At 42.4% G+C, this 57,671-nt stretch carries 57 protein-coding genes and 1 other RNA gene (2 of these 58 cut by a window edge); 29 read left to right on the top strand and 29 right to left on the bottom strand.

Annotated elements, in window-relative coordinates:
- The 3 genes from ACA086_RS09255 to ACA086_RS09245 form a co-directional block, all read right to left on the bottom strand.
- On the bottom strand, window positions 1-888 hold the start of the coding sequence (locus tag ACA086_RS09255) for a carboxypeptidase-like regulatory domain-containing protein (RefSeq protein ID WP_371003033.1). It extends 1,662 nt beyond the left edge of the window; the window shows 888 of its 2,550 coding nt (coding positions 1-888); its start codon is at window positions 886-888; its stop codon lies off the left edge, out of view.
- Window positions 869-1,780 (bottom strand): FecR family protein, encoded by a 912-nt coding sequence (locus ACA086_RS09250; RefSeq protein ID WP_371003032.1) that lies wholly within the window; start codon window positions 1,778-1,780, stop codon window positions 869-871. The genes ACA086_RS09255 and ACA086_RS09250 overlap by 20 nt, the downstream gene beginning before the upstream one ends.
- Before the next feature lie 109 nt (window positions 1,781-1,889).
- Window positions 1,890-2,390, bottom strand: coding sequence for an RNA polymerase sigma factor (locus ACA086_RS09245; RefSeq protein ID WP_371003031.1), 501 nt, complete (start codon window positions 2,388-2,390; stop codon window positions 1,890-1,892).
- A gap of 124 nt (window positions 2,391-2,514) precedes the next feature.
- On the opposite strand from ACA086_RS09245, the gene ACA086_RS09240 reads away from it, so the two are divergent.
- The 4 genes from ACA086_RS09240 to ACA086_RS09225 all read left to right on the top strand — a co-directional run bounded on the left by ACA086_RS09240 (window position 2,515) and on the right by ACA086_RS09225 (window position 8,879).
- The gene (locus ACA086_RS09240) at window positions 2,515-4,317 is read left to right on the top strand and encodes a hypothetical protein (RefSeq protein WP_371003030.1); all 1,803 of its coding nucleotides are present in this window, start codon (window positions 2,515-2,517) and stop codon (window positions 4,315-4,317) included.
- Window positions 4,318-4,458: 141 nt separating this feature from the next.
- Window positions 4,459-5,790: a signal recognition particle protein gene (gene ffh / locus ACA086_RS09235; RefSeq protein WP_371003118.1), complete on the top strand. Its 1,332-nt coding sequence runs from the start codon at window positions 4,459-4,461 to the stop codon at window positions 5,788-5,790.
- A 72-nt stretch (window positions 5,791-5,862) separates the two neighbouring features.
- Window positions 5,863-6,747 carry a bifunctional methylenetetrahydrofolate dehydrogenase/methenyltetrahydrofolate cyclohydrolase FolD gene (gene folD, locus ACA086_RS09230; RefSeq protein ID WP_371003029.1) on the top strand — a complete coding sequence of 295 codons (885 nt, stop codon included), beginning with the start codon at window positions 5,863-5,865 and terminating at the stop codon, window positions 6,745-6,747.
- A gap of 98 nt (window positions 6,748-6,845) precedes the next feature.
- A complete protein-coding gene (locus tag ACA086_RS09225) occupies window positions 6,846-8,879 on the top strand; it encodes a M13 family metallopeptidase (protein ID WP_371003028.1) in 2,034 nt (677 codons plus the stop codon).
- A gap of 46 nt (window positions 8,880-8,925) precedes the next feature.
- Here the strand turns inward: ACA086_RS09225 and ACA086_RS09220 are convergent, their stop codons facing one another.
- Window positions 8,926-9,081, bottom strand: coding sequence for a hypothetical protein (locus ACA086_RS09220; protein WP_371003027.1), 156 nt, complete (start codon window positions 9,079-9,081; stop codon window positions 8,926-8,928).
- A 122-nt stretch (window positions 9,082-9,203) separates the two neighbouring features.
- Here ACA086_RS09220 and ACA086_RS09215 point away from each other — a divergent pair, with 122 nt between their 5' ends.
- Genes ACA086_RS09215 through ACA086_RS09205 form a run of 3 tightly spaced genes read left to right on the top strand, consistent with a single transcriptional unit; the run spans window position 9,204 to window position 11,779 of the window.
- Window positions 9,204-10,940 (top strand): alpha/beta hydrolase-fold protein, encoded by a 1,737-nt coding sequence (locus ACA086_RS09215; RefSeq protein WP_371003026.1) that lies wholly within the window; start codon window positions 9,204-9,206, stop codon window positions 10,938-10,940.
- 3 nt (window positions 10,941-10,943) lie between these two features.
- On the top strand, window positions 10,944-11,567 hold the full coding sequence (locus ACA086_RS09210; protein ID WP_371003025.1) for a DUF2306 domain-containing protein: 624 nt from the start codon (window positions 10,944-10,946) through the stop codon (window positions 11,565-11,567).
- A gap of 20 nt (window positions 11,568-11,587) precedes the next feature.
- Window positions 11,588-11,779, top strand: coding sequence for a hypothetical protein (locus ACA086_RS09205; protein ID WP_371003024.1), 192 nt, complete (start codon window positions 11,588-11,590; stop codon window positions 11,777-11,779).
- A 76-nt stretch (window positions 11,780-11,855) separates the two neighbouring features.
- Here the strand turns inward: ACA086_RS09205 and ACA086_RS09200 are convergent, their stop codons facing one another.
- From ACA086_RS09200 to ACA086_RS09175, 6 genes are all read right to left on the bottom strand, one after another.
- Entirely contained in the window at window positions 11,856-12,815 is a 960-nt protein-coding gene (locus tag ACA086_RS09200; RefSeq protein ID WP_371003023.1) for an NmrA/HSCARG family protein, read from the bottom strand.
- A gap of 110 nt (window positions 12,816-12,925) precedes the next feature.
- Window positions 12,926-13,348, bottom strand: coding sequence for a VOC family protein (locus ACA086_RS09195; protein ID WP_371003022.1), 423 nt, complete (start codon window positions 13,346-13,348; stop codon window positions 12,926-12,928).
- A gap of 65 nt (window positions 13,349-13,413) precedes the next feature.
- A complete protein-coding gene (locus ACA086_RS09190) occupies window positions 13,414-14,253 on the bottom strand; it encodes an alpha/beta fold hydrolase (RefSeq protein ID WP_371003021.1) in 840 nt (279 codons plus the stop codon).
- A 96-nt stretch (window positions 14,254-14,349) separates the two neighbouring features.
- Window positions 14,350-15,312 carry a DUF4440 domain-containing protein gene (locus ACA086_RS09185; protein WP_371003020.1) on the bottom strand — a complete coding sequence of 321 codons (963 nt, stop codon included), beginning with the start codon at window positions 15,310-15,312 and terminating at the stop codon, window positions 14,350-14,352.
- A gap of 94 nt (window positions 15,313-15,406) precedes the next feature.
- Window positions 15,407-15,952 carry a hypothetical protein gene (locus tag ACA086_RS09180; protein WP_371003019.1) on the bottom strand — a complete coding sequence of 182 codons (546 nt, stop codon included), beginning with the start codon at window positions 15,950-15,952 and terminating at the stop codon, window positions 15,407-15,409.
- A 48-nt stretch (window positions 15,953-16,000) separates the two neighbouring features.
- A complete protein-coding gene (locus tag ACA086_RS09175) occupies window positions 16,001-17,515 on the bottom strand; it encodes a helicase HerA-like domain-containing protein (RefSeq protein WP_371003018.1) in 1,515 nt (504 codons plus the stop codon).
- Window positions 17,516-17,572: 57 nt separating this feature from the next.
- On the opposite strand from ACA086_RS09175, the gene ACA086_RS09170 reads away from it, so the two are divergent.
- A complete protein-coding gene (locus ACA086_RS09170; RefSeq protein ID WP_371003017.1) occupies window positions 17,573-18,025 on the top strand; it encodes a RidA family protein in 453 nt (150 codons plus the stop codon).
- A gap of 58 nt (window positions 18,026-18,083) precedes the next feature.
- On the top strand, window positions 18,084-18,716 hold the full coding sequence (locus ACA086_RS09165) for a 7-carboxy-7-deazaguanine synthase QueE (RefSeq protein ID WP_371003016.1): 633 nt from the start codon (window positions 18,084-18,086) through the stop codon (window positions 18,714-18,716).
- A gap of 37 nt (window positions 18,717-18,753) precedes the next feature.
- Here the strand turns inward: ACA086_RS09165 and ACA086_RS09160 are convergent, their stop codons facing one another.
- Together ACA086_RS09160 and ACA086_RS09155 are read right to left on the bottom strand one after the other, a co-directional pair.
- The gene (locus ACA086_RS09160; protein WP_371003015.1) at window positions 18,754-19,557 is read right to left on the bottom strand and encodes a hypothetical protein; all 804 of its coding nucleotides are present in this window, start codon (window positions 19,555-19,557) and stop codon (window positions 18,754-18,756) included.
- An 88-nt stretch (window positions 19,558-19,645) separates the two neighbouring features.
- A complete protein-coding gene (locus tag ACA086_RS09155; RefSeq protein WP_371003014.1) occupies window positions 19,646-20,359 on the bottom strand; it encodes a class I SAM-dependent methyltransferase in 714 nt (237 codons plus the stop codon).
- A 90-nt stretch (window positions 20,360-20,449) separates the two neighbouring features.
- On the opposite strand from ACA086_RS09155, the gene ACA086_RS09150 reads away from it, so the two are divergent.
- Both ACA086_RS09150 and ACA086_RS09145 read left to right on the top strand, forming a co-directional pair.
- Window positions 20,450-20,944, top strand: coding sequence for a YkgJ family cysteine cluster protein (locus tag ACA086_RS09150; RefSeq protein ID WP_371003117.1), 495 nt, complete (start codon window positions 20,450-20,452; stop codon window positions 20,942-20,944).
- A 38-nt stretch (window positions 20,945-20,982) separates the two neighbouring features.
- Window positions 20,983-21,828, top strand: coding sequence for a sterol desaturase family protein (locus ACA086_RS09145; RefSeq protein ID WP_371003013.1), 846 nt, complete (start codon window positions 20,983-20,985; stop codon window positions 21,826-21,828).
- Here the strand turns inward: ACA086_RS09145 and ACA086_RS09140 are convergent.
- On the bottom strand, window positions 21,819-23,168 hold the full coding sequence (locus tag ACA086_RS09140; RefSeq protein WP_371003012.1) for an exo-beta-N-acetylmuramidase NamZ domain-containing protein: 1,350 nt from the start codon (window positions 23,166-23,168) through the stop codon (window positions 21,819-21,821). The two genes, ACA086_RS09145 and ACA086_RS09140, sit on opposite strands and share 10 nt — an antisense overlap.
- 3 nt (window positions 23,169-23,171) lie before the next feature.
- On the opposite strand from ACA086_RS09140, the gene ACA086_RS09135 reads away from it, so the two are divergent.
- The 9 genes from ACA086_RS09135 to ACA086_RS09095 all read left to right on the top strand — a co-directional run bounded on the left by ACA086_RS09135 (window position 23,172) and on the right by ACA086_RS09095 (window position 32,199).
- Window positions 23,172-24,413, top strand: a complete 1,242-nt coding sequence (locus ACA086_RS09135) for an ABC transporter permease (protein WP_371003011.1) — start codon at window positions 23,172-23,174, stop codon at window positions 24,411-24,413.
- An 86-nt stretch (window positions 24,414-24,499) separates the two neighbouring features.
- Entirely contained in the window at window positions 24,500-25,480 is a 981-nt protein-coding gene (locus tag ACA086_RS09130; protein ID WP_371003010.1) for a PLP-dependent cysteine synthase family protein, read from the top strand.
- A gap of 37 nt (window positions 25,481-25,517) precedes the next feature.
- The gene (locus ACA086_RS09125; RefSeq protein ID WP_371003009.1) at window positions 25,518-26,810 is read left to right on the top strand and encodes a M20/M25/M40 family metallo-hydrolase; all 1,293 of its coding nucleotides are present in this window, start codon (window positions 25,518-25,520) and stop codon (window positions 26,808-26,810) included.
- A gap of 3 nt (window positions 26,811-26,813) precedes the next feature.
- Complete coding sequence (locus ACA086_RS09120; protein WP_371003008.1) at window positions 26,814-27,593, top strand: aldose 1-epimerase; 780 nt, start codon at window positions 26,814-26,816, stop codon at window positions 27,591-27,593.
- A 2-nt stretch (window positions 27,594-27,595) separates the two neighbouring features.
- Complete coding sequence (locus ACA086_RS09115; RefSeq protein ID WP_371003007.1) at window positions 27,596-28,255, top strand: Crp/Fnr family transcriptional regulator; 660 nt, start codon at window positions 27,596-27,598, stop codon at window positions 28,253-28,255.
- A 27-nt stretch (window positions 28,256-28,282) separates the two neighbouring features.
- A complete protein-coding gene (locus ACA086_RS09110) occupies window positions 28,283-30,028 on the top strand; it encodes a SulP family inorganic anion transporter (protein WP_371003006.1) in 1,746 nt (581 codons plus the stop codon).
- A gap of 44 nt (window positions 30,029-30,072) precedes the next feature.
- Window positions 30,073-31,482, top strand: a complete 1,410-nt coding sequence (locus ACA086_RS09105; protein WP_371003005.1) for a rhodanese-like domain-containing protein — start codon at window positions 30,073-30,075, stop codon at window positions 31,480-31,482.
- 151 nt (window positions 31,483-31,633) lie between these two features.
- Window positions 31,634-31,843 carry a DUF2892 domain-containing protein gene (locus ACA086_RS09100; RefSeq protein WP_371003004.1) on the top strand — a complete coding sequence of 70 codons (210 nt, stop codon included), beginning with the start codon at window positions 31,634-31,636 and terminating at the stop codon, window positions 31,841-31,843.
- Between the two features lie 173 nt (window positions 31,844-32,016).
- Window positions 32,017-32,199: a hypothetical protein gene (locus tag ACA086_RS09095; protein ID WP_371003003.1), complete on the top strand. Its 183-nt coding sequence runs from the start codon at window positions 32,017-32,019 to the stop codon at window positions 32,197-32,199.
- Window positions 32,200-32,312: 113 nt separating this feature from the next.
- Here ACA086_RS09095 and ACA086_RS09090 read toward each other — a convergent pair whose 3' ends face one another.
- From ACA086_RS09090 to ssrA, 8 genes are all read right to left on the bottom strand, one after another.
- Window positions 32,313-33,686 (bottom strand): exonuclease domain-containing protein, encoded by a 1,374-nt coding sequence (locus tag ACA086_RS09090; protein WP_371003002.1) that lies wholly within the window; start codon window positions 33,684-33,686, stop codon window positions 32,313-32,315.
- Between the two features lie 104 nt (window positions 33,687-33,790).
- Window positions 33,791-34,120: a YegP family protein gene (locus ACA086_RS09085; protein ID WP_369749009.1), complete on the bottom strand. Its 330-nt coding sequence runs from the start codon at window positions 34,118-34,120 to the stop codon at window positions 33,791-33,793.
- Window positions 34,121-34,267: 147 nt separating this feature from the next.
- Window positions 34,268-34,489, bottom strand: coding sequence for a hypothetical protein (locus ACA086_RS09080; RefSeq protein WP_369749008.1), 222 nt, complete (start codon window positions 34,487-34,489; stop codon window positions 34,268-34,270).
- Window positions 34,490-34,728: 239 nt separating this feature from the next.
- Window positions 34,729-35,094, bottom strand: a complete 366-nt coding sequence (locus ACA086_RS09075; RefSeq protein WP_369749007.1) for a PKD domain-containing protein — start codon at window positions 35,092-35,094, stop codon at window positions 34,729-34,731.
- A gap of 79 nt (window positions 35,095-35,173) precedes the next feature.
- Window positions 35,174-36,160: a lipid A-modifier LpxR family protein gene (locus ACA086_RS09070; RefSeq protein WP_371003000.1), complete on the bottom strand. Its 987-nt coding sequence runs from the start codon at window positions 36,158-36,160 to the stop codon at window positions 35,174-35,176.
- Window positions 36,161-36,288: 128 nt separating this feature from the next.
- Complete coding sequence (locus ACA086_RS09065) at window positions 36,289-36,579, bottom strand: hypothetical protein (protein ID WP_369749005.1); 291 nt, start codon at window positions 36,577-36,579, stop codon at window positions 36,289-36,291.
- Between the two features lie 307 nt (window positions 36,580-36,886).
- Window positions 36,887-37,186 (bottom strand): GIY-YIG nuclease family protein, encoded by a 300-nt coding sequence (locus tag ACA086_RS09060; RefSeq protein ID WP_369749004.1) that lies wholly within the window; start codon window positions 37,184-37,186, stop codon window positions 36,887-36,889.
- A 727-nt stretch (window positions 37,187-37,913) separates the two neighbouring features.
- Window positions 37,914-38,311, bottom strand: a transfer-messenger RNA (tmRNA) gene (gene ssrA / locus ACA086_RS09055).
- A gap of 109 nt (window positions 38,312-38,420) precedes the next feature.
- Between ssrA and ACA086_RS09050 the strand changes: the two genes are divergently transcribed.
- The gene (locus ACA086_RS09050; protein ID WP_371003116.1) at window positions 38,421-39,626 is read left to right on the top strand and encodes an NAD(P)-dependent oxidoreductase; all 1,206 of its coding nucleotides are present in this window, start codon (window positions 38,421-38,423) and stop codon (window positions 39,624-39,626) included.
- Between the two features lie 3 nt (window positions 39,627-39,629).
- Here ACA086_RS09050 and ACA086_RS09045 read toward each other — a convergent pair whose 3' ends face one another.
- Window positions 39,630-40,748 carry an Sb-PDE family phosphodiesterase gene (locus tag ACA086_RS09045; RefSeq protein WP_371002999.1) on the bottom strand — a complete coding sequence of 373 codons (1,119 nt, stop codon included), beginning with the start codon at window positions 40,746-40,748 and terminating at the stop codon, window positions 39,630-39,632.
- 320 nt (window positions 40,749-41,068) lie between these two features.
- On the opposite strand from ACA086_RS09045, the gene ACA086_RS09040 reads away from it, so the two are divergent.
- Both ACA086_RS09040 and ACA086_RS09035 read left to right on the top strand, forming a co-directional pair.
- A complete protein-coding gene (locus ACA086_RS09040) occupies window positions 41,069-41,233 on the top strand; it encodes a hypothetical protein (RefSeq protein ID WP_371002998.1) in 165 nt (54 codons plus the stop codon).
- A 12-nt stretch (window positions 41,234-41,245) separates the two neighbouring features.
- Complete coding sequence (locus ACA086_RS09035) at window positions 41,246-41,611, top strand: DUF1801 domain-containing protein (protein ID WP_371002997.1); 366 nt, start codon at window positions 41,246-41,248, stop codon at window positions 41,609-41,611.
- On the opposite strand, the gene kdsA is transcribed toward ACA086_RS09035, so the two are convergent.
- On the bottom strand, window positions 41,612-42,436 hold the full coding sequence (gene kdsA / locus ACA086_RS09030; protein WP_371002996.1) for a 3-deoxy-8-phosphooctulonate synthase: 825 nt from the start codon (window positions 42,434-42,436) through the stop codon (window positions 41,612-41,614). It lies immediately after the preceding gene.
- A 151-nt stretch (window positions 42,437-42,587) separates the two neighbouring features.
- Here kdsA and typA point away from each other — a divergent pair, with 151 nt between their 5' ends.
- Window positions 42,588-44,387, top strand: a complete 1,800-nt coding sequence (typA, locus tag ACA086_RS09025) for a translational GTPase TypA (protein WP_371002995.1) — start codon at window positions 42,588-42,590, stop codon at window positions 44,385-44,387.
- A 30-nt stretch (window positions 44,388-44,417) separates the two neighbouring features.
- Here typA and ppgK read toward each other — a convergent pair whose 3' ends face one another.
- The 6 genes from ppgK to ACA086_RS08995 all read right to left on the bottom strand — a co-directional run bounded on the left by ppgK (window position 44,418) and on the right by ACA086_RS08995 (window position 50,465).
- Complete coding sequence (gene ppgK, locus ACA086_RS09020) at window positions 44,418-45,170, bottom strand: polyphosphate--glucose phosphotransferase (protein ID WP_371002994.1); 753 nt, start codon at window positions 45,168-45,170, stop codon at window positions 44,418-44,420.
- 88 nt (window positions 45,171-45,258) lie between these two features.
- Window positions 45,259-46,071 carry an NUDIX domain-containing protein gene (locus tag ACA086_RS09015; RefSeq protein WP_371002993.1) on the bottom strand — a complete coding sequence of 271 codons (813 nt, stop codon included), beginning with the start codon at window positions 46,069-46,071 and terminating at the stop codon, window positions 45,259-45,261.
- Window positions 46,072-46,100: 29 nt separating this feature from the next.
- Entirely contained in the window at window positions 46,101-47,261 is a 1,161-nt protein-coding gene (locus tag ACA086_RS09010) for an MFS transporter (protein ID WP_371002992.1), read from the bottom strand.
- Between the two features lie 71 nt (window positions 47,262-47,332).
- A complete protein-coding gene (locus tag ACA086_RS09005; RefSeq protein WP_371002991.1) occupies window positions 47,333-48,013 on the bottom strand; it encodes a sulfotransferase family protein in 681 nt (226 codons plus the stop codon).
- A 24-nt stretch (window positions 48,014-48,037) separates the two neighbouring features.
- Window positions 48,038-49,699, bottom strand: a complete 1,662-nt coding sequence (locus tag ACA086_RS09000) for an aryl-sulfate sulfotransferase (RefSeq protein WP_371002990.1) — start codon at window positions 49,697-49,699, stop codon at window positions 48,038-48,040.
- A gap of 82 nt (window positions 49,700-49,781) precedes the next feature.
- Window positions 49,782-50,465 carry a cell division ATP-binding protein FtsE gene (locus ACA086_RS08995; RefSeq protein WP_371002989.1) on the bottom strand — a complete coding sequence of 228 codons (684 nt, stop codon included), beginning with the start codon at window positions 50,463-50,465 and terminating at the stop codon, window positions 49,782-49,784.
- A gap of 149 nt (window positions 50,466-50,614) precedes the next feature.
- Here ACA086_RS08995 and ACA086_RS08990 point away from each other — a divergent pair, with 149 nt between their 5' ends.
- The 5 genes from ACA086_RS08990 to ACA086_RS08970 form a co-directional block, all read left to right on the top strand.
- Window positions 50,615-53,635: a tetratricopeptide repeat protein gene (locus ACA086_RS08990; protein ID WP_371002988.1), complete on the top strand. Its 3,021-nt coding sequence runs from the start codon at window positions 50,615-50,617 to the stop codon at window positions 53,633-53,635.
- A gap of 15 nt (window positions 53,636-53,650) precedes the next feature.
- Window positions 53,651-55,399 (top strand): TonB-dependent receptor, encoded by a 1,749-nt coding sequence (locus tag ACA086_RS08985; RefSeq protein ID WP_371002987.1) that lies wholly within the window; start codon window positions 53,651-53,653, stop codon window positions 55,397-55,399.
- 155 nt (window positions 55,400-55,554) lie between these two features.
- Window positions 55,555-56,664 (top strand): OmpA family protein, encoded by a 1,110-nt coding sequence (locus tag ACA086_RS08980; protein WP_371002986.1) that lies wholly within the window; start codon window positions 55,555-55,557, stop codon window positions 56,662-56,664.
- Between the two features lie 91 nt (window positions 56,665-56,755).
- Window positions 56,756-57,517, top strand: coding sequence for an NYN domain-containing protein (locus ACA086_RS08975; protein WP_371002985.1), 762 nt, complete (start codon window positions 56,756-56,758; stop codon window positions 57,515-57,517).
- Between the two features lie 95 nt (window positions 57,518-57,612).
- Window positions 57,613-57,671, top strand: the 5' end (the start) of a protein-coding gene (locus tag ACA086_RS08970) for an amidohydrolase (protein ID WP_371002984.1). It continues 1,564 nt past the right edge of the window; only the first 59 of its 1,623 coding nucleotides appear in the window; the start codon lies at window positions 57,613-57,615; its stop codon lies beyond the right edge, outside the window.

Raw genomic sequence — 57,671 nt, 5'->3', positions numbered from 1 at the left:
GACACCGTCTCCGTACTGTGGACTGGTGCCGTTTTTAATGATCGTTACCTGATCTGTCAGATAGGGATTGAAAGCAGAAATAAGACCGAAAAAGTGACCCGATTGATACATCTTTATTCCATCCCATAAAATGAGATTCTGGTCGTTGGTTCCACCCCTGATATTGATGTCTGATACAGTTTCATCAATACTTTTTATCCCGGGCAAGGCCTGTATGGTCTGCAGGATGTCGGGTTCTGATAAGCCGGGGAGTATACCAAAATCTTCAATGTCTAATAAGATACTCCCGTCTTTTTCACGGGAAATCCCCGTGGTTAGAAACTGATAGACGATTACTTCTTCCAGTTCCTGATAATTCAGGGCCAGTAAGAAAACAGGGCAGGCTGAATTATTCACAAGTTCTGAAGCACTTATATAGCGGGGTTTAAAGCCAAGAAACCGGATTCTAAGATGAGCATCCCGGGGAATATTTGTGAGGCTAAACTTTCCATCCATATCTGTAAGTACGGCCATGGAACTGCCCAGCACTTCAACGCTTGCTCCGGGGATATTGTTTTGGCCATAATTGTCATAGACAAAGCCACATATGTCTAAGGTTGTACTGGGGGTAATGGAAAAATACCGATCAGACAATTTACTAAAGCGAAGTTGAGTTTCTTTTTCAAGGGTGCGTAAAATAGCCGAAAGTTCTGTGTCTTCAACCGGCAATACTTTAAGATCCTTCAGGTCTTCATCGACATAGGAGAACTTCACGTTGAACTGTAACTCTAACTTTTGAAGATAGGGGATAAGGCCTACTTTACTCGTATCCTGGTCTTGCGCATTCGCAAGGATACCAAAAAGCAGTAAGATGCAAAAGAGGAATCTTTTAAGGCGCGGTATCTGCATAAAAGAGCACTTTATTCCCCTCTAAAGTAAATTTAATTTGAGAAGGAGTACTTATACTCTGTAACGCCAAATTTATGTTTGTGTTGCTGAATGTACCCGTAAAAAGTTCATTGAGATCAACGTTTTTGGTTTCAACCTCAACATTGTACTGTCGTTCAAATTCCTGCAAAACATAAGAGAAAGGAATACTTTTAAAAGTACTTTCATTATTAACCCATGAAGGTTCGGTTGCAGTAGCTGTCTGAACATCTGTAATTTTCCCGCCAATAACCAGAAATGAGCTGCCGGCAGCTAACTTTCTCTCTTCGTTCTGAAAGTTCACACTTACGAGGCCTTCATAACAAGTCACTTCAAAAAAGTCGTCCCTGCTTTCCACATTAAATTGAGTACCAAGCACACTAACGTCACCCATAGGGGTATTTACAGTGAATTTCTCTCCTTTGGCAACTTTGAAGAAAGCTTCTCCATCGAGGGATAACTTACGTTCTTTTTCCCAATTGCGTTCACTAAAAGAAAGTTCCGATCCTGCATTGAGGATTACTTCGGACGCATCCGGCAATACAATTTCTGTACGCTGGGCATATTCAGTAGTATAGGATTCATCTAAAGTGGAAATATAAAAGACCGTTGCTGCAATAAGTACTGTAACGGCGGCAGCAATACGCATCATATACCGGGCAGGGTGTAATTTTACAACCTTAGGCTCACGAACTCCCTGCTTCTTCTTAATGTCGGCCAGAGCACGATCCATATCAAAAGAAGGCGAAGTTAAGGTGCTGCTTGCCTCTACAATCTTTTGATAGGAAGCGTATTCCTCAGATTGCTTGAAGACAGCGAGTTCCTCCTCGCTTAATTCGTTATTTAGCCATTTGGCCAGGTAATTTTCTTGCATGATTTCTGCACTTTACTCCTATATAACACTCCAACCTTAAAAAACCCTACCGTTGATCGATATTTTTTTATTAATTCCTTCTGTAAGCCCTATAAACATTGCTTTCAGCCTATATGCCATCTATCTGTTCCCTGAGGCTTTTAAGTGCCAGGTGCATCCGTTTTTCGATAGCCTTTACGCTAACCCCTTCCATTTCGGCTATTTCAGCGTATTTTTTTCCGTCAATCCGGTTAAGGAGAAACACGGTACGCTGATTTTCCGGAAGGCTGTCCAGGGCACGGTCTAGTTTCTCCTTGAATTCTTTTTCTTCCAACAGAAACTCAGGAGATTCCTGGTTACGGTCCTTTGTTGCTTTTTCAGCGTACTTTAATCTGACCTTCTCCGCTTTTAATACATTAAGGTAAAGGTTGTTGGCCACTTTATACACAAAAGCCTTTGCTTTATCCGGTGCCACCTTGGCGCAGTTTTCCCAAAGCTTTACAAAAGCCTCTTGTACAGCATCGTAGGCCTTCTCTTCATTACCGTATTTATAATATATGTAATTAAAAATCGTTTTAGAATTGGATTTGAAGATTGTATTGAAAACCTGCTCTTCGCAAACATTATCCATATAGTGCCCCTCTTATTTGATAGATGTAAGCCAAAGATATTTTAAAAAAAATTAAAAACGGGGTAGGGTATTTTCTTAAAGAGGTGTTATAAGTCTGTACGAACAACAAAAAATCCAAATCGTTATGAAAAATGTTTTTAAGTATTCAGTGTTTTCCTTGCTTTTTATGGCAACACTGATGGTAACTTCCTGTCAGGAAGAGTTTGAAGAACTACCGCAGCCGGACGAGCAACAAACCATTATGGCCAGCTCATCAACGGCTCTTTTAATTGAAAAAACAACTTCCAATGACGGTTCCTATGACAATATCGTTGATGGAGCCAGCTGTTTTGCCCTGAATTTCCCATATACCGTTGAGGTAAATGGAATTGAAATCACCATCGATTCTAGAGAAGACCTTCATGTAATTGAAGAGATTTTTGACGCTATTGAAGATGATGTGGATGTATTGGATATAATTTTTCCAATTACGATTACCTTCAGTGACTTTTCAGAAGAAGTAATCAATAACAAGGAAGAGCTACGAGCCCTTGCTGAGGAGTGTATTGAAGGAGGTGATGATGATGATATTGAATGTATCGACTTCGTTTACCCTATTACCCTGTATACTTTCGATATCAATGAACAGCAAACCGGAAGCGTTACAGTAAACAGCGATCGGGAACTGAGATTATTTTTCAAAGGTCTGGATGACGATGACCTGATCAGTATCGATTTTCCTGTTACCCTCGAACTGTATGACGGAACTCAGGTTACCGTTAGATCTAATGCCGAATTAGCCGCTGCTATAGAGAATGCTAAGGAAGCTTGTGACGAAGACGATGATAATGATTATAATGATGACGATTTTACCCTGGAAAGATTTAATAATCTTATTACAGAATGTCCATGGTTAGTCAACGAAGTACAACGCGATGCAATTAATCAGACCGATCAGTACTTCGAGTATCTGATGAACTTCACTGAAGACGGAGCTGTAACTGTAAAAGACCGATTAGGTAATGTTCTTAACGGAACATGGAGTACCCGAATTACGGATCACGGAGTATTGTTGAATCTTGAATTTGATGTACTGGTCGACTTCACCCTGGAGTGGTTTGTATATGAAATAGAACCCGGTAAGATCAAATTGTACGCAGAAGGTGGAAACAGGATCATACTGAGATCAGTATGCGATGTTTACAACGAAGACCCCAATACCTTACGTGAAATATTAAGGGAATGTGCCTGGGTGATCAAAAAAGTGAAGAATAATGGTGAGGAAATTGATCGTCTGCTTGGATATGAATTTAAGTTCATGGCTGAAGGTGTAGTTACCCTGAGCAACGGAGTTAATACTTCTACTGGTTCCTGGGAAATTACTACCAATACACAGGGGCGACTCGTAATGGGCCTTACTTTTGGCGAGGATCCAAATAATCCCGACAGGATAGATCCTAATCCGAATGAAATTTATTTTGAATGGTTATTAAGTGACCTGAGAAATGATCGTTTGAAATTCGATATAGAGGGAACTGCCTATGAATTGATCCTTCAGAGAGTATGTGAAGATGCTCCTAACACTCCAGATGGTGATGTCCTTGAGATCAGGAATGTGATGATGGGTGGAGAATGGATGGTTGCGCAGTACAAAGACGGCGAGGTGGATGAAACTCAGAACTATATGCCCTATACCTTTGGATTTGGTGCAGAGCATGTGATGAGCATCACTACCGGACAGACCGGGGTAACCCAGGCCGGAGTTTGGAGAGTACTTCGCAACAGCGATGGCAAACTCAAAGTATATCTGAATGCCGGAGTGGAAGGTGATCTCGCTGAATTGACAGATGACTGGGACTTTGTTTCTATGGAGAGCAACAGAATAGAGCTTAAAAGTTACAATGATGCTAATGCAAGCTATGATGTATTAGTCTTCGAAAAGCCATAGTACACCATATTTGTCCCCAAATTTTGATAAAAGGGCCGCTTCAAACCGAAGTGGCCCTTTTTCTTTTTAGATTTCCTCCACCAGACTTCCCTGATCCCGATCCAATTGTTAAATTTGCATTCCTCTAAAGATGAAGTGGATATGTTCGATAATTTAAGTGAGAAACTAGATAAAGCCCTGCACGTTTTAAAAGGCCATGGGCAGATCACTGAGATCAATGTGGCTGAGACCACCAAAGAAGTTAGAAGAGCCCTCCTTGATGCTGACGTCAATTTTAAGATCGCCAAGGAGTTTACCAATAAGGTAAAAGAAAAAGCCCTCGGTCAGAACGTGCTTACTACACTGCAGCCGGGACAGTTGATGGTCAAAATCGTCAAAGACGAACTCACACAGCTTATGGGAGGAGATGCCGAAGGGATAGATCTCTCGGGCAATCCATCCATTATTCTGATGTCGGGTTTGCAGGGATCGGGTAAAACTACCTTTTCCGGAAAGCTGGCACATTTTCTCAAAACAAAGAAGACCAAATTTCCTTTGCTGGTAGCCTGTGATGTTTACAGACCTGCCGCAATTGACCAATTGCACGTCGTTGGAGATCAAATAGGCGTGCCGGTCTATTCAGACAAAGAAAATTCTGATCCTGTAGCAATAGCCAAGGCAGGGATTGCACATGCTAAAGCCAATGGTCAGAACGTGGTCATTATTGATACCGCGGGGCGTCTGGCAGTGGATGAGCGTATGATGACAGAGATTTCTAACATCAGAAATGCTCTTGAACCCCAGGAAACACTTTTTGTCGTCGATGCCATGACGGGACAGGATGCCGTAAATACGGCTAAGGCTTTTAATGATGTCCTGAATTTTGACGGGGTGATTCTTACCAAACTCGACGGTGATACCAGAGGTGGTGCAGCCATTTCCATCCGATCAGTTGTGGAAAAACCGATAAAGTTCATTGGGACAGGCGAAAAAATGGATGCCCTGGACGTTTTTCATCCAGACAGGATGGCCGACCGTATTCTTGGGATGGGAGATGTGATTTCCCTTGTTGAAAGAGCCCAGGAACAGTTCGATGAAGAGGAAGCGAGAAAGATCCAGAAAAAAATTGCCAAGAATACCTTTGGTTTTGACGACTTTCTAAAGCAGATCCAGCAGATCAAGAAAATGGGGAGTATGAAAGACCTTATGGGGATGATTCCCGGCGCAGGAAAAGCGCTTAAAGGGATGGATATAGATGACGATGCCTTTAAACATGTGGAGGCTATTATTCATTCGATGACCCCTGATGAAAGGTCTAACCCTTCTAAATTGGATGCAAGCAGGAAAAAACGAATCGCCAGAGGAAGTGGCCGAACGGTGCAGGAGGTAAACCAGTTGCTCAAGCAATTCAACCAGATGGGAAAAATGATGAAAATGATGCAAGGTGGGGGAGGGAAGAAAATGATGCAAATGATGGGTGGTCTCAAGGGCTAGACGGGTAAGGTTTACCCTCCATTTTAAACATATGCAAATAGTAAACAACAGGAATAACATAACTAGGCAGGCATGGTCATATTAGACGGCAAAAAAATCTCCAACCAAATCAAGGATGAAATTGCAACAGAAGTTGCAAAGATGAAGGAAAGGGGAGAGAAGGTGCCTCATCTTGCCGCAGTTCTTGTTGGGAATGACGGTGCAAGCTTAACATACGTTGGAAGTAAGGTTCGATCCTGTAAGCGCATCGGCTTCGAATCTACCCTAAAACATTTACCGGAAGATACCAGTGAAGAAGACCTGCTGAGTTTGGTTAATGACCTCAATGAGGATCCGGAAATTGACGGGTATATAGTTCAATTACCCTTGCCCAAACACATCGATGAAGAAAAAGTGCTGATGGCCGTACATCCTGATAAGGATGTCGATGGATTCCATCCGACAAATTTTGGGAAAATGGCGCTGGATATGGAAACTTTTATTTCAGCCACCCCTTATGGCATCATGGAACTTCTTCGCAGGTATGAAGTTGATACCGAAGGGAAACACGCAGTGGTTATCGGACGAAGTCATATTGTGGGAAGACCCATCAGTATTCTGATGAGTCAGAAGGGAAAAGCCGCCAATGCTACGGTAACCCTTTGTCACAGCCGTACAAAAAATATCAAAGAATTAACCCTGCAGGCAGATATTGTAGTTTCTGCCCTGGGGGTACCACATTTCCTGAAAGCAGACATGGTAAAACCTGGTGCGGTGGTCATTGATGTAGGGATTACCCGGGTTGAGGATAAGTCGAAAGAAAAGGGATATTATATTACCGGGGATGTCGACTTTGAGAAGGTGAAAGAAAAGGCCTCCTATATTACCCCTGTACCTGGTGGAGTGGGCCCTATGACCATCGCTATGTTATTAAAGAATACCTTGTTGGCAAGAGAAAGACACCGGGTAAATGTCTGATTTCCGGTTAGAACATGAGAGAATCCATATTTTAACACCTAAGTTGTAACAATCCCGGTCTCCGGGAGTCAAATTAAAACGAACTAAATAGAAACATTATGATCAAAAAATTAATGTACGGTATACTTGCCGTAACCCTTCTTGTTTTCACATCCTGCAAGTCAGATGGAAAAGAGGAAAAAGAACTCACCTCCGGGGTGCTTACACAATACATGGACACCCTGGTGAAGCCCGGAGATAATTTTACAGCCTATGTCAATGGGACATGGGTAAAAAACACACCCATACCGGATGACAAAGCCAGCTATGGTGTTGGATATATAGTGCATGAAGAATCTGAAGATAACGTCAAGAAAATTATCGAGGAGTCTTCCGAGGGAGATTTTCCTGCCGGATCGGACGAACAGAAGGTAGGCGACCTATTTAAGTCCTATACCGATTTTGAAATACGAAACGAAATTGGTGCGGCGCCTCTTCAGCCTGAGTTTGACAAGGTAGACGCCTTGGAAGACTATGATGATCTCGCTGAATATTTCGCTTATGCCAATAAAATGGGAATCAACGTGCCCCTGGCACTTTTCGTTTATCAGGACTTTAAGAACCCTACTATTTATACAGTATACACCTGGCAATCGGGACTGGGACTGCCAGACAGAGAGTATTACCTCAAAGACGATGAAAGATCCAAAGAAATTCAAGCGAAGTATCTGGAGCATATAGAAAAAATGCTGACGCTTGCCGGCCTGCCAGATGCATCCTCTTCGGCTTCTGCCATCATGAATCTGGAAACTACTCTGGCTGAAAAGCACCTGGAAAAAGAGAAAACCAGAGACCTGGTATCCTTGTATAACATGTTCCCTGTAGACACTCTGAGCAACATCATGCCTCAGTTCAACTGGACGGCATTCCTGGGGGAAGCCGGTCTGGCCGAACAGGATAAATTGGGAGTATTGATGCTGGATTATACCAAGGCACTTGATAACATTATTACTTCAACAGATCTCAATACCTGGAAGACCTACCTTAAATGGGGTGTTGTTGATGCCTATGCCTCCAGATTAAATGAGGAAATGGACAAGCAAAACTGGGAATTTTACAGTAAGGAACTCAGGGGTACCAAGGAACAACGTCCTTTGTGGAGACGTGGAGTATCTGTAGTTAATGGTACCATGGGCGAAGTTGTAGGGAAGGTTTATGTAAAGAAACACTTTCCACCGGAAGCTAAAGAACGTATGGAAACTTTGGTGGATAATTTAATGAAGGCGTATGAAGCCAGTATTAATGAGCTCGATTGGATGAGTGATGAAACTAAAAAGGAAGCCCTCGACAAGCTAAGTAAGTTTACACCTAAGATCGGATATCCTAATAAATGGAAAGAGTACGATTTTGAGATTAAAGAAGATGATCTGTTCGGTAATATGCAGCGATCACAACTCTATGAGTACAATCGTGAATTGACTAAACTTGGGCAGCCCATCGATCGTGAAGAATGGGGAATGACTCCTCAGACGGTGAATGCCTATTACAACCCCACTTTAAATGAAATCGTATTCCCGGCGGCTATCCTACAACCTCCTTTCTTTGATCTAAACGCCGATGACGCCGTAAACTACGGAGCTATTGGGGCGGTAATTGGCCATGAGATCGGCCATGGCTTTGACGATAGTGGTAGTACCTTCGATGGTGATGGGGCGATGAGAAACTGGTGGACAGATGCGGACAAGGAAGAGTTTAAAAAACGAACCGGAGCCCTGGTAGAGCAGTATAACTCCTATGAAGTGTTACCAGGCCTGAATATTAACGGCGAATTTACCCTTGGGGAAAATATCGGTGATCTGGGAGGATTGAGTATTGCGTTAAAAGCCTATAACATGTCACTCAATGGAGCTGAAGCTCCTGTCATGGATGGCTATACCGGAGAACAACGGGTATTTATTGGTTATGCCCAGGCATGGAGATCAAAAGCCAGAGATGAAGCCGTACGTGTTCAGATCAATACAGATCCGCATTCTCCTGCAGATTTCAGGGTAAACGGAGTGGTGAGAAATGTGCCTGAATTTTATTCTGCATTTAATATACAGGAGGGAGACAGTCTCTACCTGGCTCCTGAAAAAAGAGTGAAAATCTGGTAAATCTTTTTATAGAAAGAGAAAAAAACCCTCCATCAGGAGGGTTTTTTTATTTTGGTATTTCCCGCGATTCGTAGCTGCTCTGAGTGGAATCATTAGGTGTAAGTATGTCGATATCACTTTCACCTTCTTCATTGGTACAACTCCACGTACAGATGATAGCCAGGATCACCAAGAGGAAATAAATCACATAGGGACGTTTCATAGCTCAATAATTTAGTAGGTATGATTACCGAGTTACTGATTAATTAAAACGTGGAAAAAAACGGTTTGGTATTGGTGACATTCCCAAAAATAGGTACCTTTTATCGAAAATATTTCGGTGTAATGAAACGAATTTTCCTCTTTTTCAGCGGTGTTTTGGTCTTTTTAGTAGGTTGCGGCGGTCCTGTAGCCTCTGGAACAAACAGTAATATATCAATATCAATCCCGGATTCACAAAGTGAAAATGCCCTTGACGGTAGGTTATTATTGATGCTGGCCAAAGACAATGCCGTAGAACCCAGGTTTCAGATCAATGGGGGCCTCAAAACTCAGTTGATTTACGGGATGAATGTCAACCAGATGAAACCCGGACAAGCCACAGTTTTTGATGCTGATGCCTTAGGCTTCCCTATAGCGCATCTTTCTGAGATACCACCGGGGGAGTACTGGGTACAGGCACTCCTTCATGTGTATGAGACTTTTGATCTGGCCACTGGTCATACAGTAAAGCTCCCCATGGATAATGGGGAAGGGCAGCAATGGAACAGATCGCCGGGCAATTTATACAGTACTCCTCAAAAAATTACCGTTACGGATAATGGTATAGGATCCTTAGAAATTCTTTTAGATCAGAAGATTCCGCCTATTGTAGAACCCGAAGACACCGAGTGGATAAAACACATTAAAATTAAATCTGAAAAGCTATCCGAATTCTGGGGTCGGGATATGTATCTGGGGGCGCATGTTTTACTCCCTAAGGGATTTAAAGAACACCCGGAAGCAAAATATCCTCTTATGATTTTTCACGGGCATTTTCCTGACGATTTTGGAGGCTTCAGGACAACACCCCCGGATCCCAATCTTGAGCCCGAATACTCCGCCAGATTTGACGTAGAAGGCTATAACATCATTCAACAGCAAGAGGCATACGACTTTTATAAACGCTGGAATGATCCTGATTTTCCCAGATTCCTGATCATTGAAATCCAGCATCCAACACCGTATTATGATGATTCATATGCAGTAAATTCGGCTAGTCAGGGCCCCTACGGAGATGCGATTACCTATGAACTCATTCCTCATATTGAAAAGGAATTCCGGGGTATGGGGGAAGGTTGGTCACGATTCCTTTACGGTGGTTCTACCGGGGGCTGGGAGGCCCTGGCAGTACAGGTAAAATACCCGGAAGAATACAATGGATGCTTCGCTGCCTGTCCTGATCCAATAGATTTCAGGGCGTATTGCCTAACCGACATATACGGGGACGAGAACGCCTATTTTTATGAAAGTGATTTTAAAGATTTGGAAGTGCCGGCACACAGAGACTACCTGGGGCATATTCAGAGTACTGTAAAAGATGAGAACCACCTTGAACTGGTGTTGGGCGATAAATCGCGTTCAGGCCAGCAGTGGGATATCTGGGAGGCAACCTATTCTCCTCAAGGGGAAGATGGGTATCCCCAGCGACTATGGGATAAGGTGTCGGGTGATATTGATCACAGTGTGGCCGAATACTGGAAAGAAAATTATGATCTCCGGTATATTCTGGAGCGCGACTGGGATAAACTGGGGGAAAAGCTAAAGGGGAAGATTCATATCTACTGCGGCGATATGGATAATTATTACCTTAATAATGCCGTATATCTGATGGAGGACTTCCTTGAAAGTACCACTGATCCTTACTACAATGGGGAAGTGAAATACGGTGACAGGGCAGAACATTGCTGGAACGGGGATCCAGAGGAACCCAACCATATCAGTCGCCTGCGATATAACAGCATGTACGTCCCCAAGATTATGAAAAGAATAGCTGAAACTGCTCCTGAAGGTGCTGATCTGAATAGCTGGAGGTACCGGTAAACTATGAAAAATACAACCAATAAATTCGCCTGGATCATCTTTGCCATAATGGCGATTTCTATTGGTTTGTATCCCCTGACATACTTTTTAATTGACAGGGAATTTGGACTGCTTGCATCCAAGAGCGATGCCTTGTTGTCTAACGTCATCTGGAATACTGGCTTTTATGGTCATATCCTCTTTGGCGGATTGGCATTGCTTGTAGGGTGGGTACAATTCCACAAGGAATTCAGAAACCGAAATTTAAAACGGCACAGGCTCATCGGCAGGATATATATGATTGCCGCACTCGTGAGTGGCAGCTGCGCTATTTACATTGGTTTTTATGCTACGGGCGGACTCATTTCATCCATCGGATTTATTAGCCTCGGGATACTGTGGTTATGGACCACCTATATGGCTTTTAAGGCGATACGGAATAAGGATATTTCCCTTCACCAGGGATTTATGATATACAGCTATGCACTGTGCTTTGCAGCAGTTACCCTTCGTATCTGGTTGCCCTTGCTTACTCTGATATTTGGGGAATTTATCACAGCCTACAGGATCGTAGCCTGGCTTTGTTGGGTACCCAATTTAATTTTCGCCTTTTTCTGGGTACGTCGCAGGGGACTGATCCTCGGGTGAAATTGATAGAAATGGGAAAAATGAAACTCAGAAAATACGCAATACAAATATTTGTAGCAATGGTGTTGTACATCATTGTATCCCTTATTTTAGAAAAGGATTATTCCAGGGATATTCTCATCAGGGAGGCTGGAGAAGGTTTTATTTTTGGTATTCTTTACGGTTTATATCTTTTTCTCAGAAATCGTTTCAGGAAAAAAGAAGAAAACTGATCCTAGAATAAAAATGCCCCTATAAACTAGGGGCATCACTCTTATTTTATGTAGCAGACTAAAAGTGTCAGTCTGTTCAGGCAGTTTCCTTGTGTACCGGAATTTTGGCTTGGTTCTTTCTTAACCAGGCTTTAAAGGTTTGAAGTTCAGGGTTGAGCTTTCGCGACTCATCTACGTTTCTGGCCTTGCGGAATACTGATTCAAATTGGGTTTTAAACTGGTACATATTCCCCAGATCTTCTGCTCCGGGGAATCCAAAGGACCTGTACACTTCAGGTGGTACGGCATTGTATTTCACTTTTTTGCCCAACACCTCGGTAAATATTTCCGCCATTTCCATGCCACTGAGATGTTCACCGGCTATACCGACAGTCTTTCCCATATATTTGTTTCCTTCTTTTAAAATGCCAAGCACGCATTTTCCTATATCAGCAACGGCTATACCCGGCATTTTAGCTTCCGCCAACGGGAAGGTGATAGCAAGTTCTCCATCCGGACCTTTTTGTGGTTCCGCTCCGAAATAAATAAAATTTTCCCAGAAAAATGATGTCAATAACAAGGTGTAAGGAACTCCGCTTCTTTCAAAATAGGCATTGGAGACCCCTTTGGCATCAAAGTGAGGAACTTTGTATTTCCCCATTAAGGTTGGCATGCTGTTATCATCTAACGGAACCCATCTTCGCGTATCTTCAAGGGTAGACCAAATTACATGCGAGAGTTCGGCTTCTTTTGCTGCCTCAGCCATGTTTCTTGCGTTATCCATCTCTTTTTCAGGAGAAAAGTGCTCCCAGAAAAAGGTGACACAAAAAGCGCCATAGGCTCCTTTAAATGCTTTAACCAGGCTCGATTTGTCTGAGATGTCGGCTTCGATAACTTCAGCACCTTTTTTAGCGAGGGCTATCGATTTGTCGGAATCAGAATTACGGGTGATCGCCCTTACGGCATATTCACCTGAGGGGTCATTGAGCAGGGCTGCTACAACCGCACCTCCCTGTGCGCCTGTTGCACCCACAACGGCAATAATTTTTTTTTCCATGATTGGGTTGTTTGAGAAAGATTAATCCCTTTAAGATACAAAAAAACGAGTATTTTCCATCAAAAAATTGATATATCCTCCTGGAAACCAGAAACTTGTGCTGAAGAATGTTATTTTGCAAACAATTGCTCCATATCCTTAAACGCCTTAAACTCCAAAGCATTTCCTGCCGGATCAAGGAAGAACATAGTGGCCTGCTCACCTACTTCTCCTTCAAAGCGTACATAGGGTTCAATTATGAATTCAACTCCCTTCTTCTTTAATTCCGCTGAAAACTCCTGAAAGTCATTCCAGGGAAGAACCACTCCGTAATGTGGAACGGGAACATTTTTACCATCTACAGGATTCGTGTGTGTTTCCTCATTCGTCCTGGGCTTGTAATGTATCACCAATTGGTGCCCGAATAGATTAAAATCTACCCAGTGATCACTGCTCCGACCTTCAGTGCAATTAAGGATTTCCCTGTAAAAGGTTCGGCATTCATCAAGGTTGTGTACCGGAATTGCAATATGAAAAGGAGTTAATGAAGACATAGTTTGAAGATTGAGATATGAGAATTAGTTAAGCCCTTTTTAGGCAGATTAAAAATATCTCTTTTTTATGAGTTCAGAAAATCGATAATTTCCTTGCTTACAAAGTCCTGGTGCATGGAATGACCAAATCCTTCAGTGCTGATCAACTTACTTCCCTTCCATTGTGCATGTACCTCCTGTGAAGCCCTGAATGGGGCAATGGTATCTAGCTTGTCGTGAATAAGGAATCCGTCAATGTCGAGTTCCTTTGCGAATCGGGAGGTAGAAAAATCAACAATCCGAAATCCAAATTTATCAATAATCAATTCATCGAGGGCCTGCATTACGCGATCATTGAACTGCAGTATTTCCTGGTATTGCTTCATTACATCCTGCATCTCTGAAGGAGAGCCGATGGTTACTATTTTTTGGAGGGAATTTTTAGGGTATAAATACTGGTGATAGATTGCATTCATGCCCCCTACCGAGTGGCCGATTAGATAATCCGGTTCATACCGGGTAACCATTTTTTTTGTACAGGCGGTATACCTGATAACGTGAAACAATTTTCCTTTAGACCAGCCATGGGCGGGAGCATCAAATGCAACGATATCGTACCCTTCTTCTTTGAGAAATCCGATCATATTTCTCCAGCGATAGGTATTGCTCTCCCAACCATGGAGAAGCATCACCCTTTTTCCGGGTCCTTTCCAGTGATAGGTCTGGATTTCCATGTCATCAACCTGCACTTTTTCGAATGTAGCCTTTTTGAGAAATTCTTCCTGAATGGGCAAAACCCTCCCTTTTCTGGGCGTACAAAAAAGTCGGTACGCTTTAATAGCCGCCGCTCTTTTGGAGAAGAAGGATAATAAATTGAAAGCTAAACCATAAATTTTTGGAACTATGCGCTTTAAGTACGTGGTCATCCTAATCGATCTATTTTAAGTAGCTTATACTTGGAAACGCTAGTATTCATGCATTCTGAAAATCCTTATGGAAAACACTATTAATAGAAAATTAATTTAATTATCTGCTACTCGATTCCATATATCGAGATACATCTTCCATTCATCAGCAACTTTTTTCCATACAACTACATATTTTCCTCTAAACGTTGCTTCATTTCCTTCTCCACTAACTGATCTGCCATTATAATAGCCATAATCAAAGGCATAATTTCCAAGAATATTAATCTCTTCAGGTTGCAATTCATGATGCAGGATACGGCTTCCTTCGGGTAAGGTCCATCGTTTTTTTATGGCATCTCTACCCTGAATGATGGTAGTGTTATTCGGAAAAATTTTTCCATCTACAGTGTATGAATTCGCAATACTTTCATAATCTCCATTTTGATAAGCCTCTGAAAATTTTTTCATGGAAGTCAGTATGCGTTGCCTTTCACTTTGAACACCCGGACTGATTCTTTTTTTACATTCTATTTTCCAGGTAGGAAATGAAAAAGTTTCATCAGTATTTACCCATTCGCCAAGCCATTTAAAACCATCGGAATTAATTTCAAAAAAAGTTATTTTATAGTACCCATCGAGGCCATTAGGTGCTTTTTGTTTTCGGTACAAAACAATATCTCCGTTTGCTGATTTGTTCCCTTCCCAGGCAGGTAAAATGGTTGAGGGTGATCCGGAACTGTAATAATGGACATACCAGCGTGTACTATCCTTTACAAATTGACGAATACTGCCCGAGTGTTTGCCGTCTGCTTTCAGCGTTTCATCCTGAACGCCTAAGCCGTTCATAATGTATTTGAATCGCCATATCATATCTACCGGTTCTCCCCAACTTTGATCCGCATTCCTGGAAACAGATGAACAATCGCACTCCCCAATCAAGGGAGCAAAATCTAATAATTCTTGTGGTGCTTCCGGATTTGGCAGGCCATAGGGATGTTCCGGGGATGGATCATACTCGTATTGAGCTGATATGAATTGGGTGAAACAACATAGAAAAGCCAGGGTGATTTTTTTCATAATGAGGTTATTTATTCTCAATGTAATGAAACCTGGGTTGGATTTGTTTTAGCTTAGGAATTAATTAACAGGGAAATTCGTCATATCCTAAGGCTTAATTCCATCCCACCATCATATACTTGATCTTAGCATTATCGGGGATTTGAACCAAATCGATATCGGAGTTATTAAACCGGAGTTCTGCGGGTAACTCATCCTTGCTGATCGTAAAATACAGATCGCTCTCTTTGATCAAAATAACTACATTGTTTAGGGAAGTGATCACTTTCTTCACAGTAAGCTTATCTCTAATCTCGCCAAAAGTGCTAGAAACAGAGATACCTTCCCCGGTGGTAAACCTCGCATCGTGGATCCGTATATTGGTAATACCGGGAATGCTGTCCTCTGAAGGGGTGATACTCAGCAACTGTTTCCCGCCTTTTTCAAATACTTCGATTATTCCTGAAGCTCCCTGATTATTGGGTAAAGACGTGGGTCTGACAATTGAGTCTTCTGTAAAAATGCGATCCAGATCCTCAAGGGTGGCCGACTTTTCAAGCAAACCAACGCGGTCTTTTGTAATATTGAACCTGGGATCCGGCTCTTTTTTACAAGCGGCAAGAAGTATAAAAAGAAGGCATATGCCTGTGAAATTTTTCATGAATAATTGTTTTTTAGGATTGAGTAGAAAACATGGAAATGATTTTTCTCACTTCATAACTTTCTTTAGAATGCCAAGGACCCCTCTTATAAAAGTGGCACTAGTAAGTACTTTTACCACAGGATTCTGCCGGGTACTTCTGCTTCTGGTACTCGTTGATCTGGATCTGCCTGAGGATCGGGTTTCTTCTTTCTTAGCTTTGGCTTCAGCTTTTTCGATCTTCTCATTCAACATTTCATAGGCACTTTCCCGGTCAATTGTTTCATTGTATTTATGTACGAGTCGGGAATTGTCAATAACCTCTTTTAATTCTTTTTTGGTCAAAATATCCATTCTGCTCATCGGCGCTCTCAGCAGGGTTGCTGCCAGAGGGGTAGGACGCCCTTTTTCATCCAGCGCACTGATCAATGCCTCACCTATCCCGAGGGAAGTAAGAACTTCCTTGGTATCGTAATATTCTGATATGGGGTAATTTTCCGCTGTGAGTTTAATCGCTTTCCTGTCTTTGGCTGTAAAAGCCCTGAGGGCATGCTGCACTTTTAATCCCAGTTGGGCAAGTACGGCATCAGGGACATCTGTAGGATTCTGTGTGACAAAATACAAGCCTATACCTTTGGAACGGATGAGTTTTACAATGCTTTCAATCTGGTCTAACAAGGCTTTTGAGGCTTCCTTAAAGATGAGGTGGGCCTCATCTATAAAGAGAATAAGTTCGGGTTGGTCACTGTCTCCCTGCTCGGGGAATGTGGCGTACACCTCTGCCAACAAGCTCAGCATAAAGGTAGAAAACAACTTGGGCCGGTCCTGGATATCGGTAAGTCTTAAAATGCTTATCATCCCCCTGCCATTTTCATCGATTCTGGTAAGGTCGTCCACATCGAATGACTTTTCACCAAAAAACAGGTCGGCTCCCTGCTGCTCTAATTCAATGACTTTACGCAGAATAGCCCCTGTGGAGCTTGTGGCGATCCTTCCATAACTTTCTTCAAATTCCTTTTTCCCTTCTCCAGTGGCATACTGCAAGACTTTCTTGAAGTCCTTGAGATCGAGGAGGGGTAGTTTGTGGTCGTCGCAATATTTGAAAATTACGGCAACGATACCCTCCTGGGTCACTGTGAGGTTGAGAATCCTGGAGAGCAATATCGGTCCGAATTCGGATACAGTTGCCCGAAGCTTTACCCCATCCTGTTCTGAAAGAGAGAGGATTTCAACAGGAAATTTCCTGGCCGTAAAGGGAAACCCTATTTTTTCGTGTCTTTCATCAATTTTGGGATGGCCCGGACTGGGCTGGGCAAGGCCGCTTAAATCCCCCTTCAGGTCCATTAACAGGACTGGAATTCCTTTATCAGAGAGGTTTTCAGCCAGTACCTGGAGTGTTTTAGTTTTCCCCGTTCCCGTAGCGCCTGCAATAAGGCCATGTCGGTTAAGTGTTTTCAGAGGAATTTTCACCAGGGCATTGGTGACGGTTTCACCATCTAGCATAGCTGCTCCCATGGATATAAAGTCACCCTTGGTAGCATACCCTTTTTCTATATGTGCGTAGAATTCGTCCTTCCTACTCATGTTTCCTAATTTTCGATAAAAATAGGGTAATTTTAAGCAACATTAAAACGACTAATTATGAATCAATTCTTTACACTCTTTCTACTGTGCTTCTTTCTGTGTTCTCCTTTGGCGATGTCCCAGGAAACCGGGGAAATTATATTTCATAAGTCTCATGAACCCAAAAAACAAATGGCCCCTTTCAGTGATGCCGTGGAAGTGGGTAATATGTTTTTCCTCGCCGGGCAAATCGGGATGGATCATACAACAAGAACCAAGGTTGAGGGAGGAATACAAGCTGAAACAACCCAGGCTATTGAGAATATTAAAGCCGTCTTGGAACAGCATGGCCTCGGTCTTGAAAATGTTGTAAAATGTACGGTAATCCTTAGTTCAATGGAAGATTTTAGCGCCTTTAATGAGGTGTATTCCAGATATTTTGTCAATAAACCCGCCCGTACCACCTTTGCAGCCCTGGGTCTTGCCCGAAATGCAAGGGTAGAAATAGACGTAATCGCTGCCAGGAATTAAGGCAGGCAAGGCAGGGTATTTCTGAGGTTTCTCCATAAGTTAACCTTATCTTTGTGCCATGGAAGTAAAATCGATCATGGAGCTGGTGAATAAGGGAAAGATGCTTCCTTTAATGGAGGAATTTTATACTATTCAGGGAGAAGGATACCACAAGGGAACTGCTGCGTATTTTATCAGGATAGGAGGTTGTGACGTGGGCTGCCACTGGTGTGATGTTAAAGAGAGCTGGAACGCCGAAATACACCCTCCGACTGCCGTTGAAAGTATTGCTGAAAATGCCGCAAATTATTCTGATACAATTGTAGTTACCGGGGGAGAACCATTAACATGGGATATGACACCTCTTACCTCCCTGCTGAAAGAAAAGCTACTCAAAACCCATATAGAAACCTCAGGGGCTTATCCCCTCAGCGGGTCATGGGATTGGATTTGTTTAAGCCCTAAGAAAAACAAGGCCCCTGTCGGGGATATCCATCTCCGGGCACACGAACTAAAAGTAATTGTTTACAACAAGGATGATTTGAGGTTTGCTGAAGAACACGCCGCCAAGGTAAGTGAAAATTGTGTGCTTTATTTACAACCGGAATGGAGTGTGAGGGAAAAAGTTACACCTCTTATCGTGGATTATGTAATGGCCAATCCCAAATGGAAGGTCTCCCTTCAAACTCACAAATATTTAAACATCCCCTAAATCAGGGAAGAGGGAACGACCTGTCTAAACACTTTGTTTACCTGCCTCCGTTTGCCTGCAAATCAGTAATACATTCGGCATCCAGGCCAGGTACAGGGGCCTTTCCTGATGAGATTCGTTTATTCATCATTCCAAGTAAGCCACCGCCAAACTGCAATTCGGCCCGCATCAGGCAACCACTGATATCACAATGGTGTTCCGCACTGGGATCTTCATGAGAATTTACAGGTGGTGACCCCAGATCTACCAGACCCAGCAAATGTCCAAACTCGTGATTTAGGGCAGCAGTTTCTACGTCGGCAATGGTAACCTGACTGCTATTTACGGCAAGGTCCCTCACCGTAGATTCGTAGATTACCATAGAAGTATTGCGATACACGGCACCTAAAGTAACGGTTCCTTCCTGGGGATCGTCGGCATCTGCCGGAGCATCAGCAAAGTATATATAAATTGCAAGGGTTGAACCTTCATTATAAGCTGTACGATTATCACTTTCCAGATCTGCAATTTCCTGTAAACTCAGGTCATTTTCATTCGGACTGGGCAATTCAAGATATTGTATCTCGATATCCTGTTTAAATGTGCGTGCCTGTAGAAAGGCCTGGAAATTGTTCATGGCTTCTGCACTGGGTTGAAATCCGGTGACATATCCAATTTCAATAAGTAATTTGGTAAAGGTATCATTGGTAAGGATGTCATTGGCCGAATCACCTGTCGACAATAAGTTAGCTGACTTGTCGATAGGATCGGGGCCATTACCTCCAGGGTTGTCCGTATCCTTAGAACAACCAGCAATAAGTAGCAAGCCAATCAGGAAGAAATAATATCTTTTTATCATCATTACGGTCTTATAAATCTATGATATCTATACACTTATAACAAGTATAAACTCTAAAACCCTACATAAGAACGGCAAAATAACCTCGCTATTATGCCTTTAACACTAATCTGGCCAAATAGTCGTAATGAACTCCCATCCTTACAAGTTTGCAATCAAATCCCGCTTTCAGGGCTTCACCCTGGAGGGTATTGTAATCGACAAACAACCATGGAAAAGGTTTACTTTTTAAATTTTTATACTGCATCTCGTATGTAAGCTCCCCGTAATAAGTGCCATCGTTGGGAATCCAGAACCCTCCATCGTCGTCCCTATCGAACATATAAATAATATCGCTTGAATCAAAAATAATCTGACCTCCGGGATGGAGCAATTCCTTTGCCTTTTGAAAGAACTGAGTTAGTTTTGACACTTGCCCTACAATACCTATCCCATTCATCAGTAATAAAAGTGTGTCAAATTTACCGCCCTGGTAGTTCCAGAAATCAGCCTGAACGACATCTGTTAATCCGCGTGACTTGCAGGCTTGTATTGCCCCGGGAGATATATCGATTGATGTCACATCTAATCCCCTGGATGTTAAGTGCAAACTGTGGCTTCCTGCACCACAACCCACATCGAGTACTCGACCACTGCACAGGCTTAAGGCAGTTTTTTCTAAATCGGGCATGGCTTGGTAGCTCCTGAAGAGATGTGATACCGGGATGGAATCCTCATCTCCAAGGGAAGAAATAGTGAAAATCTCACCGTCCTTTTCACCCATCTGGTAATCCAGAATTGCCTTGCCGAACACATCTGCACCCATTTCGCCTTTTCTTTAATGCAAAAGTGGGATATTTGTTGCGGTAAGGAAAATGAAATCTGGGTGAAATTAAATAAGGATAACGAAATGAGTATGCAGGATATCCTGAAGGTCCTTCCAAAATTGGCCAGGGAGAAAGAGCGTGAAAACCGCCAGTTTTTTAGCCGCTTGAAGCGAAGACCTCCAAAAAATCTCGATAGCATTGCACAAGAGCTGCATCATAATGAATTTGAGCATACAGACTGTCTTAGTTGTGCCAATTGTTGCAAGACGACGGGCCCGCTTTTTACACGCGCCGATATCGACAGGATCTCAAAGCATTTTAAAATGAAGGCTGCCAGCTTTGAGGATACTTATCTAAGGACGGATGAAGATGGCGACCATGTGTTGCAGGAACTTCCATGTGCGTTTCTGGGTTCTGATAACTATTGCAGCATTTATGAAGTTCGGCCCAAGGCTTGCAGGGAATATCCGCATACGGATCGAAGGCGGTTTGAACAACTGGGTAAACTAACCGTTAAGAATACTTTCGTTTGTCCTGCAGCGTATAATATTGTGGAGGAAATGAAAAAGAGGATAGGAAACTGATTCTGATATTTATCCTCAATTTGATTATTTTTGAGTTTATGGAAACTTTGATTCAATATTTCGAAACCATCCCATCGAGTCACAGAAGTCTGATCCTGGTTCTGGGGATTACTTTCTTCTGGCTGCTGGAAGGTGCCGTACCCTTGTTTCGTTTTAGTTATAAAAAGTGGCGACATGCCGTGCCTAATTTTTTCTTCACCTTTACTACAATAGTTATCAATTTTGCCCTGGCTTTTCTGCTTTTAAAAACCAGTGACTGGGTCGCGGCTAACGAATTCGGACTTATCAACTGGTTGCCGGCTATGCCTCTCTGGAGTTATATTTTGCTCGGTGTCTTGTTACTCGATTTTTTTGGGGCTTATCTGGCCCATTATGTGGAGCACAATGTAAAACCCTTATGGATGATACACCTGGTGCACCATACAGATCATGAGGTAGATACTACAACGGCCAACAGGCATCACCCCCTGGAAAGTCTTATCCGATTTTCTTTTACCCTTTTCGGAGTTTTTCTAGTGGGTACTCCTATTGGAATTGTCATGCTTTATCAATCGCTTTCCCTTATAGCTACACAGTTTAGCCATGCCAACATCAGATTGCCAAGACAAGTAGACCGAATGATCAGCTATATTCTGGTGTCCCCTGATATGCACAAGGTCCACCATCATTATGTATTGCCTTATACCGATTCTAATTATGGAAATATTTTCTCCATCTGGGACAGGTTATTTGGGACTTATATGGAATTAGACCGGGAGGCCATTGTCTATGGTGTTGATACCTTTCCGGACAAAAAAGAAAATGGTTCTATTCTGGGCTTGCTGAAACAACCTTTCCACAAATACCGCAAACCTACCGGGGGCGAGGATTCTTCTCAGGGATAGAGGAGGTATTTCTTCCTGATCTTTTTAAAGGCGTTCAGATCTGTCTCCCAGGATTCTTTAATTTTTTCTTCGGAATACCCCGCCTCAATTTGCTTTTGTAATTTCTCTGTCCCTGCATGCTTGGTAAATCCTGAAGTATTAAAAAATCGTTCTTTTTCTTCACAGTTATTATATGCTTTGATAATCCATTCCAGTGAAACCTTGTCAAGCCTGGGAACACTACTTAGGTCTTCCCCAAAACACTTAATTCCCAGATGTTTTGGCGATTTTGCGCCTGGATTGGATTCAGGGATATAGCTGAAGTTATAAACAGAAGGATTGAGAATCGGGGCCCCATAGCGCTGGAACTGATAGTCTGTTCCCCTCCCTGCATTGATATTGGTGCCTTCAAATAAACCCAGGCTGGGGTAAAGATTAATGGCCTGGTCATTGGGTAGGTTTGGAGATGGTTTGAGAGGGAGGCTGTAGGATGTCTGATGCGTGTAGTGCTCTAAGGGAACTACCGTTAATTCTGCCCTAGTTCTTTTCTCCAGCCAGCCTTCTCCATTGATCATCTGCGCGTATTCTCCGATGGTCATCCCATAGACCAGTGGAATGGGCGTCATACCCAGAAAACCTGTAAATTCGGGTTCCATACTGGGACCGTCAATATAATGCCCATTGGGATTAGGACGGTCTAAAACAATAACCGGTATGCCTGATTCTGCACATGCTTCCATCACTAATTGCAGGGTAGCTATATAGGTATAAAACCTCACCCCAACATCCTGGATGTCGAATAACACAACATCAAGTCCTTCTAGTTGTGCTTTCGTAGGTTTCCGATTCGCCCCATAAAGGGAAATAATGGGGAGTCCACTGCGTTGATCGATTCCATCCTTCACTTTTTCACCTGCATCGGCTGTACCCCGAAATCCATGTTCAGGAGAAAAAACACGGATAAGATCCATGTCTAAAGCAAGCAGGGAATCAACAAGATGAGTGTAGGAGGTCTTTGCACCGACATCTTTGTTTTTTTCTCTGAAGATCACACTGGTTTGGTTAGCAACAAGACCAATTCTTTTTCCGCTAAGTAAGGGGAGATATAGCTCGGTTCGGTTCGCTCCAACAACAAGCCCCTCTTCAGAGGTGAGTATTTCTACCGCAGGTAGATCTTTTCCGGCAGCTGAAGCCCGTGCAGCTTTGTCCCCGCATCCATAGAGCAGGGATGCCGTAAGGATACTTAGTCCAAGGATCAGTCGACCCGTCAAGGCTGTCCCATTGAGTAGCTGCTTTGAAAGTTCAGAAACATCAGTAACTAACAGATGAAAACTGTATTTTTGAGGGAGAAAAAAAAACATCGGTTGAATTTAGAACTGTTTATCGCAAAACGCCTTATCAAAGGTAAGCAGCATAAAATTAGCATATCTGCTCCAATAATAAAAATAGCGATTGCGGCTATTGCTTTGGGGATTCTGATGATGCTTATCGCCGTATCCACAGGGGTCGGACTTAAATACAAGATCAGGGAAAAAATAGCGGCTTTCAACGGGCATATACAGATATACAATTACGATAATAACAATTCCGAGGTCTCTGTCATTCCGGTGTCTCTCCAACAGGATTTCTATCCCGATTTTAATTTGGTTGAAGGTGTCAGGCATATTCAGGCCGTTGCCACCAAGGCAGGGATCATCAGAACCGAAGATACTTTTGAGGGTATTATCGCCAAGGGGGTGGGGGAGGATTACGATTGGACCGCCTTTAAAGATTTTCTGATAAGAGGAGAACTTCCCGATTATAGCTCCAAGCTCAATTCGGAAGTACTCATGTCTGCTTTGATGGCAAGCCGACTCCAAATGGATGTGGGGGATGAGTTTTTTACCTTTTTCCTGAAGGAAGAAGATCCGTCGAAGATCCCTAATCAGCGAAAATTTAAAATTACGGGGATTTATGACAGTGGATTTGAAGAATTTGACGGCACCTACATCATAACAGACATAAGGCATATCCAGCGGATGAACCAATGGGAAAGTGAAGAGGTTGGGAACTTTGAGGTTTTCCTCACTGATTTTGATACCATTGAAGAAAAAAGTGCAGAGATCTACGGCCAGACACTGAGTACCCTGGATACCCAGACCATTAAAAACAAATACTATAAAATCTTTGAGTGGATTGGGTTGTTCGATTTCAATATCGGAATCATTATAGGGATTATGATCATCGTAGGGGGGATCAATATGATCACGGCCTTACTGGTACTCATCCTGGAGCGAACCCCAATGATAGGTGTACTCAAAGCTCTCGGGGCTGCCAACTGGAGTATACGAAAAGTCTTCCTCTACAATGCGGCTTACCTTATTCTTATCGGCTTGTTCTGGGGAAATTTATTAGGTCTGGGCCTGATTTGGTTCCAGGATCGTTTCAGATACTTTCAATTTCCCAATCCCCAGGAATATTACATCGACTACATTCCCGTATATATGGATCTGCCAACTATCCTTTTACTAAATGCGGGGGTATTGCTACTCTGTATGCTGATGCTCCTTATCCCTTCGCATATCATTACAAGGATTAGTCCGGTAAAAGCAATCAAATTCGATTAATTCTTTTGCGGACTCTTATAAAATGATACCGTCAAAATTGAGGACTTTTTAGGCCTAGATTTTGTGAACCTGTATCTTTGCACCCTATGAAATATGCAGAAAACATTTTAGGAACCGTTGGGGATACTCCCCTTGTTAAACTAAACAAACTGACCAAGGATTTGCCATGCCTTGTCCTGGCCAAGTACGAGACCTTTAATCCGGGAAATTCTGTTAAAGACCGTATGGCAATTCAAATGGTGGAAGATGCTGTGGCGGAAGGAAAACTCAGGCCGGGGGGCACCATAATTGAAGGGACTTCTGGAAATACAGGTATGGGCCTGGCCTTGGTTGCAGTGGTAATGGGCTATAAAATGATATGTGTAATCAGCGATAAGCAATCGAAGGAAAAAATTGATATTCTCAAGGCCATGGGTAGTGAAGTTCATGTATGCCCTACCGATGTCGCTCCGGAAGATCCCAGGAGTTATTATTCTACTGCCAAAAGACTGTCTGAGGAAATTCCCAATTCCTGGTATGTAAATCAGTACGATAATCCATCAAATACCAAAGCGCATTTTCTGACTACTGGCCCTGAAATATGGGAACAAACCGATGGTAAGGTCACGCATTTTGTAGTGGGTGTGGGTACTGGTGGAACGATTTCGGGAGTAGGCTCCTTTCTGAAATCGAAAAATCCCAATATCAAAATTTGGGGAGTAGATACCTACGGATCTGTATTTAAGAAGTACCACGAGACCGGTATTTTTGATAAGGATGAAATTTACCCCTACATTACAGAGGGCATAGGGGAGGACATTCTGCCTGAAAATGTCAATTTTGATATCATCGACGGCTTTACCAAGGTGACCGATAAGGATGCAGCTGTGTATACACGGCGTCTGGCCCGGGAAGAGGGAATGTTCCTTGGGAATTCGGCAGGGGCTGCTATTAAAGGCGTTATTCAGTTACAGGAGCATTTTACTAAAGATGACGTAGTTGTGGTACTCTTTCACGATCATGGCAGCAGGTATGTCGGGAAAATTTACAATGATGAGTGGATGAAAAAACAAGGCTTTCTTGAATAGTTTTCCTATCTTTTGAAGCCAAAACAATCCCTTGAAAATGCGTAAAATCCTGATTTTGATGATGGCCAGTGCCATCCCCTTGTGCTCCTTCTCCCAAAAATTGACTGGTCTTGAAAGTAAGATCATAGCTTCCGTTGAAAAGAACAATGATGAGGCTATAAGTTTTCTGGAAAAAGTAGTCAATATCAATAGTGGAACTCTAAATGCCAGGGGGGTAAAGGAGGTAGGGACTGTTTTTCAGGAAGCTTTTGAAGAATTAGAATTTACAACACGATGGATTGACATGCCCGAGGAAATGAACAGGGCAGGTCATCTTTTCGCTAAGACAAGCGGAAAAAAAGGAAAAAAAATACTACTTATCGGACATCTTGATACGGTTTTCGAGGAAAACAGTCCGTTTCAGAAATTTGAAAAAATTAACGACAGTATAGCCCATGCCCCGGGAGGAAATGATATGAAAGGCGGGAATGTTATCATTCTCTATGCCCTTAAAGCCTTGTATGAGCAGAATCTGTTGGGGAATGCACAGATTATCGTAGCCTTTACCGGGGATGAAGAGAGTACCGGCAAACCCCTGGAATTGAGCAGGAAAGATCTTATAGAAGCTGCAAAACGAAGTGACATCGCCCTTGGGTACGAAACCTCTACAGGATTTAATTATGCCACTGTAGCACGGCGAGGAGCCTCCGGGTGGGAGGTTGAGGTACAAGGCAAACGCGCACATTCTTCAGGAGTATTTAGTGAGAGAACCGGTGCCGGAGCCATCTTTGAGATGAGTCGGATCCTGAACTCGTTCTACACCGAAGTCAGGGGAGAGGAATTCCTAACATTTAATCCTGGAATCTTACTGGGAGGTACTTTTGTAGACTACAATCCCTTAAAAAGCACAGCAGAAGTCTTCGGAAAATCCAATGTGGTCGCCCAAACGGCTTATGTTAAAGGCGGTTTGCGATTTATTTCAGAAGAACAAAAAGCGAATGCACGGGAAAAAATGAAGCAAATTGTAGCGGATAATTTGCCCAATACCTCGGCTACTATATCATTTACTGATAGTTATCCTGCCATGCAGCCCACAGAGGGAAACATGAAGTTACTGGCGGCCTTAAATGAGGTGAGCCAGGATCTGGGGCAGGGAGAAGTTTTAGGCTATGACCCGGGAAAAAGGGGAGCAGCCGATACTTCTTTTGTGGCTGATTATGTAGATTGTCTTGACGGCCTTGGGACTATGGGCTCCGGAGCACATACACCTGAGGAAACGGTGAATCTAAAAACGATAGAGGCACTTACAAAACGATCTGCAATACTGATCTACCGCCTTATCAATCAATAGTCTATGGTTACACTAAAAAATAATAATCAGACTATTGTCATCGACTCAGGAGAGATTATCAGTTATCAACTTAATGAATATGAGTATCTTCATCAGAAGGGCAGCCCGGGCTGGGGGCATACAGATACGGAAATGTTCCCCATTATAGGCCCTACTGAGAAAGCGGGATACAGGGTGCAGGTGCCAAAAGGCAATGCTATTCAGGATCAGCATGGCCTGCTTCGTGAACTCGAGTATTCTCTGGACAGTGAGGACGCTCATTCGGCAAGTTTTAGCAAAGAATACATTGCCGGTACAGTGATTCAGAATTCGAAGTACCCGGAGCGGTCTAAGGTAGGTCGACTCATATGGCCCTTTAGTTTTCGGTTTGAAAAGCGAGTTGTTCTTTTAAAAGACTGTTTGGAAATTACCTTTGTCATCAGTGGCGACAAGGATATGCCTTATATGCTTGGTTATCACCCCGCGTTTAAATTGCGATCGGCTTCTGCAGGGGTTGTATCAGACGATACTTCATACAGTCTGGATGAGGTCATGGCTGCAGGAAATATTGCCTTGCATGTGCCTGAGAAAGAAAGTATAATCCTGAAGGACGAAAGGGAACTGCAGATAATGAGTAGCGGGTTTGGTCATTTTATGCTCTGGTCACCCGTTTCAAATATGATTTGTATAGAGCCGATTACTTTTTATCCATATGCTGTGGAACAACCGTTTTTACACGAAGGATTTAAGCATCTCAATCAACCCGAAGCCGAATTCAAGTTAAGAATAATACCAAAAGGATAACAATGGACAACCAGAACAAAATAGAATTAGACCTTGAACTTCTCAAGGAACTCTACGGGTATTTATTCGAGGATGAACTGCTGGAAGAAATATTTACCACAGGGAAACTTCAAAATGTGAAACAGGGGAATTATCTTATCGATATTGGAGATTCTATCACTTTTATGCCTTTGATAATCAGTGGGGCGATTAAAATCATGCGAGAGGATGAGGCAGGAGAAGACCTTCTTCTGTATTTTATTGAAAAGGGTGATACCTGCGCAATGACACTATCCTGCTGTGTAAAAAAAGGGACGAGTAAGATCAGGGCGGTGGCCGAGTCTGATGTGGACCTGCTGATGATTCCTGTGGAAAAAATGGAGGACTGGATGGGTAAATACAGGAGTTGGAGGGCATTCATTCTGGATAGTTACAATAACAGAATGGAAGAATTACTTGAAACTGTAGATACTCTTGCCTTTATGAACATGGACGAACGGGTGTTAAAATACCTCAGGGATAAGGCCATGGTAAATCACAATGATGTTATCCACGCGACACACCAGGAAATTGCAGCGGACCTACATACGTCCAGAGTCGTAATCTCACGGGTATTAAAAAAGATGGAACGAGAAGGGATCATTGACCTTCAGCGCAGCCATATAAAGATCAATTCGCTATGATTCCATAGCAAGTGATTACTATTAGAAATGCATAATATATTTCCATTTACAGCCTGGATCAGGAAGTATAGATGGTCATTCCTGCCTAAAGATCTGTTGGCCGGACTCACCGTGGCCATTGTATTAATTCCTCAAGGCCTCGCCTATGCTCTTATTGCCGGATTACCTGCTGTGTACGGCCTTTACGCTTCCATGGTACCTTTGCTGATCTATACTTTTTTTGGTACCTCGAGATCTCTGGGAATAGGCCCGGTGGCAATGGATTCGCTTCTTGTTGCGGCAGGTCTGGGAGCTATCGCCTCTGTAGGTCCCGAAAATTATATAGCCATGGCTATTTTGCTGGCTTTTATGGTAGGGGCTTTTCAGTTTTTACTCGGGTTGCTGAGGATGGGATTCCTTGTGAATTTTCTATCGAAGCCCGTCATAAGCGGCTTTACTTCCGGAGCTGCATTGATCATAATGTTTAGTCAGTTAAAATACCTGCTGGGGACCGATATCGAAGGGAGTAACCAATTGCATGCCATCATCTGGAATGCCTTAGAGAAAATGGCAGAATTAAATCCTTACGATTTGGGAATAGGGCTGATAGGAATCCTTCTTATCATAGTATTAAAAAGATTGAATAAGAAGCTGCCGTATATTTTAATAGTGGTAATTCTGGCTATCCTTAGCGTATATCTTTTTCAATGGGTCGATAAAGGCGTAGATATTGTAGGGGAAATTCCTAAGGGTTTGCCGGAAGTAGTCCTGCCATCGGTATCGCTCAATTCTATTATGCAGTTGTGGCCCATCGCCCTTACTTTATCCCTGATCGGATATCTGGAAACAATTTCTATAGCCAAGGGAATTGAGGATAGGATGAATAGAGATCAGCTCGATGCAAATAAGGAACTTGTGGCATTGGGACTTTCAAATATGACGGGTTCACTCTTTCAATCCTACCCGGTTACAGCGAGCTTTTCAAGGTCAGCTATTTACTATGAAGCAAAATCAAAAACGAATCTGGCAACTCTTGTCACAGCGTTAATCGTACTTCTCACTTTGCTTTACCTGACACCTTTACTTTATTACTTGCCTAAAGCATCTTTGGCTGCTATAATTATGGTATCGGTATATAATTTAATCGATTTTAAGTACGCCCGTGAATTATGGAAATACAGAAAAGATGAGTTTTTTGTCCTTCTGGCTACCTTCGCAATTACTATTTTTATTGGAATCATGGAGGGAATTATCGTCGGGGTGGTGATTTCGCTGCTCCTGATGGTCTATAGAACTTCCAATCCACATTTTGCTGTCCTGGCAAATATAAAAGGCACTCCTTACTACAGAAATATAAGGAGGTTTGAATCTGATGCTTTGGTAAGAAATGATTTACTAATTGTACGTTTTGATGCTCAGTTATATTTTGGAAACTCAGGATTTTTTAAGTCGCGCCTCCTCAACCTTATTGATCAGAAAGGCCCGGAACTAAAAGCGGTGATCCTAAATGCAGAGGCGATAAATTACATAGATTCCTCGGCAGCTCATATGTTGCGAAATCTCATTGAGGTGATGTATGAAAGGGGGATCCACTTCTATATTGCTGGCGCCATTGGGCCTACAAGGGATATTTTGTTCTCAAGCGGACTTATGGAATTATTGCCAAAAGAGTGTCTTTTTGTGGAGACACGGGAAGCTGTTTCATTTTTTGATGATCCGGCAAAAAAGTCGGAAATTCAGGATAAAGTAGCCTTACAAAGGAATTCGCTTGGTAACAAGGGTTACTCAAGCTAGGGGATATTGCCTTATTTTTGCGAAGAAATTAAACAAAAAAGACTATGACTATAGAACAGATTTATACAGGATGCCTGGCTCAGGGTGCTTATTACATTGAGAGCAAGGGAGAGGCGGCCATTATAGACCCTCTCAGGGAGGTTTCCCCTTATATTAAAAGAGCGGAAAAGGATAAGGCTAAAATAAAATTCGTATTTGAAACTCACTTTCATGCCGATTTTGTGAGTGGACATGTAACGCTGGCTAAAGAAACAGATGCCCCCATTGTCTATGGACCGAAAGCAGACCCCACCTTCGATGCCTATATAGCAAAAGACGGAGAGGAATTTAAACTTGGTGAATTAACAATTAAAGTTTTGCATACTCCGGGACACACTATGGAGAGTACTACCTACCTTTTAAAAGATTCAAAGGGCAAGGATGTGGCAATATTTTCCGGGGATACCCTTTTCCTGGGAGATGTAGGAAGGCCTGATCTTGCTCAGAAAGCGGCACATATGACACAGGAGGATCTTGCCGGATTGTTGTACGATAGTCTGAGAACCAAGATTATGCCTTTGGCCGATGATGTTATTGTATATCCAGCACATGGAGCAGGTTCTGCGTGTGGAAAAAATATGATGAAGGAGACAGTAGACACCCTTGGAAATCAGAAGAAAGTAAATTACGCCCTTCGGGCTGATATGAGTAAGGAGGAGTTTATTCAGGAGGTGACAGAAGGCCTGCTTCCCCCTCCTAAATACTTCCCACTGAATGTAAAAATGAACAAGGAAGGCTACGAAGATATAGGGGATGTTCTTAAAAGGGGCACCAAGGCATTGACCCCTGATGAGTTCGAAAACCTGGCAAATGAGACCGAAGCGGTTGTACTCGATGTCAGAACCCAACAGGAATTTGTAAAAGGACATATTCCCAGATCAATTTTTATCGGGTTAAATGGTGATTTTGCCCCCTGGGTGGGGGCCTTGATCGCCGATGTGAATCAGCCCTTGCTTTTGGTGACACCTGAGGGCCAGGAAGAAGAAGCAGTTACCCGTTTATCGAGAGTTGGATTCGACCGTACCCTCGGTTTTTTAAAAGGAGGATTCGAAAGTTGGGTAAAGGCTGGAAAAGATACCGATACCATTGTTTCTGAACCTGCTGCAGATCTCAAAAAGCAATTAGCCGATGAATCGGCCCCGGTGTTTGATGTGAGGAAAGAAACGGAATACCTCTCTGAACATTTGGTAGGCTCAGAAAATACTCCCTTGGACAACATCAATGAACATTTAAATACTTTTCCTGCTGAACAACCTTTTTACCTTCATTGTGCGGGAGGTTACCGATCAGTGATAGCAGCTTCCATTCTGAAGAGCAGGGGTGTTCATAATCTGATTGATATTGGCGGAGGTTTTGATGCCATGAAAGAGGCGGGAATGGAACTTACAGATTACGTATGTCCTACAACCCTATGATTGAAATCATTTGACGCCTTAATTGGCTGAATTACCTTAGGTTAGTAAAATTGAAACGGGCATTGAAATTTGTCGGAGTATGTATCCTTTGTCTGGGTTTAATATACCTGGTGGTTCAGCTCGTACATAGACTAACTTAAAACCAATTCAGATGAAAAAGAATATGGGTGTCTTAGATAAACTGATCAGAGTAGTTGTGGCTTTAGTAGCGGGTGCTTTGGTTTATTACGAAGTTGTAACCGGAATGTATTCATATGTTCTCCTGACGATCACAGCAATTTTTCTTTTTACAAGTCTGATTGGTTTTTGTCCACTCTATGGGATTTTTGGCCTTAATACATGTGCTGTGAAAAGTAAATGAAAGTTATACGGAATCTCTGCCAGCCCTCAATCAATTTTTTGCCTGATACCCCAACTCTTTAATGTTGGGGTTAACTCATTGTTTCTCTCTATTTGGTTATTTTGAATTATTTCTACTAACCCACTTCAGTAGAAAGGGAATTTGTGTATTTTTATTTTAAATAACTAACAGGAATGTTGAAAAACTTTGTTCAGAGTGTAGGGGTAATCAATATTATTCTGCTCCTTTGTGTTCTCTCTATCATAGTGGTCTCTGAATACCTTTACCTTACCGGGAATAAGCTCGATGCCATTTTTATAGCCTTCTGGGCGCCTACCATCCTTGGATTTATGAACTATTTTAAATACAGGAAGTGATGGATTTTATACTTGCATATTCCATATTCGTCGCTTTTATCTTCCTGATCTGGATGGTTTTTGTCGTAAGAATGTATCGGGAATTCAACAAGAAATAATAACTGAATACCTCTTTATTCTTGCCCTATCAGAAGTACTTTGTTTTGGTTTCTGAAAGTATACGAACTTATAAGGCGCCTAGCTTCAAGAGTTTCTGTTTGGGGTGTAACATAGGCCATTACATCTTCCAGCGATGAAATTTGCAGGTCCTTGGGGATAAATCCATACCCGCAATACAATCCATCGCGAACTACTACCAGTGCATCTTCCTCCGGATTCCTCCCTTGCTCTTTGATTATAAAATTTTCCCGTTCAGAAGTGACATAGTCAATGGCTTTCTGTACTTTTAAATTGTATTCAATTATATTTTCTTTTCCTCGGCAAATTCCTGAACAAGGTCCAAGTCGGAAATGGCTGCATTGAGCAACACCATCCTGGAGATGGCAATATTTGGCGCATAATTCAAATTTAGCACAAATCTGTTCCAGGAATTCCCTGCTTTCAGTAAGCGAATACAAGGTGGTTAAAGGCTGAGGTACACTATTGATTTTTGAAAAAGCTAGGTGTAAAATTCCATCCCTGTCTTCATATGAAAAAATAGCAATCCTTGGCACCTTCCTTTTCTGAGCCCTGTTATAAAGGGGATATAGTTTTTTGATTGCATGGTTTTCCATCAAAAGGGCTACGAGTTCATTTCCTGATAATTCAAAATCGATTGTCCGGGTTGCCCGGCACATTTTTATTTCCTTTTCACTTTTATCATAAAAATGGCTCAAGACCCTTTTTTTTATGTTTTTTGCTTTGCCAGTATATATAACTTCTCCTTTATTATTTTTAAAATAATAAACGCCGGGCTTTTGAGGTAGCCTGATATATTGTGCTTTGGGTAATGAAGGAGGAAGGGTTGCTTCCTGGGATCTTGCATTCAGGAACTTTTTTAGTGTAATATCGATTCCTTCAGTTTTTAAAATTTTCGAAAACAAAAGAACCGTAGCATGGGCATCACCTCTTGCGCGGTGTCTGTTTTCAAGGGATACCCCGAGGGAGCTACAGAGTTTACCCAGACTATACGATCGATACCCTGGAAATACGGCCCTTGAAAGACGTACTGTACACAACTTTTTCCTCACGAAGTTGATGCCCAGCTGTTCAAATTCATTCCGGATTACATTATAATCGAAGTTGACACTATGAGCAACAAAAATACAGCCTTCGGTGATCCGTAGGATATCTTCAGCAATATCTTGTAACAGAGGGGCATTTCGGACGGTATCATTGTCTATACCTGTAAGTCCGGTAATAAATGGCGGTATCTCACATTCGGGATTAACCAGGGAAGTAAATTCTTCGGTAATCTGTTTTCCATTGAATTTAAATATAGCGATCTCGGTGATCTTATTGCCTTTGATCCCGTTTCCTGTGGTTTCAATGTCTATAATACAATACACTCCTTGCTTCTTACTTTAAAGGTAGTAAATCACAAAAAAAGGACAACAGATGTTGTCCTTTCTTCCCTGATTAATTTCAGGGTTAGATAATAAGCGCTCAGTGTTTATGAATTATCTACCACTTTTGCCGAAGGAGCATTCTTTTTTACTGAAGCAATACCACTAGCCATGGAGGATGCGGAAGCATACATCTGACTCGCTCCTATCTCCTGCCCGTTAGAGGCTTTCAGGCCAAAATACGGTTTTCCGTTTTTAGCGACTTTTCGCTCGAACATAGAGTCGTTCTTAGAATTTTTTCTAACAGATTCAATGCCATTTTCGCAGGCCGATTTGGTCTTATATGCTTCACTGCTCAAGATAACTTGTCCGTTACCTGCCTTAAGATTGAATCGGAATTGACCTGATTTGTCTTTTTTAATCTCGAATTTGCCCATTTTGAAATATTTTTATTTTCTCAAAATTAACACTTAAAACTAAATTTTTTAGGAATATGACAAAAAATAATCCACATCTTACTGTGGATTATTAAATCATTATCAATTTTTTACGATTTTCTCTGAGGAACAAGAGAAGTTGGATTGCTAGATCACCGGAGATCCTTTGATCCGCTTTTCTATCTTTTGCTTTTTTTCGGTCAATCGTTTCATAAGATCCATAAGTTCCGGATCTTTCGTTTTTTTGTATATCTCGTTCAATCCCAGGATCAGTGCCTTGGCATCTCTCGATGCCTGTACCCTGTCACTGGTAGACATATGACTCATTTTTAAGTTTTCAAATGTCTCTGCCCTTTTAAGTAAGTCCATAGTAGTACGTTTCAAAAATCAAGGCCAAAAGATAGGAAAGATTTCAGATAAGCCATATCTAACTTAGCATAATATTTTCATATAATTTACTTAAACAAATGTGAAAGGTATCTGAGATCTATGCTGATTAAATGTTAATACCTGTATATCAAGTAAATAGAATTCCCTATATCATCTATTCCAATACAAAGATGATCATAAAAAAGGAGTAAAATACGGCCTAAAATTCTAGAATCAGATCAGTTTGCTGCCGGAGGATCAACCACGGTGATAAAATTCTCGAGCAATAAGGTGTTTTCTGCTTCACTGTTTATCGCAGTTAGGGTAACGTCATAAGTTCCTGCAACCTGATATTCAATAGAAGGTTCTACTTCGGTACTGGTTCCGGGTGTTCCACCCTCGAAAGTCCACTCAAAAGAAGTGGCATTTGTTGAACCGTTTACAAACTGAACCCTTGTACCTGCACGAATGGTTGTAGCCAAAGCGTCAAAATCTGCAACAGGCGGACTGATAACTGTATTCGTATCATCGCCTTCGTCATTTGAACATTGTACAGTTAAAAAGGCTAGTAAAATAAGGCTAAATAGATTCTTTGCGGTTTTCATAAACAATTTTTACAGGCTAAAAATACTAAATTTCTGTAGTTTCTGTGAAAAGAAAAAGTAAGTGACCAACCCTATTTTCTTAGAAGTTTCTGGCATAGGAAAGGGTAATGAACTTATGTGACTTGTTTCCCGCCGCTTCAGCCGACTGGATTTGGTATCTAAAGCGATATTCATTTTTCTGAAATCGGTGTTGAACGCTAAAGGTTCCAAAAATTAAATTCTCGTTGGCATCGATAAGAAAAATTGAATCATCTCCGAGGGCGTTCCCTTGTAACATGCCATTATAAAACACCTTCCTATAGCCAGCCTGAAGGGTGATGAAAATTTCCCTTGCCGTGCTCCCTATGCGTTCATACACCATGCTCGACATCAATGGATTTCTCCGCCCGAAAAAAGCGATAAGGTTGATTTCGCCGTATTGATCCCTTGTTCCAAACGCAACCTCGGGCTGCAGACCCAGGCTAACAGAAAAGGGGAGTGGAGCAAGCCACCATTCCCGATGTAAATTGAGATACAGGTTAGCGTGAAAACTATTGTTCATTTCCCCTACCCAAACCGGCGGATCGGATACTACCAAAAAATTGTGGTACCAGCGCTGAAATCCGCCTGCACCGGAGTTATTTCCGGCAAGGCCAAGGAGTAGTCTCGTTTCTAGCGCCCTGTTTTCCCTTACTCTGGACCAGCTCGCCTGTAATCCTGAGAATCCCACGTAAGGTCGGTCCTGCTGCGAAATATCGGTAGTTGTAATATTAGAAGGGGTGAAGATTTCCTGTCCCATAGTGAGCGAGAGTTGCTGCTGCTCATTTTCCCTTACCGATGATCTCAGTCGCCGTGTATAACTCAGAAAAAGCCCTGAAGAATAGTAGCGATCACTTAGGGTGAGGAAGTCATTGTCGTGTTTTAACCTTAACTGACTCCGAATTAAAGTATCTCTTTCGTCAGATATGAATTCCTGACCTTGGATATTTACCTGGATCAATAACAAGATTGTTATCAAAAATGCCAAAGCCTGAGAAGGATTTGATTTATTGAAGGCAGTAATAGTCCCAGAAAAGATCAAGGTCACTTGGTTGCATTTTAATCAGGTCCTAAGATATGAAGGAAAGCAGCGGAATAATTGCATGAGATTGTCAGATTTTCTAAAATTTAACTTTGAAGTACTGTTGTGAAGTGTGCTAACTCTCGGTAAGAGGTTTATTGATTATTTTCCAGGGCCTTCAGGCTATCAACTTCTTTGCGGAATCGCAGTATGATAAAGCTGTCTAGTTCTTGTCCTATACTATCCCGCATCAACCTCCAATTGGCAGCATTCAATTTTATAGTATAATCCCTGATTTGATTAAATCTTTCCAGATTATACCTATTTGCTTTCCAGGCTGCTTCCGTACTCTCCTGGTGTTTGAGATCTTGAAGGTATATCCCAATGCCAAATCCAACTATTACAATAGCTAGAACAATAGCAAATTTGGTCTTGGTTATATTCAAAATTGATTTTTTGGGACTCCTAATCTAAGGGAAATCCTGCAATAGAACTCAGAAATTCCTTGATTTCATCATTTAAAACGTTAAAGCACATAGATTTAGGCATTAAGAGAGGCAAATTGGTAGTTAAGAAAGAAATCAATTCTGCGAACAATGGGCTTCTATAATTTAATGATCTTAGTCTTTCAAATTGTATATGTAGGTTTTGGGGAGATTACCTTCGGTGTTCTATATGCTTCAGATCTGCAACCTTAAAGACAGAGCTCCAGTCTATTATTTAAATGAGGCTAAACCAAGCTGCCGATAGTATTTATATCAATCTTTTATTTCTGAAAGCAATTCCAGATCCCGACTTTAAATACCGCTCAAAGTCATAAGCTTTTTGGACATCTGAAAAATAGGAGACATGGATGAGTCTAACCGGGAGTTTGTCTTTAGTAAAAGACACCTTGCGTTCTCTGTGGGAAGATAGTCTTTTGGTAATATTACTCGTAAATCCAGTGTAGAACTGTCCGTTCTCGCATTTTAAAATGTATATGGCAAAGGGAAGAACCACAATTTTTACGAAATAAGACAAAAGGTATAATTCCAGACTGAAATGATATTGCATAATCATGCTTGGGAAATACATTGAAAACCTCAACCTACCAGAACTATATATTTAACTCAAAATGAAGAGATACAAAAAATAAAGCCCTCCTTCGCTTTTGCTGTGCTCAAGATTTGGAATTAATTAAAATATTAGAACAAGTGGATCGGCATCCGCCGCCCGCGTGCCGCTAAAGCTTTAGCGGGGGCGGCAAGCCCTCTGGAATTGGTATAGTATTAATTTCTGAGTAATAAATAAAGCCTTCCTTCGCTTTCGCCATGCTCAAGCTACGGAAATACTTAAAACAACTAATATTGGATCCAGATCCATCGTAGCCCTCTAGTTATCTATAATATATCGATCTAAATACGGAGTTAAAAAATAAAGCCCTCCTTCGCTTTCGCTTTGCTCAAGCTACGGAAATACGTAAAACAACTAATAGTGGATCCAGATCCACCGTAGCCCTCTAGTTATCTATAATATATCGATCTAAATACGGAGTTAAAAAATAAAGCCCTCCTTCGCTTTCGCTATGCTCAAGCTACGGAGGGCGAAGGTGGAGCCGGGGAGATTACCTCTCCCGATCTCTGTCGGGGTCGGTGTTCACCTGGGAGCCAGTCCTGCAAATCCAAAACCAGCCAGGCTCTGCCTGTCTTATTTTTTATTCTCATCCGCCATTTCAAAACAAGTTCTGATGGCTTCTGAAAATAAAAAACCCGCAGCTTAATGCTGCGGGTTTGGTATTTGATCGTGGAGCCGGGGAGAATCGAACTCCCGTCCAAACAAGCAATATCACCGCTTTCTACATGCTTAGTTTTTGTTTGATTTTAGTTGTTCATCTGACCAAAAACCGCCTAATGAACACTTAGCTTTGTTATCTTTCAACCCTTAATAAAGCAAAAAGGGCTTTATGTTGATTTTTATGGTGCCCCATAACAGATCGCCATCAACAAGGGCTATCCCGGGACATCTCGCTTCCCTGCCTTGCAGAGACGAGGCTAAATCCTACTATAATTCAGATTAAGCGGCAAGAGCGTAATTAGATTCGCCATTTAAAAAGTGTGAAATATGAGATTAACGAGCTGTATCCCAGCGCTCGACATGCTTACAATGCCATTGGTCTCGCTGTCAAAACCAGTCGGCCCCAATATGTTAAAGAACTTACTTTTGTAAAAAGGATTGCGAAGATACCAAAAAGTTTGTGCACCGCCTTAAATCCGCGTAATTTTGAGCAAATTCTATACCAAACCCTATGATACATTTCGGAATCATCAGAGAGCGTAAAAACCCACCAGACAGGAGGGTTGTGCTATCTCCTACAGCCTGCCAAAAAGTCCTGAAATCCTTTCCAGATGCTAAAATAAGTGTAGAACCTTCACCTATTCGTGTTTTTCACGATGACGAGTACCGGTCCGCAGGTATTTCGGTAACCCCTGCTATGGAAAACTGCGATGTATTAATAGGCGTAAAAGAAGTCCCTATTGAAGCTTTGATCCCTGGGAAAAAGTATTTCTTTTTCTCTCATACAATTAAGAAACAGCCCTATAACCGGAAGTTGTTGCAGGCCGTTTTACAAAAGAATATCGAGTTGTACGACCATGAGGTGATTACGAACGAGAAAGGCGTAAGACTTGTTGCTTTCGGACGCTATGCGGGTATTGTTGGAGCTTATAATGGGATGCGTGCCTATGGTTTAAAAAGCTCATCTTTTGAAATTCCAAAGGCAGAAACACTGAAAGATCAACAGGATTTGATCAGGACTTTAAAAACCATTTCATTACCACCTGTCAAAATTCTCCTGACAGGAAAAGGCAGAGTAGGGAACGGAGCTAAAGAAATTCTCGACGGAATGCAGCTCAAAGAGGTGACTGTAGAGGATTACCTGCATAAGACGTTTCAGGAACCGGTCTACTGTCAGATCGATGTGTTAGATTATAATCGCAGAATAGATGGGCAGCAATTACCCATGCAGGACTTCTTTGATCACCCTGAGGAATACGAATCAGATTTTATGCGTTTTGCCAGTGTATCCGATATCTATATTGCAGGACATTTTTACGGCGATGGAGCCCCCTTTTTATATACCAGATCAGACGTGAAACGAAAAGAATTTAAGATTCAGGTGGTCGCTGATATCAGCTGCGATATTGACGGACCGGTCGCCACAACACTGAGGGCCTCCACAATTGCCGATCCCATTTATGGCTATGATCCTGAAAAAGAGGCTGAAACTTCCTATACCCAAGAAGGGGCTATTGCTGTAATGGCGGTAGATAATCTCCCGGCAGAATTGCCAAGAGATGCCAGCGAAGGCTTTGGCGATACCTTTGTTGATCACGTAATTCCGGCATTTTTTAATGGGGATAAAAGAGGCATCTTAGACAGGGCCAGAATGACCCATAAGGGGAAGTTAACCCCTCATTATGCATATTTGCAGGATTATGTAGACGGCAAAGAATAGTTCTTAGTTGAGTTGAATGAGCCAGCTTATTTCAGGACTTGTTTTTGGAGCTGTATAGGCCTTAAGGGCCTTTAACTTCAAACTAATTTGTTTTTGTTGTTCCAGGGTTTTAACTTTCAGTATCCTTGTTTCTCCTGCGGGGATTTCAAATACCGCTGCGTTACTGTAAAAAGTATATTCCATTCTATTTTCAAATAAGAGGTCACTGCTAGAAATATTTTCTAGCTCGATCTCAAGGATTTGTGTGTTCTCTATGTATTCTGCTCTTTTGACCTGAATGCATTTTTGAATCAAAGGAATCAGGAATTCCGATTTCCCCACCAGTAGTGAATTATAAACTGCTACAGTTCTGCCTTCAACCAATGCAGTCCTCAAACTTTCAAGACTTCTTTCCTTTGCAAAAACCAGTGTGATTGGTCGGTGGAATCCCTTTTCGAGATACTGCCAGTCGATTAACCCGTGAATGTCACTGGTACCCATGATAGTGAGATTATGCTCAAGCGCGATGGCGAGTGATTCTTCAGCATAATCGTATTCATTGATCACCTCAATCCCGTGTAATTCTCCTCTTTTGATCAGCTCGAGTTGAAAATCACTCAGGACAGGATTTCCAGTCGGACTCTGCCGGTACCAGGCAGGGTGGTTCCAGAATACAAATGCCCCCTGTTTATTGGCCTCTGCAAAGGGAACCCTGGGATTGGTATCCAATAGAAGATTGGCATCCGTTATAAAGAGGGCATTGCTGTGTCCGATGGGCGCATTGCGGGTAATTTCGGATCCATGTACAACAAGCAGATCGTGCTCTTCCGCCTCTGCGAGAGCCAGTTCGTAGGATCGGTTTCTGTCGGGATGAGGGATGTCATCCTTGTGAGGTTGATATTCCAAATGTTCAGTAAGGGAAATAACATCGAGGTTTTCACGCATGGCCTCCATTACCCTGATGGAAGGCCAGACTTCACCATCTGAAAAAACCGTATGTTGATGAAGATCACTCTTCAGGGTTATAAATCCCGGTATGTCGGGATAGGAAAGAGCCTTGCTACCTACGTGGTTATGATCCTGTGACCGAACGGTTGTAATCAGGAAAATGTGTACACAAAAAATCAGGATTTGTAATCTCATAATATTATCATTTAAGTTGGTATAGGACAAAAACCAATAATTTGTCCTTCTGAGATGGCAGGGTATGCCATTATTTAATTCCTATAATTACTGTACTTAATTTTTGGTTAATTGTCTTTTGCCGACCTGTTTCTAAAAATATCGAAAAGTTGGTTTAAAGTATCCTGATTTTGGAAGAAATTTAATATATTTCATGGATTAACTAATGGGATTCCAGAGTGAAATTTAATTGGATACTTTCCAACGATATGGACGTCAACTTAAAGCGTCAATGTATCGATTTAGAATATCGATTAAGACCGAGAATCACAAAATTCCTGATGGCTCGTTTAGAACATGAATGTTCAGGCGACTTTTCCTCTTTTCATTTTGACGTGGATATGGTCACCAATAATATTAGAATTTCTCCCAGAACGCCTTCCAGATTTGCCAGAATGATCAAACGCGACTTTGAAAGGGAGATCAATAGTCTTTGTTGTAGCTGAGGGATTTTTACAATGGATCCTGCCTCTGCATATATTCTGGATCAAACCGAGCCTTTTCGCTCCATACACCTGTATTTAAAAGAAGTGATCGAAAGGGAAATTCCCGATGTCACCCTTAAATTTAAATACCGGATTCCGTTTTATTACCTGGAAGGAAGGCCTTTCTGCTATCTCAATCAGACTGGGGACTATGTGGACCTGGGCTTTTGGATGGCCGCTCACCTCTGCGTTCATTTGGATAAGATGACCACTAAAGGACGGAAAATGATGAAGTCCCTTCGCTATCGAGATTTAGGGGATATCGATGAAGACATCCTATGCGATATCTTGCGTAACGCATACGAGGTGAGGCATAAAAAGTTTTACTCCAATCCCTAATTACAAATCAAACTGGTTGATTGTTTCCCGCAATTGTGAGAGCTGAGTGAGTAATTGGTCTAATTTATCCAGAGGCAGCATATTAGCCCCATCACTCTTGGCAATTGAGGGATCAAAATGGGTTTCCATAAAAAGACCGTCAACGCCCGCCGCAATGCCGGCACGCGCCATAGTACTGATCAGTGCAGGCCTACCGCCTGTTACTCCTGATGACTGGTTGGGTTGTTGCAATGAATGTGTAACATCTAAAACTACAGGGGCATACTGTTTCATAGTAGGCACTCCCCTGAAATCGACAATCATGTCCTGATAGCCAAACATCGTTCCTCTGTCGGTAATGATCACCTGATCATTCCCCGAATCGGTCACCTTTGTAACGGCGTGTTTCATGCTTTCCGGACTCATGAATTGCCCTTTTTTTAAATTTACCGTTTTACCGGTTCTGGCCGCTGCAACTACAAGATCGGTCTGACGTACAAGAAAGGCCGGAATTTGTAGTATATCTACGTATTCAGCCGCCATTTCAGCATCAGAGACCTCGTGGATATCTGTAACCGTGGGCACATCAAAAGTCTGCGAGACTTTTTGAAGGATCTTTAGTGCTTTCTCGTCGCCAATCCCCGTGAAGGAGTCGACCCGACTCCTGTTGGCCTTTTTAAAACTCCCTTTAAATACATAAGGAATCTTTAATCGATCAGTCACTTTTACAATGTGCTCTGCGATGCGCAAAGCCATATCTTCACCTTCAATGGCACAGGGGCCTGAGAGCAGAAAAAACTGCTGACTATCAATATGTTTTAGGCGCGGGATTTTAGTAAGGTCCATTCTAAAATTTTCGTAAAGGTAGGAATTTGAGGAGACTTTATTGGGACTTGAATTTTACCAGAACTCCCTCAAAACCAGGAATGTAAAATTATTATAACTTTAAGCTTCAGTACAGAAAATAGGACTATCTTTGCCGGCTCAAAACAAAGAGATGTCTACTACCAAAAATATAGCAATTATTGCCCACGTCGACCACGGAAAGACTACCCTGGTTGATAAGATCTTACATTACTGTCAGTTATTTCGTGAGAATGAGAAGACTGGCGATCTGATCCTGGATAACAACGACCTGGAACGGGAAAGAGGGATTACTATCGTTTCTAAGAATGTTTCTGTTACCTATAAGGATACCAAGATCAACATCATCGATACTCCTGGTCACGCCGACTTTGGCGGGGAGGTAGAGCGGGTCTTGAATATGGCAGATGGGGTATTACTTTTGGTGGATGCCTTCGAAGGACCAATGCCTCAAACTCGTTTTGTACTCCAAAAAGCACTGAGCCTGGGATTAAAGCCCTGTGTGGTAATCAATAAGGTAGACAAAGAAAATTGTACGCCCGAAGAAGTACATGAGAAGGTTTTCGATCTGATGTATGAACTGGGTGCTGAAGAGTGGCAGTTAGATTTTCCGGTAGTTTATGGCTCTGCCAAACACAACTGGATGAGTGAGGACTGGAAAAAACCTACTGAAACGATAGAGCCTTTGCTCGAAATGGTCCTGGAACATATTCCCGAATTTAAACCGGCAGAGGGTAATACTCAAATGCTGATCACCTCCCTAGATTACTCCTCTTTTACTGGTAGAATCGCAATCGGAAGGTTACAGCGTGGTAGTTTAAAAGAAGGGCAGCCCATTATTTTGGTCAAAAGGGATGGGAGTAAAGTAAAATCCAGGATCAAGGAGCTCTATACTTTTGAAGGCTTGGGTAAAATTAAGGTACAAGAGGTTGCAACAGGGGATATTTGTGCCCTGGTTGGACTCGAAGGTTTTGACATTGGCGATACTGTTGCAGATAGTGAAAATCCTCAAGGCTTAAAAACTATAGCCATAGACGAGCCAACGATGAGCATGTTGTTCACTATTAACGACAGTCCATTTTTTGGACAGGATGGAAAGTTTGTGACTTCCAGACATATCAAGGAACGCCTCGAAAAGGAACTGGAGAAGAACCTGGCTTTAAGAGTTGAAGAAACTGATAGTGCGGATAAGTTTATGGTCTTTGGGAGAGGTGTACTGCACCTGTCTGTTCTGATCGAAACGATGAGGAGAGAAGGCTATGAGGTACAGATAGGCCAGCCCCAGGTAATTATCAGGGATTTTGACGGTGTCAAATGTGAACCCGTTGAGCAGCTGACCATCGACCTTCCTGAAAATGTTTCAGGAAAGGCAGTGGAAATGGTTTCTGTAAGAAAAGGAGAGATGATAGGGATGGAAGCGAAAGGAGAGCGAATGGTCTGTGAATTTTTAATCCCTTCAAGAGGGATAATAGGATTGAGGAATCAATTACTTACTGCAACCGCAGGGGAAGCTATTATGACACACCGTTTTCTGGAATATCAGCCTATGAAAGGTGATATTCCTCAAAGGCAGAACGGATCATTAGTTTCTATGGAAAATGGGAAGGCAATCCCTTATTCAATTGATAAATTACAGGAGAGAGGTCGATTCTTTATTGATCCGGGAGAAGATATCTACGAAGGACAGGTGATCGGTGAGAACTCAAGAGGTGATGATATGACTATCAATGTCACAAAAACCAAAAAGTTGTCTAACGTGAGGTCGGCGGGTGCAGACGACAAGGCCAAGATTGTTCCTGCCATCAAATTCTCCCTTGAAGAGGCCCTGGAATATATTCAGAAAGACGAATATGTTGAAGTGACACCAAAACACATTCGCTTACGGAAGATTTACCTTAAAGAAGTGGATCGTAAACGAAATAAAATAAATTAGAAAAAGCGCCTGATGGCGCTTTTTTTCTTTCTAATCCAGGGTAATAGGATGGTGCATGGCAGCTGCGGCTGCGCCTATAATTCCTGCATGATTCTGGAGACCGGCCGGAATCACAGGTGTTTCTATGGTTATAAATTCTTTGTATTCATCAAAATCCTTTGATGTTCCCCCACCGAGGATGATCAGATCAGGCGATACAATGACTTCCACAAATTCGAGGAAAATATTAAATCTTTTGCCCCATTCCCCATACGAAAGACCTTCTTTTTCTTTGGCGGAGGCTGCGGCCCATTTCTCAATCTTATCGTATTCCTTGTAGGGTATTTGTCCTAACTCAAAATTTGGGATGAGTTCACCATCCCAGAAAGCCCCGCTTCCCAGTCCGGTACCGATGGTAATCATTACCACAAATCCCTTTCGTCCTTTCCCTATTCCGTAGTTCATGGTGGCATAACCCGCTGCATCGGCATCATTGATGACAGTCACAGGCAAACCGGAGGCCTCACTAAATAGCTCTTTTACGTTTACATTGACCCATTTCTTGTGGAGATTGCCTTTTGATTTACATACCCCATGTCTTAGGGTGGTGGGAAAGCCACAACCAATGGGGCCAGAGTAGTTGAAATGATCTACAATTTCCTTAAAGACCTTAGCCATGGGTTTGGGCTTGCGCGAAGAAGGTGTGGGAATTCGGAATCGTTCTGAGAGCATTTCTCCCGTTATAGAATCCACCAGGGCACCTTTCATGCCCGATCCTCCAATGTCAATTCCCAGTACTGTCATTTAATTTTTAAATAAATGGCGATTCCCGCCCGGTTAGTCGGCCGTAAAAGTAACAAAAAACTAAGAGATAAAAAGTGGGGCAAAATGATTAGATCCTGTCCTGGTTTCGAAGAAAATCGAAAACCAATTGCCCCGCTTTTGATACTTTCTCCCTATCGTTGTATTCTAACCATTGCATTTCCGCGATCTCAGACGCCGGCTGCAGTGTACCTATGTAATTCGATTCGTAGCAGCGTAATCGAACCATAATTCCCTTAGGTCGCCCATCGGCCTGTGCTTCAAAATTGCCGAAAAAGCTAAAACTGTCCGGTTTCAGAATTACCTGCAGTTCTTCCAGGATTTCCCGACTCAGTGCCATGAGGTCTGATTCACCTTTTTCTCTTTTTCCACCAGGGATATAGAACAATTCCTTTCCCTTACTCCTGACACATAAAAGCCTTTTGTTTTCAACCACTACCCATGCGAGTTTGTCTATGATTTTTGGCGAGGGCTCTATATAGTAATCAATAGAATTCAGTGAGTGATTGGGATCAATCGTATCAAGAAATTTGTCGATGCCTTTTCCGAACCCCGTCAGCATACCCAGTTTCTTATTCCTACCAAGAGCACTGGAAATGGTTTCATCCCTGTTGCCGAAGGGGTAACCTCCCTTCCTTTTCCATAACAGATTCAGTAAATGCTGCATCATCACATTGCCCAGCTGGTCAATCGAAACGGCAATCTTTAATAAGTATTCCCCCAGACCTGAAATACCACCTTTAATCAATGAGTAAATTAAGCCGTAAAGAAATCCGACCGGACCTGTGATGACAAGTAATATCAGGGAAATAATAAAGAGCAATACCCCAATCAAGGGGTTCGACTTCTTATCGGGGGCTGAGGTTTTAATCTTCCGTATCAATAGATTTGGGGATAATTATTATCAATAATTCACTGTATTTGTCGTGGTTGAACCCAATACCAGACCAGAAAGGTGAGGGTAAGACCAAACAAAACGATGCCAAGACCATAAAATAATTGAGCAAGGGAAAAGTAATCCAAAAATGGAAGAAGCACAAGTGGGGATAAGAACTGCCCTAAAAACCAGAAAGTAGTAAGGCGCCCAATCTCCTGTCCCCTGATTTCCTGTGGCGCCAGTTGCATTACCCAGACATTGGCATTTGGGATCATTAGACCCATACCAAAACCGGCCAGAAGCATTCCCAGGAGCACCATGACATATGAGTTTCCGTATGCAATCGCTACGAACGCCAGGGCCATCAGGAAGTAACCCAGGCCAAAGATCTGGCGAAATCCCATCAAGTCCTTGATCCTGCTGTAAGAAAATGAGGATATGGCCGAAAATAACGTACTGGAAGCGATAGCTATTCCAATCATGGTGTTTTTTTCTATTCCAATTGATTTCAGATAGAATGGAATCTGTACGGGGATAATAAAGAAGATGATCCACATCAGCATCACATTGCCAAAGATCAACCAGATAATTCCCGGAGATTTAATGATACTCTTCTGTTCGGGTTGTTTTACCCTCCCGGGTTCCTTTAGAAACAGGAAGGCGGGGGGAAGGATCAGGAGCGAAAAAAGGTATAGCAAAAAAGGAACGCGCCAGTTGATGTCGGCAAGGATTCCTCCTAGAGTAATAAATAATATACCTCCTAAAGACATTACGGCGATTTGCAGACCCGCAAATTTCTGCCGTGCCTTTCCCTGGTAATAATCAGCTACGAGTGTAGTGACGATAGTCATGGAAATTCCGACCGAAATACCAAGCAGTGCCCTGCCGACCAGGATCGCATAGAGGTTATTAAGCCAGTATCCTGAAGTGCCGCCGATGGCGTAGAGGACCAGCGCAACCCCCAAAAGTTTTAATCTTCCCGTTTTATCTATAATTATTCCTGCTGCGATTGCACTGAGGGCAATAAATAACCCGGGAAACGAAAGGGATAATTTTACCAGGGCAAGGTGATTGGGGACATCCGAAAAAGTTGCGGTCATATCCGGGAGGGAAGCCGAAATGGTGATCATAGACATGATGGTAAGACTACTCACCAACAAAAGCGTGGCTTTTACCTGCCAGGTTTCTGAATTCATAGAGGGAAATTCAAAGCGGATTATTAAATGATCTGGTTACAGACCTGAGAAAGAAGTACACCTTAAATCAATCAGGCCATTTGCCCTTTCATTAATTTAGGGAGCATTTCTTTGAAGTTTTCCTTCTTGTTTAAATGTGGCAAAGATTCGGCAGGTTCTTCAACCCCCAGGAATTTACAAAGGGGTGCCCAGCCGTCCCGTACATCGTATACCAATAGTTTTTCTTCGGGAACAAACTGTTTTACCTCTGCCAGATGTCCTTCCCAAACTTTTTTTGCATGTGCTTTGTCTTCGAAATTGCCGCTTAACTCACCTGCAAAAAAGGTCTTTTTAAAGAATTTAATGCACTTTACCACATTTCTGGCCCTTGAGCTAAAAAGCAGCTTCCCCATCATCTTTATTTTTTCGCCAGGAGTCTGGGGTCCGGCCCGGTAAACAGTACTGTCTACACTTTTATACCAGGCATCAAAATCCCTGACAGTAAGGATCACTTTGGCATCCGGATAGCGTTTCATATGTTCTTTATACCAGGGATATCCTGGAAAGTCCACTGTGGCATCATACCCTTTGTAAAGTCCTTCCCAATCTGTGTCCCCTGTTTCAGACAGGGTTTTCCAATAGTGAAGATTATGTGGGTTTACAAGGAGTTCTTTCATGTGGTAGACATGATTAAATCCAAGCATTTCAAGCGATCTTTTAAGTGTAGTCGTTCCCGTTCTTGGGAATCCGGCTCCGATGATTTTAATTGACATTATTTTTGGTTTAAGGTTGATATTTTATTGAGCAATTTCTTCCTGTGGAGGTGGCATTTTAAAGATAAATGGATCGGGTTGAGGAGCTATTGGCTCCAGACTTTTGCCTTTGAAAGCCCGGTGATCCTCAGGGTATAAGGTGGCCCTGAAAATCCCAAATATAAAAGGCCCCGTAGGTTGAGCAGGGGATCCGTCGGGTAATTTGTAGTCATCCACGAAGGGATTCCAATACTCCCAGACAAGTTTGCCATTCTCGTCAACTTCTATAAATCTACCCTGCTTCCCCTGAGTGATAAGTGTATGTCCGTTTTTTAGCCGATGAGCCCCTGAAATAAAGGAAGAATACATAGAATATTTATCCGGGGCAGTATAGGTCCAGTCGGGTGTTTTTGGCCCGAATACCCCATTCTCATTTGGCTCGTAAAATCCGTTTTCTGAGGTAGGTATCTTCCATTCATGGACAGCAGAATAATTACCTACATCTCCTATAGATACATTTAATTCGGGCGAGGGATTACCCGCCAGAGCTGCCCACATATTGGGAAGCTTGTTATCCGGATGAGGAATATCGTTGTTGTAGACCATCAGATTTCCTTCGCCCGGATATCCTTTCGGGATCCATTTGCTGTCGTGTTGTCCAAATAACTTCTGATCTTCTTTGGTTCCCATTCCGTAGTTGGCGGGATTTCCCCAGCGATATAATAGTTCTCCTCCTAATCCCGACTTGCCACCGGAGGCTGTTCTGGCTTCCTCCGTAGTAGTGCTGTGATCAATGACAAAGATCTCTCCATATCCCGGAACACTAATGACGATCTGATCGAGTTCAGGATTATACGATATGGCATTGGTGTGGGTGATATCCGAGCCGCGGTTGTCTACAGTCGCATTGGAAGTTAAAAAGCCCATTTTTTTCATTTGGTCCAGACGTTCCTGGGTCATGGGAGGACCAGCTTCTTCACTGGCTGTATTGAGATTGATCTTTCTGGGATGTTCAGCAACTATTGCATAGTTCTTTTTTGAAGGATCAAATTCCTGTACGAGATGGTCCTGCATTCTCCATTCCCAGATTACCTTGCCTCCTTTTGGTTTTACAGGTTCAATCTCTATGATCTTATCGAGCCATATTCCCGCCTTTGGTATGTGTTGGGGGTCCATCCCTGATGCTTCGGCTTCCTCAGCACTTATTGCATCATAAGAAATCGCTAGGATGTTGCCATTGGGCATTACTTCTATATCGTGGTGGGTGAGGTAGGTTTCACTAAAATAAGCAAAGTCCCATACGAGGTTCCCCTCCCAGTCGTATTCCTTAATTCTACCGGACTGCCCTCCTGCCGCAAAGGTTGGGAAATTTTCATCGCGCTCCATCCGGATAAGATGTCCGTTTGGTTGAAGATAGGAGTTCATTGAATTGAGGTCGGAATCCCATCGGTGTACCACCTCTCCATTCTTGTTAATTAAAAAGGTGGATGTACTGCTTGATGGTTCAAAAAGCACATAACCTTCAGTATCCGTTTCAGAATTGTAGATCAGGCCTCTTTTGGCCATTACTCCTGTCATACTTCGGGTATCCTCGGGCTGCCATTCTTTTACTTCCTCAACCACTGTTTCAGCTAGTGGAGCAGGATCAGTTTTACATGAAAGTAGGAATAGCAGGAATAGGGGTAAGGTGAAAGCTTTTAGTTTCATAATTAATCAGGTTGGTTGTTGTGAGAAAGATACGCTTTTTTTTCTTTCAGAAATAAGAAGTGCCTGGGGTTGTCAAAAGCAATTAAACCGCTTTCTGAACTACTTCAAAAACCTTATTCCCATCGCATTTTAAAGTCTTGGAAGGGTATTTCAGGATCAGTGCGTAGTCATGTGTAGCCATAAGGATAGTACGTCCGGTCTGGTTGATTTCCTGCAGCACCTTCATTACTTCCACGCTGGTTTGAGGATCGAGATTACCAGTAGGTTCATCAGCAAGAATGAGTTCGGGGTCATTGAGTAAGGCTCTGGCAATGGCTACCCGCTGTTGTTCTCCCCCTGAAAGCTCATGGGGAAATTTAAATCCTTTGGTCTTCATCCCCACTTTTTCGAGAACTTCCTCAATCTTGGCATCCATTTTGGTCGAATCTTTCCATCCAGTGGCTCTTAGAACAAATTGAAGATTTTTATGGATATTCCTGTCCGGAAGAAGTTTAAAATCCTGGAAAACAACTCCTAATTTTCGTCTCAGATACGGGATATTCTTTTCCTCAAGTGTCTTAAGATTAAACCCTACCACCCGGCCATGACCCTGTTTCAATGGAAGATCTGCATAAAGAGTTTTCATAAAGCTACTCTTCCCACTCCCGGTTTTTCCGATAAGGTATACAAATTCACCCTTCCTGACCTCCAGATTGATATCGTTTAATACCAAATTTTCTTTTTGGAAAACAGCAACATCCTTTAAGCTTAGTACAGGCTCTTCCATACATCTTTTGTTGATATAAAAGTAATAAGTTCTACAGGATAAAAAGAACAGGCCGCTTAAAAAACTTTTTCTTTGACTGGATTATACTGCAACCCGATATTTGCCGTTACTAAGACAAATACGGTAATTCTCACGAGTTTTAGAACACTATGTTAAAGAAAAAGACCGCCTTAACCCTCGTGGCCCTTGGGCTGCTAATTTTGGTAAATGCACAGGAATCTGGAATCTATACCCATGATGACAGTGAATACCAGGAAGCGCTCCAACTATATAATAACAAACAGTACCAGGCTGCGCAAACCCTCTTTGAAAAAGTAAAAGCAAGGACCCAAAACGAGGAAACCAAAGCTAACAGTGCCTATTACGCGGCCAACGCAGCTGTAAGACTCAATCAGTTGGGGGCAGACCGACTGATGGAAGATTTTGTGGAAAGTTATCCGACTTCTACCAAACGCGATGCGGCATTTATGGATGTAGCCGATTATTATTTCGAGAATGGTAAATATCCATATGCGCTTAAATGGTATAAGAAAGTAGAGCCTTATACGGTTCCGAAAAAGGACCGGGAACGCTACCACTTCAATCTTGGCTATTCCCTTTACGCCGCTAAAAAACCCGAGGAGGCCAAAAGCTATTTTAACCGTGTGTTAAATTCACCCGAATACGGTTCGCAAGCCAAGTATTACATGGGATTTATTGCCTACCAACAGGACGATTACCAGGAGGCTACCGAAAGATTTGATCAGATCACAGACCAGGATCTTCTCGATGAGAAACTCTCCTACTTCCAGGCAGATCTGAATTTTAAGCTGGGCAATTTTGAAGAAGCCATCGCCCTGGGAAAAAAACAGCTTCCAAATTCCGACAGGCAGGAGGTTTCCGAACTCAACAAGATCATAGGAGAGAGTTATTTCAATCTGCAGCAATACGCCCAGGCCATTCCCTACCTGGAGGCCTATCGCGGTAAACGGGGCAGATGGAACAATACAGACTACTATCAGCTGGGTTACTGTTATTATCAGCAGCAGGATTATGCCAATGCCATCCTGCAGTTCAATAAGATTATTGACGGTACGAACAGCGTGGCGCAGAACGCTTACTACCATCTTGCCGAGTGCTATCTAAAACTCGGGAAGAAACAGGAAGCTCTTAATGCCTTTAGAAATGCCTCGCAAATGGATTTTTCTCCTGAAATAGAAAAAGACGCCCTGCTTAATTACGCCCGACTCAGTTATGAGATCGGGAACGCTTATGAGCCTGTTACGCAGGTGCTTTCAACCTATCTTGATCGATACCCTAAAGACACATACGCCCCTGAACTTCAGGACTTGTTGGTGGACTCTTACCTCACCTCAAAAAACTTTAAAGGTGCACTGGAATTAATTGAGCAAAACAGGAATTACGCCAATAAATCGACCTACCAGAAAGTAGCTTTTTTCCGCGGAATGGAATTGTTTCTCGACGGAGATTACGCCGAAACGGCCGATATTTTAGACAGGGCTATTAAAAGTGATGCTGATGCTGTTTTTACGGCAAGGTCTCGGTACTGGAAAGGCGAAGCCAGTTATTTGCTCAATCGTTTTGACGAGGCACTTGTTGAATATATCCGCTTTCAACAAAGTCCGGTTGCCGCCAGAACTGAAGAATTTAAGGAGCTGGATTACAATTTGGGATATTCCTATTTTAAGTTAAAGGATTACAATTCGGCTATACCGTACTTCAGGAATTATAAATCAGCAACCATAGGGAATGAAAAAGCTCAGGATGCACAGGTAAGGCTTGGGGATTGTTATTTTGTAACAAGCAAATACAACAGTGCCATTGAAGCCTATACCGACTATATTTCCGGAAATGGCAGGGAAAAGGATTATGCTGCCTTCCAGAAAGCAGTAAGCTACGGATTTATGGGGCGGAATTCCACGAAACTGGCTGAACTCAATGCATTTTTAACTGCCTATCCCTCCTCAACATTAAAAGATGATGTTCTTTTTGAACTGGGGAATTCCTATATCAGGGAAAACAGGAACCAGGAAGGACTGAAGGCGTTTGCTGACATGGTGAATTTTTACCCCGGTAGTAAACTGGTACCTCAGGCACTTCTCCGGCAGGGGTTGGTTCATTACAATACCAATCGCAATGAAGAAGCCCTGTCTAAATTTGGTTCTGTGGTTGACAAATACCCTAACTCACAGGAAGCAATTCAGGCTGTGAACACGGCAAAATTGGTCTATATGGATATGGGCAGGGTAAATGAATATGCGGCCTGGGTACGAAATCTCGATTTTGTAGAGGTTTCAGATGCTGAACTCGATAATGCCACCTTTGAATCTGCAGAAAAACAAGCTCTTGAAGGTCGCACTGCCGCCGCCATAAAGGGGTATGAGAATTATATCTCTGAATTTCCTTCCGGTTTACACATTGTAGATGTACATTTTAAACTGGCACAGTTGCAGTTTGCCGAGGGAAATCAGGAAAAGGCATTGAATTCCTTTAAATATGTTGCCGACAGGGGAGGAAGTGATTATAAGGAACAGGCATTGACTCGTGTTTGTGAACTCCTGCTTGCAAAAGAGGACTACGCTAACGCAATGCAATACCTGATCCAGCTGGAGAATTCCGCTGACATCACCCAAAACAGGACATATGCTCGTCAGAATTTGATGAAGGCATACTACGATCAAAAGAATTATGAAAAAACACTGGAGTATGCCGATAAGGTGCTGAACTCACCTGGCTTAGATGACAGGATAAAGAGTGATGCACAGATCATGATCGCCAGATCAGCCATGAAAACAGCTGACGAGGAAACTGCAGAAGAGGCTTATGCGAAAGTGCAGAAAATCGCTTCAGGGTCACTTGCTGCAGAAGCCTTGTATTTCGATGCCTATTTCAAACAAAAACGTGGTGCCCTGGAAGAAAGCAATATCTCGGTACAGAAACTGGCCAGAGAATATGCCATTTATAAAGAATGGGGAGGTAAAGGATTGATTGTAATGGCACAGAACTTCTACTCATTAGGAGATGCTTTTCAGGCAACCTACATCCTGGAAAGTGTTATCTCTAATTTTACTCAGTTTCCTGATATTGAATCAATGGCAAGAGAGGAACTGGCGGAGATAAAAACCAAAGAGGCTGAGAAAAATGCTTCTGTAAACACAGGAGAGAATTAAACAACGTTTACAATTATGTCAAGGAAGTTTATAATAATATTAAGTATTCTTTTCGGCTCTTCCCTGGGTGTTTTAGCTCAGGAAAAAGATCTGGGTACTGAAACGGTCACCGTTGTGAAACCGTATTCGCCTACGGTCTCTGACGCGTTTAAGATCAAATCAGTGCCTGTTCTCAACGACTCCATCATCCAAACTAAAAAGGAAATCACATATAGCATATTTTCAGTGCCTGTTGCCTCCACTTTTGTACCTGCAAAAGGGACTGCTGCTGCTGTTCAGAAAGCAACCCCGGAAAAACTTTACAATTCATCAGTTTCTATGGGCTTAGGTAATTATAACAATGCCCTGCTCGATGTTTACACGAGCCGGGATATCGATCGTGGGAAACAACGAATTGACGTTGGAATCAATCATTTCTCCTCAAGAGGCGACCTGGATTTTACACCTCTGGAGACGGATTTCTACAACACAAAAATAAATGCTGCCTATTCCAATAGAGGTCGTGATGGCGACTGGGGAATATCCCTGGGCGGAGGACATAAACTCTACAACTGGTACGGTCTTCCCGAAGGGGTTTTTGATGAGGCTACCATTGCGGGAATTGATGAACAACAACAGTATTTTAACGCTGAAGTAGGAGCCACTTTCAAACAGGAAGATGCTGTTTTTAGCAAGGGTAAGCTAAACCTTAAAAGGTTTTGGGATGAGGTTGAGTCGGGAGAGAACCGGGCTAGCCTGTTTACAAGCCTTGATTTCCCTCTGAGTCAGGAATCCTTTATGCTGGGCTTTAAAACAGACTATGTGGAAGGTGAGTTTGCCAATGCTGATGTTAATAATACCGCAAATACGGAAGGTATAACCTATTCTCAGTTTCAGGTGGGTCTCAGTCCGTCTATTTTAATTGAAAAGGACGAATTGCATATTCGCCTGGGAGCCAATCTGGTTTATGGGATGGACATGGAGAACAGCGAGGGAAACTTCTATATCTACCCTCAGGTGACCGCCTCTTACCGATTGCTGGATGAAGTGGTAATTGTTTATGGAGGAGTTAATGGAGAATTGCGTCAGAATTCTTATGCCGATTTTGTGCAGGAAAATCCTTTTGTTTCGCCTACCCTGGTTATTCAGCCAACAGATCAGCAATACAATGCTAAACTTGGATTTAAGGGGCAGCTCTTCCCCAACCTGAGCTACAATATCAGGGGATCCTATAAGGCAGAAAACAGAAAGCCATTATTCAAGTTAAATCCCCAAAATGATTTCCGGGATGATGAAAAGGGCTATACCTACGGCAATTCATTTGAATTGTTTTATGATGACGTGAAGACGCTTGGCATTTTTGGGGAACTTAACCTCGATGTCAATCGAAATTTCAGTCTGGGGATCAACGCCTCGGTTTCAGAATACGATACCGAAACCGACAACCCGGCATGGAACCTTCCAAATTTAAAGGGATCTTTATTTATGGATTATCAATTGGATGAAAATTGGTTTATGGGGGCAACTATTTTTTATGTAGGAGAACGGGAGGATCTCAGTGCGGTGGTGATTCCTAATACACAGCCATCAGAATATCCTGCTAGCATCCTCACCCTCGATGCCTATATCGACGCGAATGCGCATGTAGGTTACCGTCTAAGTGACCAGCTTTCCATCTTTGCCAAAGCCAGTAACCTGGCCAATAATGACTACCAGCGTTGGGCTAATTTCAGGGTTCAGAGTTTTCAAATACTGGCAGGAGCCACTTATAAATTTGATTTCTAGACCTTTAAATAACACTGCTTTAGGTAATATTCTTCTTAATTCCCACGTGATATAGCCTAATTTCTTAACCCTTTAACGAAGCGAGGAGGTCCTGGGGGCTTTTAAAAGTCCACTTTCCTTAAATTTATCAAGACGATAAACGGGAAGCCTTACCCATGCGTAAGTTGAGATATTTTATCAGTATTTGTATAGTCCTTTTTGGGCTATGGATTTGCGGTGCCCAAAATCTGGTAGTAAATCCCAGTTTTGAAGAGCATACATCCTGCCCGGAAAAACTCGGGAATTTTAATTCTGATGTGATAGGCTGGAACACACCCTCCCTGGGTTCTACTGATTATTTTCACGCCTGTAGTGAGGCCATGGGCACCCCAAAGAATTTCAATGGTACCCAGATCGCCGATTTTGGCCAGGGGTATGCGGGGTTTTATCTCTATGCCCCAAACGACTACAGGGAATACATGCAGGCTAAACTGACTACCCCCCTGATTAAAGATGAAGTTTACGAACTGAGTTTCTTTGTAAGCCTGGCGGAACGATCCGACTTTGCAATCAACCAATTCGGAGTTGTGTTTTCAGAAAAACCATTCAATCTTGAGATAAGGAAAGAAATGTCAAAAAAGCATTTGTATTCTGATATCGACAATAAGTTCTCGTACCTGGAAATTGGTTATTCGCATTTTGCCAATGACAAAAAGGAGTGGATGCTGGTCTCAACTACGTATATCGCAAAGGGGAATGAGGAGTATATGACCCTGGGTAACTTTAAAAACAACGCCAGAACCCGTAAATTTCTGATTAAAAAAGGTGCCAAACAGGGAGCCTACTATTATGTGGATATGGTTTCCCTTATTTCAAATAAAACAAAGGCGGCCACTTCCTTAACTACTGAGCAACCAATAGACGGTCCGCCAAGTCTCAATACACCACACCTTTTCCAGCATGTACTATTCGATTTCGATGAATACCTGCTCCTCGATTCAGCCAAGGTTTACCTGAAAAAAACCTATGATTTTCTGGTGGAAGATCCCAGTCTGCACATCATTATTCACGGGCATACCGATGCTATCGGTCTTCCGGCCTACAACATGAAGTTATCGGGAAACCGATGTAAGGCAGTAGTGAACTACTTTAAAGACTTAGGTCTTTCTCCCGAGAGAATTTCATGGAAAGGGCACGGTGGCGACCTTCCCGTTGCTGATAATACTACCCCGGAAGGAAGGAAAAAAAACAGGCGGGTGGAATTTATCCTGACAAAAATGGAATAAACATCCTAAGCAGGTCTAGATAATTATCATTCTTACTCTATTTATATTTCGGGATGAAAAAGAAAGCCCGTACTTTGTAAAAAAGTAAACTATGGATATCAATTTAGCTGTACTGATAGATGGAGATAACATCCCATCAGCCTATGTAAAGGAAATGATGGAAGAGATTGCTAAGTATGGTAATCCTACCATTAAAAGAATTTACGGCGACTGGACCAACCCACGCCTGGGAAAATGGAAGAACGTGTTATTGGAGAACGCTATTACCCCGATCCAGCAATACGGTTACACAGCCGGTAAAAATGCAACCGATTCGGCCATGATCATCGATGCTATGGATATTCTCTATTCCGGGAAAGTCAATGGCTTTTGCCTGGTGAGCAGTGACAGCGATTTTACCCGCCTTGCCACCCGGTTACGGGAAGCAGGAATGCAGGTATTTGGGATTGGGGAGAAGAAAACACCCAATCCGTTTATCGTGGCCTGTGATAAATTTATCTATATCGAGATCCTGAAAAAGCAATCAGAGGAAAGCACAGTGGATTCTGAAGGCAGCAAGGCCGATAAAAAAAGTGGTGTAGATAAAATCACCCGCAAAGATGTTCAGTTGATTACAGATACGGTAGATGATGTAGCTGATGATGACGGCTGGGCTTTTCTGGGAGACGTAGGCAGTCTGCTGCAGAAAAAACAACCCAATTTCGACTCCCGGAATTACGGGTATCAGAAACTTACACCCCTGATAAGTGCCCTTGGTGAATTTGAAATAGAAAGGCGAGAAGATGCCAAAGGGAGGAAGAAGCTTATCTATGTAAAGATCAAAGAGAAAAAAGGAAAAGGTCCCAGAAAATAGTTCAGACCCTTATTCATTTTCGGATTTACCTGATTTCATTATTTTTGATCTGCTCAATTCAATCGGGTTCTTAATCTGATTCCAAATTACACCTTATGAAAAAAGTACTTTTCTTCGCCTGTCTTGCAGTAGTATTTGCCTGCGATACTGCAAG

Source organism: Muriicola sp. E247 (assembly GCF_041358175.1).
Taxonomy (GTDB): domain Bacteria; phylum Bacteroidota; class Bacteroidia; order Flavobacteriales; family Flavobacteriaceae; genus Muriicola.
Note: the sequence above shows the minus strand (reverse complement) of the source record. Positions and strands in the feature narration are given on the sequence as shown.

Coding starts and splice junctions, on each gene's coding strand:
- ACA086_RS09250 (WP_371003032.1), bottom strand. CDS start 1,780: ATGCAAGAAAATTACCTGGCCAAATGGCTAAATAACGAATTAAGCGAG.
- ACA086_RS09245 (WP_371003031.1), bottom strand. CDS start 2,390: ATGGATAATGTTTGCGAAGAGCAGGTTTTCAATACAATCTTCAAATCC.
- ACA086_RS09240 (WP_371003030.1), top strand. CDS start 2,515: ATGAAAAATGTTTTTAAGTATTCAGTGTTTTCCTTGCTTTTTATGGCA.
- ffh (WP_371003118.1), top strand. CDS start 4,459: ATGTTCGATAATTTAAGTGAGAAACTAGATAAAGCCCTGCACGTTTTA.
- folD (WP_371003029.1), top strand. CDS start 5,863: ATGGTCATATTAGACGGCAAAAAAATCTCCAACCAAATCAAGGATGAA.
- ACA086_RS09225 (WP_371003028.1), top strand. CDS start 6,846: ATGATCAAAAAATTAATGTACGGTATACTTGCCGTAACCCTTCTTGTT.
- ACA086_RS09220 (WP_371003027.1), bottom strand. CDS start 9,081: ATGAAACGTCCCTATGTGATTTATTTCCTCTTGGTGATCCTGGCTATC.
- ACA086_RS09215 (WP_371003026.1), top strand. CDS start 9,204: ATGAAACGAATTTTCCTCTTTTTCAGCGGTGTTTTGGTCTTTTTAGTA.
- ACA086_RS09210 (WP_371003025.1), top strand. CDS start 10,944: ATGAAAAATACAACCAATAAATTCGCCTGGATCATCTTTGCCATAATG.
- ACA086_RS09205 (WP_371003024.1), top strand. CDS start 11,588: ATGAAACTCAGAAAATACGCAATACAAATATTTGTAGCAATGGTGTTG.
- ACA086_RS09200 (WP_371003023.1), bottom strand. CDS start 12,815: ATGGAAAAAAAAATTATTGCCGTTGTGGGTGCAACAGGCGCACAGGGA.
- ACA086_RS09195 (WP_371003022.1), bottom strand. CDS start 13,348: ATGTCTTCATTAACTCCTTTTCATATTGCAATTCCGGTACACAACCTT.
- ACA086_RS09190 (WP_371003021.1), bottom strand. CDS start 14,253: ATGACCACGTACTTAAAGCGCATAGTTCCAAAAATTTATGGTTTAGCT.
- ACA086_RS09185 (WP_371003020.1), bottom strand. CDS start 15,312: ATGAAAAAAATCACCCTGGCTTTTCTATGTTGTTTCACCCAATTCATA.
- ACA086_RS09180 (WP_371003019.1), bottom strand. CDS start 15,952: ATGAAAAATTTCACAGGCATATGCCTTCTTTTTATACTTCTTGCCGCT.
- ACA086_RS09175 (WP_371003018.1), bottom strand. CDS start 17,515: ATGAGTAGGAAGGACGAATTCTACGCACATATAGAAAAAGGGTATGCT.
- ACA086_RS09170 (WP_371003017.1), top strand. CDS start 17,573: ATGAATCAATTCTTTACACTCTTTCTACTGTGCTTCTTTCTGTGTTCT.
- ACA086_RS09165 (WP_371003016.1), top strand. CDS start 18,084: ATGGAAGTAAAATCGATCATGGAGCTGGTGAATAAGGGAAAGATGCTT.
- ACA086_RS09160 (WP_371003015.1), bottom strand. CDS start 19,557: ATGATGATAAAAAGATATTATTTCTTCCTGATTGGCTTGCTACTTATT.
- ACA086_RS09155 (WP_371003014.1), bottom strand. CDS start 20,359: ATGGGTGCAGATGTGTTCGGCAAGGCAATTCTGGATTACCAGATGGGT.
- ACA086_RS09150 (WP_371003117.1), top strand. CDS start 20,450: ATGCAGGATATCCTGAAGGTCCTTCCAAAATTGGCCAGGGAGAAAGAG.
- ACA086_RS09145 (WP_371003013.1), top strand. CDS start 20,983: ATGGAAACTTTGATTCAATATTTCGAAACCATCCCATCGAGTCACAGA.
- ACA086_RS09140 (WP_371003012.1), bottom strand. CDS start 23,168: ATGTTTTTTTTTCTCCCTCAAAAATACAGTTTTCATCTGTTAGTTACT.
- ACA086_RS09130 (WP_371003010.1), top strand. CDS start 24,500: ATGAAATATGCAGAAAACATTTTAGGAACCGTTGGGGATACTCCCCTT.
- ACA086_RS09125 (WP_371003009.1), top strand. CDS start 25,518: ATGCGTAAAATCCTGATTTTGATGATGGCCAGTGCCATCCCCTTGTGC.
- ACA086_RS09120 (WP_371003008.1), top strand. CDS start 26,814: ATGGTTACACTAAAAAATAATAATCAGACTATTGTCATCGACTCAGGA.
- ACA086_RS09115 (WP_371003007.1), top strand. CDS start 27,596: ATGGACAACCAGAACAAAATAGAATTAGACCTTGAACTTCTCAAGGAA.
- ACA086_RS09110 (WP_371003006.1), top strand. CDS start 28,283: ATGCATAATATATTTCCATTTACAGCCTGGATCAGGAAGTATAGATGG.
- ACA086_RS09105 (WP_371003005.1), top strand. CDS start 30,073: ATGACTATAGAACAGATTTATACAGGATGCCTGGCTCAGGGTGCTTAT.
- ACA086_RS09100 (WP_371003004.1), top strand. CDS start 31,634: ATGAAAAAGAATATGGGTGTCTTAGATAAACTGATCAGAGTAGTTGTG.
- ACA086_RS09095 (WP_371003003.1), top strand. CDS start 32,017: ATGTTGAAAAACTTTGTTCAGAGTGTAGGGGTAATCAATATTATTCTG.
- ACA086_RS09085 (WP_369749009.1), bottom strand. CDS start 34,120: ATGGGCAAATTCGAGATTAAAAAAGACAAATCAGGTCAATTCCGATTC.
- ACA086_RS09080 (WP_369749008.1), bottom strand. CDS start 34,489: ATGGACTTACTTAAAAGGGCAGAGACATTTGAAAACTTAAAAATGAGT.
- ACA086_RS09075 (WP_369749007.1), bottom strand. CDS start 35,094: ATGAAAACCGCAAAGAATCTATTTAGCCTTATTTTACTAGCCTTTTTA.
- ACA086_RS09060 (WP_369749004.1), bottom strand. CDS start 37,186: ATGCAATATCATTTCAGTCTGGAATTATACCTTTTGTCTTATTTCGTA.
- ACA086_RS09045 (WP_371002999.1), bottom strand. CDS start 40,748: ATGAGATTACAAATCCTGATTTTTTGTGTACACATTTTCCTGATTACA.
- ACA086_RS09040 (WP_371002998.1), top strand. CDS start 41,069: ATGGCTCGTTTAGAACATGAATGTTCAGGCGACTTTTCCTCTTTTCAT.
- ACA086_RS09035 (WP_371002997.1), top strand. CDS start 41,246: ATGGATCCTGCCTCTGCATATATTCTGGATCAAACCGAGCCTTTTCGC.
- kdsA (WP_371002996.1), bottom strand. CDS start 42,436: ATGGACCTTACTAAAATCCCGCGCCTAAAACATATTGATAGTCAGCAG.
- typA (WP_371002995.1), top strand. CDS start 42,588: ATGTCTACTACCAAAAATATAGCAATTATTGCCCACGTCGACCACGGA.
- ppgK (WP_371002994.1), bottom strand. CDS start 45,170: ATGACAGTACTGGGAATTGACATTGGAGGATCGGGCATGAAAGGTGCC.
- ACA086_RS09010 (WP_371002992.1), bottom strand. CDS start 47,261: ATGAATTCAGAAACCTGGCAGGTAAAAGCCACGCTTTTGTTGGTGAGT.
- ACA086_RS09005 (WP_371002991.1), bottom strand. CDS start 48,013: ATGTCAATTAAAATCATCGGAGCCGGATTCCCAAGAACGGGAACGACT.
- ACA086_RS09000 (WP_371002990.1), bottom strand. CDS start 49,699: ATGAAACTAAAAGCTTTCACCTTACCCCTATTCCTGCTATTCCTACTT.
- ACA086_RS08995 (WP_371002989.1), bottom strand. CDS start 50,465: ATGGAAGAGCCTGTACTAAGCTTAAAGGATGTTGCTGTTTTCCAAAAA.
- ACA086_RS08990 (WP_371002988.1), top strand. CDS start 50,615: ATGTTAAAGAAAAAGACCGCCTTAACCCTCGTGGCCCTTGGGCTGCTA.
- ACA086_RS08985 (WP_371002987.1), top strand. CDS start 53,651: ATGTCAAGGAAGTTTATAATAATATTAAGTATTCTTTTCGGCTCTTCC.
- ACA086_RS08980 (WP_371002986.1), top strand. CDS start 55,555: ATGCGTAAGTTGAGATATTTTATCAGTATTTGTATAGTCCTTTTTGGG.
- ACA086_RS08975 (WP_371002985.1), top strand. CDS start 56,756: ATGGATATCAATTTAGCTGTACTGATAGATGGAGATAACATCCCATCA.